53 protein-coding genes are annotated in these 55,103 nt (G+C 50.7%); 14 read left to right on the plus strand and 39 right to left on the minus strand.

Annotated elements, in window-relative coordinates; all coding sequences use genetic code 11:
- Positions 1-172 precede the first annotated feature (172 nt).
- The 23 genes from HMPREF2711_RS04850 to truC form a co-directional block, all read right to left on the minus strand.
- Positions 173-472, minus strand: a complete 300-nt coding sequence (locus HMPREF2711_RS04850; protein ID WP_003686671.1) for a DUF2818 family protein — start codon at positions 470-472, stop codon at positions 173-175.
- Between the two features lie 185 nt (positions 473-657).
- Positions 658-2,100 carry an NADH-quinone oxidoreductase subunit NuoN gene (nuoN, locus tag HMPREF2711_RS04855; protein WP_003747889.1) on the minus strand — a complete coding sequence of 481 codons (1,443 nt, stop codon included), beginning with the start codon at positions 2,098-2,100 and terminating at the stop codon, positions 658-660.
- Between the two features lie 9 nt (positions 2,101-2,109).
- Positions 2,110-3,606 carry an NADH-quinone oxidoreductase subunit M gene (locus HMPREF2711_RS04860; protein ID WP_003747888.1) on the minus strand — a complete coding sequence of 499 codons (1,497 nt, stop codon included), beginning with the start codon at positions 3,604-3,606 and terminating at the stop codon, positions 2,110-2,112.
- A 178-nt stretch (positions 3,607-3,784) separates the two neighbouring features.
- Complete coding sequence (locus HMPREF2711_RS04865; protein ID WP_003747886.1) at positions 3,785-4,105, minus strand: cupin domain-containing protein; 321 nt, start codon at positions 4,103-4,105, stop codon at positions 3,785-3,787.
- Between the two features lie 76 nt (positions 4,106-4,181).
- Positions 4,182-4,487 carry a chorismate mutase gene (locus HMPREF2711_RS04870; protein WP_003747884.1) on the minus strand — a complete coding sequence of 102 codons (306 nt, stop codon included), beginning with the start codon at positions 4,485-4,487 and terminating at the stop codon, positions 4,182-4,184.
- Positions 4,488-4,557: 70 nt separating this feature from the next.
- A complete protein-coding gene (gene nuoL, locus HMPREF2711_RS04875) occupies positions 4,558-6,582 on the minus strand; it encodes an NADH-quinone oxidoreductase subunit L (protein WP_003747882.1) in 2,025 nt (674 codons plus the stop codon).
- Positions 6,583-6,584: 2 nt separating this feature from the next.
- Entirely contained in the window at positions 6,585-6,890 is a 306-nt protein-coding gene (gene nuoK / locus HMPREF2711_RS04880; RefSeq protein WP_003747881.1) for an NADH-quinone oxidoreductase subunit NuoK, read from the minus strand.
- Positions 6,887-7,558: an NADH-quinone oxidoreductase subunit J gene (locus HMPREF2711_RS04885; protein ID WP_003747879.1), complete on the minus strand. Its 672-nt coding sequence runs from the start codon at positions 7,556-7,558 to the stop codon at positions 6,887-6,889. Before HMPREF2711_RS04885 ends, nuoK begins: the two co-directional genes overlap by 4 nt.
- An 11-nt stretch (positions 7,559-7,569) precedes the next feature.
- Positions 7,570-8,049 (minus strand): NADH-quinone oxidoreductase subunit NuoI, encoded by a 480-nt coding sequence (nuoI, locus tag HMPREF2711_RS04890; protein ID WP_003747878.1) that lies wholly within the window; start codon positions 8,047-8,049, stop codon positions 7,570-7,572.
- Between the two features lie 55 nt (positions 8,050-8,104).
- Positions 8,105-8,500, minus strand: a complete 396-nt coding sequence (locus HMPREF2711_RS04895; protein WP_003676990.1) for a GFA family protein — start codon at positions 8,498-8,500, stop codon at positions 8,105-8,107.
- Positions 8,501-8,575: 75 nt separating this feature from the next.
- On the minus strand, positions 8,576-9,652 hold the full coding sequence (gene nuoH, locus HMPREF2711_RS04900) for an NADH-quinone oxidoreductase subunit NuoH (RefSeq protein WP_002216340.1): 1,077 nt from the start codon (positions 9,650-9,652) through the stop codon (positions 8,576-8,578).
- Between the two features lie 2 nt (positions 9,653-9,654).
- Complete coding sequence (nuoG, locus tag HMPREF2711_RS04905; protein WP_003747877.1) at positions 9,655-11,916, minus strand: NADH-quinone oxidoreductase subunit NuoG; 2,262 nt, start codon at positions 11,914-11,916, stop codon at positions 9,655-9,657.
- Between the two features lie 58 nt (positions 11,917-11,974).
- Complete coding sequence (gene nuoF, locus HMPREF2711_RS04910) at positions 11,975-13,270, minus strand: NADH-quinone oxidoreductase subunit NuoF (RefSeq protein WP_070615698.1); 1,296 nt, start codon at positions 13,268-13,270, stop codon at positions 11,975-11,977.
- A gap of 72 nt (positions 13,271-13,342) precedes the next feature.
- The gene (locus tag HMPREF2711_RS04915) at positions 13,343-13,849 is read right to left on the minus strand and encodes a DUF4411 family protein (protein WP_003747875.1); all 507 of its coding nucleotides are present in this window, start codon (positions 13,847-13,849) and stop codon (positions 13,343-13,345) included.
- Positions 13,850-13,855: 6 nt separating this feature from the next.
- Positions 13,856-14,992: an ImmA/IrrE family metallo-endopeptidase gene (locus tag HMPREF2711_RS04920; protein ID WP_003747874.1), complete on the minus strand. Its 1,137-nt coding sequence runs from the start codon at positions 14,990-14,992 to the stop codon at positions 13,856-13,858.
- A gap of 94 nt (positions 14,993-15,086) precedes the next feature.
- Complete coding sequence (gene nuoE, locus HMPREF2711_RS04925) at positions 15,087-15,560, minus strand: NADH-quinone oxidoreductase subunit NuoE (RefSeq protein WP_003747873.1); 474 nt, start codon at positions 15,558-15,560, stop codon at positions 15,087-15,089.
- A complete protein-coding gene (gene nuoD, locus HMPREF2711_RS04930; protein WP_003747872.1) occupies positions 15,560-16,816 on the minus strand; it encodes an NADH dehydrogenase (quinone) subunit D in 1,257 nt (418 codons plus the stop codon). Before nuoD ends, nuoE begins: the two co-directional genes overlap by 1 nt.
- A complete protein-coding gene (locus tag HMPREF2711_RS04935; RefSeq protein ID WP_003747870.1) occupies positions 16,806-17,399 on the minus strand; it encodes an NADH-quinone oxidoreductase subunit C in 594 nt (197 codons plus the stop codon). Before HMPREF2711_RS04935 ends, nuoD begins: the two co-directional genes overlap by 11 nt.
- A 12-nt stretch (positions 17,400-17,411) precedes the next feature.
- Entirely contained in the window at positions 17,412-17,894 is a 483-nt protein-coding gene (locus HMPREF2711_RS04940; RefSeq protein WP_002215610.1) for a NuoB/complex I 20 kDa subunit family protein, read from the minus strand.
- Positions 17,885-18,241 carry an NADH-quinone oxidoreductase subunit A gene (locus tag HMPREF2711_RS04945; protein WP_003747867.1) on the minus strand — a complete coding sequence of 119 codons (357 nt, stop codon included), beginning with the start codon at positions 18,239-18,241 and terminating at the stop codon, positions 17,885-17,887. The genes HMPREF2711_RS04940 and HMPREF2711_RS04945 overlap by 10 nt, the downstream gene beginning before the upstream one ends.
- Before the next feature lie 325 nt (positions 18,242-18,566).
- A complete protein-coding gene (locus tag HMPREF2711_RS04950) occupies positions 18,567-20,024 on the minus strand; it encodes an oligopeptide:H+ symporter (RefSeq protein WP_003747865.1) in 1,458 nt (485 codons plus the stop codon).
- Between the two features lie 200 nt (positions 20,025-20,224).
- The gene (gene prfB, locus HMPREF2711_RS04955) at positions 20,225-21,328 is read right to left on the minus strand and encodes a peptide chain release factor 2 (protein WP_003747862.1); all 1,104 of its coding nucleotides are present in this window, start codon (positions 21,326-21,328) and stop codon (positions 20,225-20,227) included.
- A gap of 97 nt (positions 21,329-21,425) precedes the next feature.
- A complete protein-coding gene (gene truC / locus HMPREF2711_RS04960; protein WP_003747860.1) occupies positions 21,426-22,142 on the minus strand; it encodes a tRNA pseudouridine(65) synthase TruC in 717 nt (238 codons plus the stop codon).
- 139 nt (positions 22,143-22,281) lie between these two features.
- On the opposite strand from truC, the gene HMPREF2711_RS04965 reads away from it, so the two are divergent.
- Positions 22,282-23,010 carry an LOG family protein gene (locus HMPREF2711_RS04965; RefSeq protein ID WP_003747857.1) on the plus strand — a complete coding sequence of 243 codons (729 nt, stop codon included), beginning with the start codon at positions 22,282-22,284 and terminating at the stop codon, positions 23,008-23,010.
- 110 nt (positions 23,011-23,120) lie between these two features.
- On the opposite strand, the gene HMPREF2711_RS04970 is transcribed toward HMPREF2711_RS04965, so the two are convergent.
- Positions 23,121-24,977 carry an ABC transporter ATP-binding protein gene (locus tag HMPREF2711_RS04970; protein ID WP_003747854.1) on the minus strand — a complete coding sequence of 619 codons (1,857 nt, stop codon included), beginning with the start codon at positions 24,975-24,977 and terminating at the stop codon, positions 23,121-23,123.
- Positions 24,978-25,204: 227 nt separating this feature from the next.
- Positions 25,205-26,428, minus strand: a complete 1,224-nt coding sequence (gene sstT / locus HMPREF2711_RS04975; RefSeq protein ID WP_003747851.1) for a serine/threonine transporter SstT — start codon at positions 26,426-26,428, stop codon at positions 25,205-25,207.
- A 447-nt stretch (positions 26,429-26,875) separates the two neighbouring features.
- Between sstT and HMPREF2711_RS04980 the strand changes: the two genes are divergently transcribed.
- Together HMPREF2711_RS04980 and HMPREF2711_RS04985 are read left to right on the plus strand one after the other, a co-directional pair.
- Positions 26,876-28,717 (plus strand): autotransporter assembly complex protein TamA, encoded by a 1,842-nt coding sequence (locus HMPREF2711_RS04980; protein ID WP_003747848.1) that lies wholly within the window; start codon positions 26,876-26,878, stop codon positions 28,715-28,717.
- Positions 28,718-28,795: 78 nt separating this feature from the next.
- Entirely contained in the window at positions 28,796-32,944 is a 4,149-nt protein-coding gene (locus tag HMPREF2711_RS04985; protein ID WP_070615701.1) for a translocation/assembly module TamB domain-containing protein, read from the plus strand.
- A 238-nt stretch (positions 32,945-33,182) separates the two neighbouring features.
- Here HMPREF2711_RS04985 and HMPREF2711_RS11040 read toward each other — a convergent pair whose 3' ends face one another.
- From HMPREF2711_RS11040 to gltX, 12 genes are all read right to left on the minus strand, one after another.
- Complete coding sequence (locus HMPREF2711_RS11040) at positions 33,183-33,356, minus strand: anti-sigma factor family protein (RefSeq protein WP_003747841.1); 174 nt, start codon at positions 33,354-33,356, stop codon at positions 33,183-33,185.
- 12 nt (positions 33,357-33,368) lie between these two features.
- Positions 33,369-33,947: a sigma-70 family RNA polymerase sigma factor gene (locus HMPREF2711_RS04995; RefSeq protein ID WP_003747840.1), complete on the minus strand. Its 579-nt coding sequence runs from the start codon at positions 33,945-33,947 to the stop codon at positions 33,369-33,371.
- Between the two features lie 142 nt (positions 33,948-34,089).
- On the minus strand, positions 34,090-34,776 hold the full coding sequence (locus HMPREF2711_RS05000; RefSeq protein ID WP_070615704.1) for an HvfC family RiPP maturation protein: 687 nt from the start codon (positions 34,774-34,776) through the stop codon (positions 34,090-34,092).
- Positions 34,766-35,608, minus strand: a complete 843-nt coding sequence (locus tag HMPREF2711_RS05005; RefSeq protein WP_070615707.1) for an HvfB family MNIO-type RiPP peptide maturase — start codon at positions 35,606-35,608, stop codon at positions 34,766-34,768. Before HMPREF2711_RS05005 ends, HMPREF2711_RS05000 begins: the two co-directional genes overlap by 11 nt.
- A gap of 86 nt (positions 35,609-35,694) precedes the next feature.
- Entirely contained in the window at positions 35,695-35,934 is a 240-nt protein-coding gene (locus tag HMPREF2711_RS05010; RefSeq protein WP_070615710.1) for a hypothetical protein, read from the minus strand.
- A 98-nt stretch (positions 35,935-36,032) separates the two neighbouring features.
- Positions 36,033-36,482, minus strand: coding sequence for an HvfX family Cu-binding RiPP maturation protein (locus HMPREF2711_RS05015; protein WP_003747831.1), 450 nt, complete (start codon positions 36,480-36,482; stop codon positions 36,033-36,035).
- A 223-nt stretch (positions 36,483-36,705) separates the two neighbouring features.
- Positions 36,706-39,015, minus strand: a complete 2,310-nt coding sequence (gene recQ / locus HMPREF2711_RS05020) for a DNA helicase RecQ (protein WP_003747830.1) — start codon at positions 39,013-39,015, stop codon at positions 36,706-36,708.
- 216 nt (positions 39,016-39,231) lie between these two features.
- On the minus strand, positions 39,232-39,567 hold the full coding sequence (locus tag HMPREF2711_RS05025; RefSeq protein WP_003747824.1) for a zinc ribbon domain-containing protein YjdM: 336 nt from the start codon (positions 39,565-39,567) through the stop codon (positions 39,232-39,234).
- A gap of 59 nt (positions 39,568-39,626) precedes the next feature.
- The gene (locus HMPREF2711_RS05030; protein WP_004519158.1) at positions 39,627-39,965 is read right to left on the minus strand and encodes a hypothetical protein; all 339 of its coding nucleotides are present in this window, start codon (positions 39,963-39,965) and stop codon (positions 39,627-39,629) included.
- A gap of 276 nt (positions 39,966-40,241) precedes the next feature.
- Positions 40,242-41,192, minus strand: a complete 951-nt coding sequence (locus HMPREF2711_RS05035) for a hypothetical protein (RefSeq protein ID WP_003747822.1) — start codon at positions 41,190-41,192, stop codon at positions 40,242-40,244.
- Positions 41,185-41,616, minus strand: coding sequence for a hypothetical protein (locus HMPREF2711_RS11270; protein WP_231288100.1), 432 nt, complete (start codon positions 41,614-41,616; stop codon positions 41,185-41,187). Before HMPREF2711_RS11270 ends, HMPREF2711_RS05035 begins: the two co-directional genes overlap by 8 nt.
- 105 nt (positions 41,617-41,721) lie before the next feature.
- On the minus strand, positions 41,722-43,116 hold the full coding sequence (gltX, locus tag HMPREF2711_RS05045; protein WP_003747820.1) for a glutamate--tRNA ligase: 1,395 nt from the start codon (positions 43,114-43,116) through the stop codon (positions 41,722-41,724).
- Between the two features lie 159 nt (positions 43,117-43,275).
- Between gltX and HMPREF2711_RS05050 the strand changes: the two genes are divergently transcribed.
- Together HMPREF2711_RS05050 and HMPREF2711_RS05055 are read left to right on the plus strand one after the other, a co-directional pair.
- Entirely contained in the window at positions 43,276-44,370 is a 1,095-nt protein-coding gene (locus tag HMPREF2711_RS05050; RefSeq protein WP_003747819.1) for an ABC transporter substrate-binding protein, read from the plus strand.
- 117 nt (positions 44,371-44,487) lie between these two features.
- Positions 44,488-44,745, plus strand: coding sequence for a hypothetical protein (locus HMPREF2711_RS05055; protein WP_003747818.1), 258 nt, complete (start codon positions 44,488-44,490; stop codon positions 44,743-44,745).
- Positions 44,746-44,814: 69 nt separating this feature from the next.
- On the opposite strand, the gene HMPREF2711_RS05060 is transcribed toward HMPREF2711_RS05055, so the two are convergent.
- Complete coding sequence (locus HMPREF2711_RS05060) at positions 44,815-45,471, minus strand: YdcF family protein (protein WP_003747817.1); 657 nt, start codon at positions 45,469-45,471, stop codon at positions 44,815-44,817.
- Between the two features lie 25 nt (positions 45,472-45,496).
- Positions 45,497-45,856, minus strand: coding sequence for an arsenate reductase (glutaredoxin) (arsC, locus tag HMPREF2711_RS05065; protein WP_070615713.1), 360 nt, complete (start codon positions 45,854-45,856; stop codon positions 45,497-45,499).
- A 169-nt stretch (positions 45,857-46,025) separates the two neighbouring features.
- On the opposite strand from arsC, the gene HMPREF2711_RS05070 reads away from it, so the two are divergent.
- From HMPREF2711_RS05070 to HMPREF2711_RS05110, 9 genes are all read left to right on the plus strand, one after another.
- On the plus strand, positions 46,026-46,508 hold the full coding sequence (locus HMPREF2711_RS05070) for a TlpA disulfide reductase family protein (RefSeq protein ID WP_003747814.1): 483 nt from the start codon (positions 46,026-46,028) through the stop codon (positions 46,506-46,508).
- A 252-nt stretch (positions 46,509-46,760) separates the two neighbouring features.
- Positions 46,761-47,411, plus strand: a complete 651-nt coding sequence (gene ftsE / locus HMPREF2711_RS05075; RefSeq protein WP_003747812.1) for a cell division ATP-binding protein FtsE — start codon at positions 46,761-46,763, stop codon at positions 47,409-47,411.
- Positions 47,408-48,325 carry a permease-like cell division protein FtsX gene (gene ftsX, locus HMPREF2711_RS05080; RefSeq protein ID WP_003747810.1) on the plus strand — a complete coding sequence of 306 codons (918 nt, stop codon included), beginning with the start codon at positions 47,408-47,410 and terminating at the stop codon, positions 48,323-48,325. Before ftsE ends, ftsX begins: the two co-directional genes overlap by 4 nt.
- A 196-nt stretch (positions 48,326-48,521) precedes the next feature.
- Positions 48,522-49,775 (plus strand): UDP-N-acetylglucosamine 1-carboxyvinyltransferase, encoded by a 1,254-nt coding sequence (gene murA / locus HMPREF2711_RS05085; RefSeq protein ID WP_003747808.1) that lies wholly within the window; start codon positions 48,522-48,524, stop codon positions 49,773-49,775.
- 263 nt (positions 49,776-50,038) lie between these two features.
- Positions 50,039-50,518: a hypothetical protein gene (locus tag HMPREF2711_RS05090; RefSeq protein ID WP_036493921.1), complete on the plus strand. Its 480-nt coding sequence runs from the start codon at positions 50,039-50,041 to the stop codon at positions 50,516-50,518.
- A gap of 66 nt (positions 50,519-50,584) precedes the next feature.
- Positions 50,585-51,304 (plus strand): hypothetical protein, encoded by a 720-nt coding sequence (locus HMPREF2711_RS05095; RefSeq protein WP_003747791.1) that lies wholly within the window; start codon positions 50,585-50,587, stop codon positions 51,302-51,304.
- Positions 51,301-52,623 (plus strand): Tle-like phospholipase domain-containing protein, encoded by a 1,323-nt coding sequence (locus HMPREF2711_RS05100; RefSeq protein ID WP_003747789.1) that lies wholly within the window; start codon positions 51,301-51,303, stop codon positions 52,621-52,623. The genes HMPREF2711_RS05095 and HMPREF2711_RS05100 overlap by 4 nt, the downstream gene beginning before the upstream one ends.
- Before the next feature lie 128 nt (positions 52,624-52,751).
- Complete coding sequence (gene metG / locus HMPREF2711_RS05105) at positions 52,752-54,809, plus strand: methionine--tRNA ligase (protein ID WP_003747786.1); 2,058 nt, start codon at positions 52,752-52,754, stop codon at positions 54,807-54,809.
- A 27-nt stretch (positions 54,810-54,836) separates the two neighbouring features.
- Positions 54,837-55,031 carry a hypothetical protein gene (locus HMPREF2711_RS05110; RefSeq protein WP_003747785.1) on the plus strand — a complete coding sequence of 65 codons (195 nt, stop codon included), beginning with the start codon at positions 54,837-54,839 and terminating at the stop codon, positions 55,029-55,031.
- Positions 55,032-55,103 lie beyond the last annotated feature (72 nt).

Genomic DNA, 55,103 nt, shown 5'->3' on the forward strand with positions numbered 1-55,103 from the left:
GGATGTGTTTATGAGACAGATTATTGTCTCTCCGCTACTTTTATCCAAAAAGAAGATAAAGTCTTTATTGAATCCATATCTACCTAACTCAAAGATGTAGTCATTGCCACCTACATTCTCAAATACAAGGCCGTCTGAAAATCTTTCAGACGGCCTTTTCCTTATTCAAATCCTACTCTCTATTCCGCTCATTCCAAAAGTAACGCCATACGAAGCATGGGAAGGCAAAAATCAGGTAGAGGCAGACAACGGTCGCATAAAACTCCCAATCTTGGGCATGCACGGCACCGGCGCGTGATTCGAGGATATAGGCGAGGATCGCGGTAAGAAGGAAGCCCGCCAGCAATTCGATCAAGTGATGGCCGATGTGTTTGCGTTTCAGGGCGATGATGCCGAAAAATTTGGTGGTAATAAATGGTGCGTTGGCAAAGATAAGTGCCAACAGCAAAAGAATGTACATGGATGCGGTCATGATGGTCTTTCTGTTTTCAGACGGCCTGTGTGTGATTTTAACATGTTGAACGGGCATTCTTACCCATCATTATCCGTAGGATATTCAACCTCTTGATGACACCTGCCTCGGGTATATTTCACCCGGATGCGAATCCTAACAAAAACGGCGGCTTTGGAACAGCCGCCGTCGGTTTTGTTTAAAGCTTACAGGGTATTTTCCAATGCTTTGGCGCACCAGTCGATAACGGTTTGCGGCATGATACCCCACAGGAGCAGCAGGAAGGCATTGACCGTCAGGACAAATTTGGCGGCATAGTTGCTGCCGACCGGCTGGTCATGGTCAGGCGCATCGAAGTAGATGACTTTGACCACGCGCAGGTAGTAGAACGCACCAATCAGCGACATGATGACGGCAAATACGGACAACCAAACATGGCCTTGTTTCAAGAGTGCCATAATCACGCCGAATTTGGCGTAAAAACCCATCAACGGCGGAATACCTGCCATGGAGAACATGGACAGCAACATCAGGAAAGCAAACCATGCATGGCGTTGGTTAAGGCCTGCGAGGTCTTTGATGTTTTCACATTCAATGTCTTTGGTGGACAATACCATCAAAACGCCGAAGCTGACAGCCGCCATCAAAGCATAGGTAATGGCGTAATACAGGCCTGCCGTAAAGCCGACTGCGCCTGCCATAAACGCCAACAAGATAAAGCCCATGTGCGATACGGTGGAGTAGGCAAGCATACGTTTGATATTGGTTTGCATGATGGCGGCAAGGTTACCGACCACCAAAGAAGCAACGGCAAGGATGGCCAACATCGGCGCCCAGTCTGAATGTACTGTACCCATGCCGGTCACAAGAATACGGAACGCAAAGACAACGGCGGCAATTTTCGGAGCCGTACCCACAAAGGCGGCAACGGATGTCGGCGCGCCATCGTACACATCGGGTACCCACATATGGAATGGAACCGCACCCAATTTAAATGCAATGGCGACCACAATAAATACCATACCCAATTTCAACAACCATTCATTTGCCTGCTCATTGAAAGCAGAAGCCAAGACGGAAGCAAAATCGAGGGAACCGGTGGCGCCGTAAACCATGGAAATACCATAGAGCAGCAAGCCGGAAGCCAACGCGCCCAATACGAAGTATTTCAGCGCGGCCTCGGCAGAGCGGCCGGAATCGCGGCGCAGGGCAATCATGGCGTACAGTGACAAAGACAACAATTCCAAACCGATATACGCCATCAGGAAATGTGCCGCGCTGACCATGACGCTCATGCCCAACAGGGCAAACAGCGACAGGGTGTAAAACTCGCCTTTAAAGATTTGGCGGTCTTGGTTGTACGGTTTACTGTAAATAAACAGACCAAACGTCAGCGCATACAGCACCAGTTTTGCCAAACGGGACATGCCGTCTGCAATATACATACCGTGAAAGGCATCGACACTGCCCTGCTCCCATACCGCCAACTGGGTAACGGCCACGATGATGACCGTTCCCAAACTCATCAGATGGGTCAGATAGCGGTTTTTATCGCAAATCCACAAGTCTGCCAGCAATACGACACCCAATAGCGCAAGCAGCACGATTTCGGGCATGGCGGGCATTAAATTCAAATCAGACCAGTTCATTTACACACCTCAAATCTTGCTTTGTGCCACATGGGCAATCAAATCGTTTGCCGCTTGATGCACCACTTCGATAAACGCTTGCGGATACAGACCCATGCCCAAAACAGCAACCGCCAAAATCGCCAAAATCGCAAATTCGCGGCAATTGATGTCTTTCATTTCGGCAACGTGCGGATTGTGGATCGCACCAAAAATAACGCGTTTGTACATCCACAGGGTATAAGACGCACCGTAAATCAAGGTCATGGCAGCCAACGCGCCTACCCAGAAATTCACTTTAACCGCGCCCATAATCACCATAAACTCGCCCACGAAGCCGGAAGTCGCAGGCAGACCGGCATTGGCCATACCGAACAACATCATAAACGCCGCGAACTTAGGCATCACATTGACCACGCCGCCATAGTCGGCAATATTGCGGGTATGCAGGCGGTCGTACATCACACCGATACACATAAACATCGCAGCAGACACAAAACCATGGGAAATCATTTGAACGATTGCGCCTTTCAATGCCCAGTCATTCAGTTGGCCGTTCACGAACAGGAACATACCCAAAGTGACAAAACCCATGTGGCTGATGGAAGAGTATGCCACCAGTTTTTTCATATCGGTTTGCACCAAAGCCACCATACCGATGTAAATCACGGCAATCAGGCTCAATACGATGATCACAGGGGCAAAATAGCGTGCCGCATCCGGCATAATCGGCAGGATAAAGCGCAAGAAACCATACGCACCCAGCTTCAGCGTAATGGCCGCCAACACCATCGAACCGCCGGTCGGCGCTTCAACGTGGGCATCCGGCAACCAAGTGTGCACAGGGAACATCGGCACTTTTACGGCGAATGACAGGAAGAATGCCGCAAACAAAAGCTGTTGCACGCCCAACGGAATCTGTTTGATGTTTTGGAAATCGACAATAGAGAAGCTGCCTGTCTGATAGTACAGGTAAACCATGGCAACCAGCATCAAAAGCGAACCCATCAGCGTATAGAGGAACAGCTTGACCGACGCATAGACGCGGCGTGGACCGCCCCATACACCGATAATCAGGTACAGCGGAATCAGCATACCCTCGAAGAACACATAAAACAGAATCGCATCCTGCGCAGCAAACGCGCCGTTAATCAAACCCGACATAATCAGGAAAGCGGCCATATACTGCGCCGGACGTTTCTGAATGACTTCCCAACCGGCCAATACCACCAACAGCGTAATAAACGCATTTAAAATGATAAAGAGCACTGAAATACCGTCCACGCCCAATGCGTAGTTGATTTTCAGCAGCGGAATCCACTCGTGGAACTCGGTAAACTGATAACCGCCGCTCAAACGGTCGAAACCGGTAAACAGGGGCAGCGTTACCAAGAAACCGGCAAGCGCACCCATGAAGGCAAGCACACGCGCCAGCGGCGCACGGCTGTCCTTACCGGTCGCCAAAACCAGCACACCTGCGGCGATGGGTATCCATATTGCCAAGCTGAGTAGGTAGTTGGAAAACATAGTGGTTAACCTGTGGTTAAAATAAAAAATATAGTTGTATGGGTTGGTTTCCAGACGACATTTCAGGAGGCCGTCTGAAAAAGATTGTGTATTTTGTGTACGGCAAAATCAAGAAAAATGTATATCTGCCGTCATTCTCTTATTCTGTTGCTGTCTCAAACCTTCTTTTCAGACGGCCTCAAACGCTGTCCTCTTTCTCAATCACCAGAATCCGCGCCCCGCCGCACGGATGGGCGACGTGTTCCGTGCCGATTCCTGCATAGAAGATATCTCCGCTTTTTAAACGAACGATGTGTTCTTCGCCGTTTTCTCGGTAGTGCATCTCAACTTCGCCATCCATCACGGCAAACACTTCCTCGCCGTCGTTGATGTGCCATGTGTAGGGCTGGTTCGTCCAGTGCAGGCGCACGGTGATGCCGTTCATATTGGCGATGTCGAGTGCGCCCCATGCGCGGGAAGCGGTAAATTCGGCGGAGCGGATGATTTGTGTGTCCGACATGGTTTTTTCTCGCCTTTATATTTCAGACGGCCTCTTCCCTATTTTTCTTGTCAAAACCGTTATCCGAAGATTTTGACTACGCCCCGTCGGTACGGTTGGTGTCCATCTCAAGTTTAATGAACGCATCAATCATGCTGCGCCAAACTGCTTCTGCTACTTCGGGCGACAAACCGGCCTTTTCGGCATAAGCGCGGCGAGAGGCAATCACTTGAGCCACCCGTTCGGGCGCAGAAACCGCCTGCACATCGTTTTTAGGTTTCAGACGACCAGCCTGCCGTACCAATTTCTGCCGGCGGGCGAGTAATTCGATTAATCCCTTATCCAAACCATCGATGGCTTCACGGACTTCGTCCAGGGTTTGCGGTAATTTGTCTTCAATCATTGTTGCTCAAATTTTCTTTTTCAGACGGCCCTATACACAAACTATAAACAGGCCGTCTGAAATCCCGCTTTTATCGGAACAATCCCCAGAAGGTCATGCCGAGCAGTACTAATACGCCGAATACCATAGCGGCGGCATAGGTATAGATGAAGCCGGTTTGGACTTTGCGTACCTGCGCGGCAATCGCGCCGACCAGTTTGGCAGAGCCGTTGACGATGCCGTTGTCGATAATGGCGGTATCGCCGACTTTCCAGAAGAAAGTACCCAATGCGCGCGTGCCTTTGGCAAAGACGTTGAAATACAGGGCGTCGAGGTAGTATTTGTTTTCAAACAAAACGTAAATCGGACGGAACGCCTGTGCAATTTTGGCTGGCAGGTGCGGCAGTTTGACGTACAAGAGCCATGCGCTCAACACGCCTGCGATAGCAAGGTAGAGTACAGGCGAATGCAGGCTGTGCGACACCATTGCCAATGCGCCGTGGAACTCTTCCTTCATGATGTGCATGGTCGGATGCGCATCGGCATTGACGAAAATCACGTCTTTGAAGAAATCGCCGTAAAGCATAGGCTCGATGGCAACATAGCCGATGATGACGGACGGAATGGCAAGCAAAATCAAAGGCAGGGTAACGACCAGCGGGCTTTCGTGCGGATTGTCGTTTTTGCCCAAGCCGTGATGCTCTTCTCCATGATTATCGTCATGATGTTCAGGCAGGCTGCGCCATTTCTCTTCGCCGTGGAACACCATAAAGTATTGGCGGAATGCGTAAAACGCGGTAACAAACACGCTGGCAAGGACGGCAAAATAGGCAAAGCCACTGCCCGGCAGGGTGCTGTATTTCGCCGCTTCGATAATTGAATCTTTGGAGTAGAAGCCGGAGAAGAACGGCGTACCGATCAGCGACAAGTTACCGATCAGCATGGTTAGCCAAGTAATCGGCATGTATTTTTTCAGGTTGCCCATATGGCGCATGTCTTGGTCGTGGTGCATACCGATAATCGCGCTACCTGCGGCCAAGAACAACAAGGCTTTAAAGAAAGCGTGGGTCATCACGTGGAACATCGCCACGGAATAGGCAGACGCACCCAGTGCCACGGTCATGTAGCCCAGTTGAGACAAGGTGGAATACGCAACCACACGTTTGATGTCGTTTTGAATCACGCCCAAGAAACCCATAAACAGGGCAGTAATCGCACCGATTACCATGATGACAGACAACGCAGTGCTGCTCATCTCATAAATCGGCGACATACGCGATACCATGAACAGACCGGCGGTAACCATGGTTGCGGCGTGAATCAATGCAGAAATCGGTGTCGGGCCTTCCATCGAATCAGGCAGCCAAACGTGCAACGGGAATTGCGCCGATTTACCCATCGCACCGACAAACAGGAGCAAACAGGTTACGGTAATCAAAGACCATTCCACACCGGGGAACAGTTGGATGGTGGCATTTTGTACGTTGGGCAGATAGGCGAATACATCTTGATAGCGCAGGCTGCCGCCGAAATAGGCAAGCACCAAGCCGATACCGAGCAAAAAGCCGAAGTCGCCGACACGGTTGATCAAAAAGGCTTTCAGGTTGGCAAATGTTGCGCTCGGACGTTTGAAATAGAAACCGATCAAAAGGTACGACACCAAACCCACAGCCTCCCAGCCGAAGAAGAGCTGGATGAAGTTGTTGCTCATAATCAGCATCAACATGCTGAAAGTAAACAAAGAAATATAGCTGAAGAAGCGTTGGTAGCCGACTTTTTCATCGTGCATATAGCCGATGGTATAGATATGCACCATCAACGATACGCCGGTTACTACGACCATCATCATCGCCGTCATCGTATCGACCAAGAAGCCGACGGAGAAATCCAAGCCGCCCATTGTCAACCAAGTATAGACGTTCTCGTCAAACTTGGTACGGCTGCCATTGAGGAATCCCCACAGCACATAAGCCGACAGCAAGGCGGACACCGCCACACCGAGTATCGTAACCGTATGCGCACCGGCACGTCCGATTTTGTTGCCGAACAAACCTGCAATCAGTGAGCCTGCCAAAGGCACAAGGGCAATTACCAAATATAAAGTCATGTCGTTCATGATTACCCTTTCAACTCATCCAAATCGGCAACGTTGATTGTTTTTCTGTTACGGTACACCAGCACCATAATTGCCAAACCGATGGCGGATTCGGCAGCGGCAACGGTCAATACGAAGAATACGAAAATCTGTCCGGCAGTATCGCCCAAATATTGGGAGAAAGCGATAAAGTTGAAGTTCACCGCCAAGAGCATCAGCTCGATGGACATCAGCAATACCAGCACGTTTTTGCGGTTCATAAAGATACCCATTGCGCTGATACCGAACAGGAGCGCACCCAATACCAGATAATGCGTCAAGGTAATCATGCTTTGCCCTCCCCTTCCGGCTTGAGGCCGTCTGAAACTTCGCTTTCTTCGGCAGATTCGACTTGCGGTTTGACCGCTTCCATTTTCACCAGACGCATACGGCCTTGATCGGCGCGTACTTTGACTTGGTCTGCAGGATCCATACGTTTTGGATTGAAAGTTTTGCGGTGAACCAGCGCAATCGCGGCCACCATACCCAACAGCAGCAATACCGCCGCCAACTCAAACGGCAACAGGTAGTCAGTATAAATACGGCTGCCCAAATCGCGGATATTGTTGTAATCGGCCGGAATGTCTTTCATCAGACCAAATGCGGCCAAGTCGGTTTTCGGGTTGACCAAAATCAGGATCAGGGCAACCGCCAACAATGTGCCGACCACGCCGGCAACAGGCGCATGACGCCAGAAACCGGCGCGCATGGCTTCGATGTCGATGTTCAACATCATCACGACGAACAGGAACAACACCATCACGGCGCCGACGTAAACCACCACCAGCGTCACACCCAAAAACTCGGCCTGCATCAGCATCCAAATCATCGCGCTCACGCAGAAGGTCAGCACCAGATGCAAAGCAGCATGTACGGGGTTTTTAGCAGTAACGGTACGAACCGCACCGTACAAAACGATGGCGGCAAGGATATAGAACAGAATCGCGGAAAAAGTCATTCGTCTGCTCCTTAACGATACGGCGCGTCAGCGGCTTTGCGTTTGGCGATTTCGGGTTCGTATTTGTCGCCAATGGCCAAAAGAATCGGCTTGGTCATGTGCAAGTCGCCTTTTTTCTCGCCGTGGTATTCAAAAATATGGGTTTCCACAATCGCATCGGTCGGGCAGGCCTCTTCGCAGAAACCGCAGAAGATGCACTTGGTCAGGTCGATGTCGTAACGCTTGGTGCGGCGGGTACCGTCTTCGCGTTCTTCCGATTCGATGTTAATCGCCATTGCCGGACAAACTGCCTCACACAATTTACACGCAATACAGCGCTCTTCGCCGTTCGGATAACGGCGTTGCGCGTGCAGGCCGCGGAAACGCACGGATTGCGGCGTTTTCTCTTCGGGGAAATAAATTGTGTCTTTGCGGGCAAAAAAGTTTTTGAGCGTTACGCCCATGCCTTTCACCAATTCGCCCAGCAGGAAGGTTTTTACTAAATTAGCCATTTTCGGATGCTCTTTTCGGATTGTTCTGTTTACAGGCCGTCTGAAAGCGGTTTTTTTAACCTGCCGCGCCCACCATTTCTAAAAACTCGGCTTCGGTCAGCTTCGGGGTATCGTTGGCCAAGTCATAATACGGAGCTTTGCAATCAATAAAGATTTGTGAGGTAGTTTCAAAGCCCGCGTTGTCGGCAAACAGCCCGGCGTTGATGTAATAATCGTTGCCAACCTGCACAAACAGGTGTGTGCCGCAGTGTTTGCAAAAACAGCGTTGCGCCCATTCGGACGACTGATAATGCGCGATGTGCTCGCTGCCTGTGATTTCGGGCGACCGGGCGGCCAAAGTAAAAGACGCGCCGCTGCCCCATGTGCGGCATTTCCCGCAATGGCAGGCGTGGAGTTCGCGGTTTTCGGCGGTTTCCAGTGATACTGCGCCGCACAGGCATTGAGCTTTCATCGGTTTCTCTCGGTTTGAAACGGTTAAAAATTTGGGGTTCAGGCTACCTGAAAACTTTCAGACGGCCTCCCTGCCCTATTTCCACAAATTCAGCGGTGAAATCATCCACACGCCCAAAATCACGATGTAGGCGAAGCCGATCGGAATCAGCACTTTCCAGCCCAAACGCATGATTTGGTCGTAACGGTAGCGCGGGAAAGTTGCACGGATCCACAGGTACCAGTACAGAACCGCCGCCATTTTCACGAACATCCAGAATGCGGAAGGCGTACCGATAAAGCCCCAGCTTTGCGGGAACGGAGACAACCAGCCGCCGAGGAACATCAGCGATGTCAGCGCGGCAATCAGAATCATGAAAATGTATTCGGCAAGGAAGAACAGCGCGAATGCGAAGCCGGAGTATTCAACGTGGTGACCGGCAACGATTTCAGATTCACCCTCTGCCACGTCAAACGGCGCGCGGTTGGTTTCGGCAACGGCGGAAATCAGATAGACGATGAAGATGGGGAAGAGCGGCAGCCAGTTCCACGAGAATACTGAACCGCCGGCAATACCTTTGGCTTGTGCGGCAACGATGTCGGAGAAGTTCATGCTGCCCGACACCATCACAACGCACACCAGCGCGGCACTCATGGCGATTTCGTAGGAAATGCTTTGTGCGGAAGCACGCATTGCGCCCAGGAACGAATATTTGGAGTTGGAAGCCCAGCCCGCGATGATCACGCCGTAAACCGACAGCGAGGTAATCATCAGGATGTACAAAAGGCCGATATTGATATTGGTCAGCACCCATTCTTCGTTGAACGGAATCACCGCCCACGCCGCAAAAGACGGGGCAAGCGACATAATCGGGCCGATATAGAATAGGGCTTTGTTTGACAGCTTCGGACGGGTTACCTCTTTAAACAAGAGTTTGAACACGTCGGCAAACGGCTGAATCAGACCCCACGGGCCGGTTACGTTCGGACCGACACGAAGCTGCATAAAGCCGATGACTTTACGTTCGAAATACGTCAGGTAGGCAACGGTCAGAATCAGCGGAATCAAGATAATCACGATTTTGACGATGACGGATACCACCAAGCCTACGGTGATACCCAAATCGCCCAGACCGAGCGTTGCGGCAAAGAGGTTTTGGAACCATTCTTGCATGATCAAGCTCCCGCCAGTTCAATAGTGTCCATCAACGCACCCAACGCGGCATTTTCGGTATGCAGCGGCAGATGCACCACGTTTTCAGGCAAATCGGCATCGGCTTTGACGGCAACCGATACGCTTGCGCCGTTTTGTTTGGCGACAGCGGTTTGTCCGTCTTGCAGGCCCAAGCGTGCCAATGTGTTCGGATTCACACGCGCGGCAGGCACGGCGGCATGGCTGGTTTCTTGCAACGGCGCGGAACGGCGCACGATAAGATCAGTGTGATAAATACCGACGCCGCCGACACGGACGAGGCGGTCTGAGGCCGTCTGAACGCCCTCCCCTGCCCATGTGCTGCGGTTGTCCAGTTTGGACGGCAGGCTTTCTGCATCCAGCGCATCTTTCAGAATCGAAGCGGTATCGTGGTATTCAAAACCTTTCAGGTCAAACAGGTTGCCCAATACGCGCAACACTTTCCACAGCGGACGCGAATCGCCGAAACCTTGTACCACGCCGTGGAAGGATTGCAGACGGCCTTCCATATTGATGAAGCTGCCCGAGGTTTCGGTAAACGGCGCAATCGGCAGCAATACGTCGCACACGTCCAGTAGCGTTTCGCTGACAAACGGCGTAAACGCCATCACGCTTTTCGCCTGTTTCAACGCGGCTACGGCTTTTGCGCCGTCAACCGTATCGATTTCAGGCTCGACGTTGAGCAGCACGACTGCCTGTTTCGGCGCGTTTGCCATTTCGGCAACGCTCTCGCCCGAGTTCACACCCAATACATCCGCACCGACGCTGTTGGCGGCTTGCGGCAAAATGCCCAGCACTGCGCCGGTCGCGTCTGCCAGCTCTTGCGCGGCGGCATAAATGGCGGCGTAATCGGGATGGTTTTGCACTTCCGCGCCCAAAATCACCGCTGCTTTTTCAGCGTTTTTCAGGCTGGCGGTAACAGCGTGTTCTGCATCGGCAGACAGATTTTTCAGACGGCCTGCCCACTCGTCGGGATGTGCGGCTTCTTGAGACAGAAGCGGCATAAACAATTCTTCTTTACTGCTGGCCAATACGCTCAAAGCCATGCGGTCTTTGGCGGCGCGGCGCAGACGGGCGGTCAGGAGCGGCTGTTCTTTGCGCAAGTTCGCACCGACTACCAATACGGCATCGTTGTCAGCCAAAGATTCGATGCTTTGTCCCAACCATTGCGCACCTTTAAGGCCGTCTGAAAGACGTTTGTCTTGTTGGCGCAAACGGGTGGCAAAGTTTTTAACGCCCAAACCGTCGGCAAGTTTTTTGGACAGATACAGCTCTTCAACCGTATTCATCGGATTGGCCCAAATGCCGACTTGGTTTTGGTTGCCGTCTTTGGCGATACATTCGATTGCGCTGCGGACATATTCCAACGCGGTTTTCCAATCCACATCCATCCACTCGCCGCCCTGTTTGATTTTCGGGTTTTTCAGACGGCTTTCGTGATACAGGCCTTCGTAGGCGAAACGGTCGCGGTCGGACAGCCAGCATTCGTTGATGGCTTCGTTTTCCAACGGCAACACGCGGCGGACGGTATGGTCTTTGGTTTGTACAATCAGATTGCTGCCCAAAGCATCATGGGCAGAAACGGATTTGCGGCGGTTCAGCTCCCAAGTACGCGCGTTGAAGCGGAACGGTTTGCTGGTCAATGCGCCGACAGGACACAAATCAATGACGTTGCCCGACAATTCGGTTTCCACTGCTTTGCCGATAAAAGGCATGATTTCGGAATGTTCGCCGCGGTTGGCCATAGCGATTTCTTGCACGCCGGCAATTTCTTCAGTGAAACGCACGCAACGGGTACAGTGGATACAACGGCTCATTTCTTCGGCGGAAATCAAAGGACCCATGTCTTTGCCGACGACGGAACGTTTTTCTTCGGTATAACGGCTGGTATTTTTGCCGTAGCCCATCGCCAAATCCTGCAACTGGCATTCGCCGCCTTGGTCGCAGGTCGGACAATCAAGCGGATGGTTGATGAGCAGGAACTCCATCACACCTTCTTGCGCCTCTCGGGCTTTTGCCGAATGCGTACGCACAATCATGCCGTCTGTAACCGGCGTGGCACAGGCGGGCAGGGGTTTGGGGGCCTTTTCCACGTCCACCAAACACATACGGCAGTTGGCGGCAATGGAAAGTTTTTTGTGGTAACAGAAATGCGGGATATAAGTACCGAGCTTGTGCGCGGCTTCAATCACCGTCGCGCCCTGCTCCACAGATACCTGTTTGCCGTCGATTTCGATTTGTAACATGGTTCGTTCCTAGTTACGGGTATTTAATAAATAATTCTTTTAGAGGCCGTCTGAAAATTTAGCACCACTTATTTGGTTTCATCGGTCCGCTGTGTTCGATGTAATGCACAAACTCATCACGGAAATGCTTGGTAAAGCTGCGGACAGGGAAGACGGCGGCATCGGCGAGGGCGCAGATGGTGCGGCCTGCCATTTGGTTGCCGACAGAATCCAGCAAATCCAAGTCTTCCATACGGCCTTTGCCTTCTACGATGCGGTGGACGATGCGGTAGAGCCAGCCCGTACCTTCTCGGCAAGGCGTACATTGGCCGCAAGACTCGTCGTAGTAGAAGTAGCTCAGGCGCTCAAGGGCTTTCACCATGCACACGTCTTCGTCCATCACGATAATCGCGCCAGAACCGAGCATGGAGCCTGCTTTGGAAATCGAGTCATAGTCCATATTGGTCTGCATCATGATATCGGCAGGTAACACGGGCGCGGACGAACCGCCGGGAATGACGGCTTTAAGTTTTTTACCGCCGCGCATACCGCCTGCCATTTTCAGGACTTCGGCAAACGGCGTACCCAATGGCACTTCATAGTTGCCAGGACGCTCAACGTGGCCGGAAATACAGAACAATTTGGTACCACCTGCATTCGGAATACCTTTGTCGGCAAATGCCTGTCCGCCGTCACGGATAATGAATGGGACAGAGGAGAACGTTTCGGTATTGTTGATGGTGGTCGGTTTGCCGTACAAGCCGAACGATGCAGGGAATGGCGGTTTGAAGCGCGGCTGGCCTTTTTTGCCTTCCAGCGATTCGAGCAATGCGGTTTCTTCACCGCAAATATATGCGCCGTAGCCGTGGTGGGCAAAGAGTTCAAATTCAAAATCCGAACCCAAAATATTTTTACCCAAAAAACCTGCGGCACGCGCTTGGGCGAGTGCGGCCTCAAAGCGTTGGTAGCCTTCGAAAATTTCGCCGTGAATGTAGTTGTAGCCTGCTTTCGCGCCCATCGCGTAACCGGCGATAATCATGCCTTCAATCAGGGCATGAGGATTGAACATAATAATGTCGCGGTCTTTAAATGTACCCGGTTCGCCTTCGTCGGTGTTGCAAACGACGTATTTTTCGCCCGGGAAGGAACGGGGCATAAAGCTCCATTTCAAACCGGTCGGGAAGCCTGCACCGCCACGACCGCGCAAGCCGGAGGCTTTGACCTCGTCAATCACATCGCTTTGCGAGATGTTTTCGGACAGGATTTTACGCAGGGCGGTATAACCGCCACGTTTGACGTATTCGTCCAATGTCCAGCAATCGGGATTGGCGGTATCCACTTGGTCAAAAATCACGCCTGATTGGTAAATAGCCATTTTTGGTGTGCCTGTTTTCGAATGTTTTGCATCTTTCAGGTTTCAGAACGCCTGAGACCTTCATTTATTTCATCATGGTTTCATTTGGAAGTTATTTTCTGAAACCAGCTCTAAAAAATCATATAAATTCACGCATTCCACATTAATTTGCTTGGCAGCATTCGGAATTTTTACCGACTTTCTAATATTTGGGTCATATCTTTCATGCGTAACAATCTTCATACCATTTGTTGCTGCATATGAAACCAGCCATGGGTCTGCATGCTCAGAAGCAAATTTGTTTTTAGCAGCATCAGTAAATTGTGAATTATTTGCTGCCCAATTCATTAATTCAGCATAACGAATTTGAGTTTCTCTCGTTCTTTCATCTCGAAAAAAATCATCAGGTAAAGTCTTTATCCATTGTGCTAATTCATCATCTTTCTTAGTTAACTCGTGCTTCACTGCACGAATAGAAGACACCCTCCCGGCATCATGCAACGTTCTCAACAATTCCCAAAAACCACCACAAAATGAGAAGCGGTACTCCAAGAAAGATGACTGAATGAAAATATTGCTATCTAACAAATAATGTGTCATCAATCTTTATCCTTTACTTCTCTTATAAAGCTCAACCATTGTTGCTGGCATAGTATTTAATAATTTTGCACCATCTCTTAATAATATTTCTTTATTCATTGCTGCTCTAATAACAGTCTGAGTAAATCTCTTGCTATTACGCAATGGAATGGTGGCATAAGGATTCCCACCACTACTCTCTTTCTTTGACGTATTCAATACTTTTTGACGGATTTTTTGCCACTCTTTTTGTACTATCAGTTTATTCTGATAAGCCTTAATGGCAATTACATAAGTACTGACATGAAACTGCCTTGCTAATGTTTCTAGATTTTCTTCAATAGCTGTTTCAGATTGCCATGCCCTTGTGAACTCTTTATTTGGAACAAGAAATTCTGCGGCAACACGGTTACAAAGTTGCTCAGTTTTATTTTCACTAGTTGGATCTGGATTAGAAACTCCACTTTCTCCTAGCCAGATATGCGCAGTTTCATGCAAAAGGGTAAACAGTTGGGCAGAAGCTGCGTCTGCACCATTTATAAAAATAGCAGGCACTTGTTTATCAGCAATAGCAAAACCACGAAATTCCCGTACATTTAATTTTCTGTGAGTATTACCGCCAACAATCCCACTTTTAAATACTAAAACCCCAACTTGCTCCAATAGACTACTGATATAACCAAAATAACCGTCTTTACTTCGTTTTCGACGTTCGCTTACATCATAATTAATGGTTATTGCAATATCAGTAGCAATCGTTTCTGCTGTATCCTTCAAACCAAATTTACCAACAAATGGTAAACTTTCAGGCAACCTATCAGTTTGGCGCAAATAATCGCGATACCAATCAACTTTATCGTCAATATCACTTAATACCGCATAGAAATCGGCAGATAAAGGCTCACTGTCTTGCACAGTACGGAAATCAGGTAAAGACGGCTTCCCAAAATTCTCGGGCGGAGGCTGGTTCAGAAACAGAAAACCAAACGGAATATTTGCCATTTTAATTAACTTGTCGGCTTGACTTTGGTTAATAATACCTTCAAGAAATTTTTGGCGTTTTTTAGGCGCAACAAGTTCCGCCAAACCATTTCTATTGGTGGCTTGGGTTTCAGCTATCCAATCCAACATAGTGGTGGATACATGATAGTCTATGCTGCTCATTGCAATTTTCCGTGTTAATCCTAGATTTGTTATCTTTATTGCGATTATCTTATTGGTATGAGTCCACGCTACCCAAAACTTTTCAGACGGCCTTTTATTTCAGTTCGGCAAGTTTCTTGTCAATTGCTTCTTCGGTCATAAAGCTGCACATGCTGTGGTTGTTGACCAGCATGACCGGTGCGTCGCCACATGCGCCCATGCATTCGCCTTCGACAAGGGTAAATTTGCCGTCGGGCGTGGTTTCGCCGTAGCCGATACCGAGTTTTTTCTTCAGATATTCGCCGGTAGCCATGCCGCCGCGCAGGGCGCAGGGCAGGTTGGTACAAACGGTCAGTTTGTATTTGCCGACAGGCTCGAGGTCGTACATATTGTAGAAAGTAGCGACTTCGTAGGCTTGTGCAGGCGAAATGCCGATATAATCTGCGACAAAGGCGATGGTCTCAGGCGCAAGCCAGCCTTTTTCGGTTTGGGCAATACGCAATGCGCCCATAATGGCGGAACGGCGTTGGTCGGCAGGATATTTTGCTAACTCGATGTCAATTTGTTTTAAGGATTCTGCGGATAACATTATCGGTCAACCTCCCCGAATACGATGTCCTGCGTACCGATGATGGCAACGACGTCGGCCAGCATGTGGCCTTTTGCCATTTCGTCCATGCCTTGCAGGTGGGCGAAGCCGGGTGCGCGGATTTTCAGGCGGTAGGGTTTGTTTGCGCCGTCTGAAATGATGTAAACGCCGAACTCGCCTTTCGGATGTTCGACAGCGGTGTAGGTCTCGCCCTCGGGAACGTGCATACCCTCGGTAAAGAGTTTGAAATGGTGAATCAGGTCTTCCATACCTGTTTTCATTTCGGTACGTTTGGGCGGAGCGAATTTGTGGTTTGTGGTAATGACCGGACCCGGATTGACACGCAACCACTCGGAACATTGTTTGATGATGCGTACGGATTGACGCATTTCTTCCATACGGCAGAGGTAACGGTCGTAGCAGTCGCCGTTGACGCCGACGGGAATGTCGAAATCCATTTTGTCGTACACTTCGTAAGGCTGTTTCTTACGTACATCCCATTCCACGCCGGAACCGCGCAACATGACGCCGGTAAAGCCTTTTTGCATGGCGCGCTCAGGAGTGACAACGCCGATGCCGACGGTACGCTGTTTCCAAATACGGTTGTCGGTCAGGAGGGTTTCGAGTGTATCGATGTTTTTCGGAAAACGTTCGCAGAAGGCGTCGATAAAGTCGAGCATGGTACCTTCGCGGGATTCGTTGAGCTGCTTCAATACTTTGGCATTGCGGAATTTGCTGCTCTCGTATTTAGGCATGAAATCGGGCAGGTCGCGGTAAACGCCGCCGGGACGGAAGTAGGCGGCGTGCATACGTGCGCCGGACACGGCTTCGTACAAGTCCATCAGCTCTTCGCGGTCACGGAAGGCGTAAAGGATGGCGGTCATCGCGCCGATGTCGAAAGCGTGCGAACCGATGCCCATCAAGTGATTGAGGATGCGCGTTACTTCGGCGAACATCACGCGGATGTATTGGGCGCGGATAGGTACATCGATACCGGCAAGTTTTTCTACTGCCAAACAATACGCCTGCTCGTTGACCATCATGGAAACGTAGTCCAAGCGGTCCATATAGGGCAGGGCTTGCAGATAGGTTTTGGTTTCAGCCAGTTTTTCAGTACCGCGGTGCAGGAGGCCGATATGCGGGTCGGCACGGACGATTTGTTCGCCGTCCAACTCCAAAATCATACGCAATACGCCGTGCGCCGCAGGGTGTTGCGGGCCGAAGTTGATGGTGTAGTTTCTTAATTTATTGGCCACCGTAGTTCTCCTCACGGACGATACGCGGCGTGATCTCGCGCGGCTCAATGGTAACGGGTTGGTAAATCACGCGTTTTTGCTCTTCGTCGTAACGCATTTCGACATAGCCAGAAATCGGGAAGTCTTTGCGGAACGGATGTCCGACAAAGCCGTAATCGGTCAGGATGCGGCGCAGGTCGGGATGGTTGTTGAACATGATGCCGTACATATCGAAGGCTTCGCGTTCGTACCAATCCGCGCTGTTGTAAATATCGACTACGGATTCGACTACGGGAAAGTCGTCGTCTGAAACCCAGACACGTACGCGGATGCGTTGATTGTTTTTAATGGAAAGCAACTGGCTGACGACGGCAAAGCGTTTGCCCTGCCATACTTCGTTTTTGTAAGTGCTGTAATCGACGCCGCACAAGTCGACCAGAAGCTCGAAATGCAAATCTTCATGGTCGCGCAATGCGGTCATGACTGAAATATAGTGTTCGGGCAGACACTCGACGGTAATCTCACCCAAAGCTGAAATGACTTTGCCTGCCTGCTCGCCGAACACGCCGACGACGGTCTCGTATAAGTTTTGAATGCTTGCCATATCGTCCTCTCCTTACTCGTCACGCGCGATGGTGGAAGTGCGCTTGATTTTTTGCTGGAGCTGAATCAGGCCGTAAATCAGGGCTTCCGCAGTCGGCGGACAACCCGGCACATAAACGTCTACCGGCACGACGCGGTCGGCACCGCGCACGACGGAATAAGAATAGTGATAATAGCCGCCGCCGTTGGCACACGAGCCCATAGACAACACCCAGCGCGGCTCGGCAAGCTGGTCGTACACGCGGCGCAGTGCAGGCGCCATTTTGTTGGTGAGCGTACCCGCCACAATCATCAGGTCGGCCTGACGGGGGGACGGACGGAAAATGATACCGAAACGGTCAAGGTCATAACGCGCCATACCCGCGTGCATCATTTCCACGGCGCAACAGGCCAAACCGAAAGTAACCGGCCACAGCGAACCGGTACGCATATAGTTCAGCACCGTATCCGCGCTGGTAGTGATGAAACCTTTTTTCAAAACGCCTTCTATTCCCATTCCAGCGCACCTTTTTTCCATTCGTAAACAAAGCCTACCGTCAAAACGACGATAAACACCAGCATAGACCAGAAGCCGTATGTACCCAATTCTTTAAATACCACTGCCCACGGCAGCATAAACGCAACCTCCAAATCGAAGAGGATAAAGAGGATGGCGACGAGGTAATAACGTACGTCGAATTTCATCCTTGCGTTTTCAAAGGCTTCGAAACCGCATTCGTAAGGCGCATCTTTCTCGGCGTAGTGGTGTTTCGGACCCAAAATCGTGCCGAGCAGGATAAACAGCACACCGGCCGCAAGGCCGACGAGGATGAATACGAGGACGGGAAAATAACTGGCCAACATGGTCGTACCTAACTGGTTGACAGACAAATCTTAAAAAGAGATTACCATTTTATCGAATTTCAAAAGCCATTTAAAGGTAAATATCAGCAAATCAGCAAAAAAACCTCAATAAATTCAATAAAGTTATGAGAACAATTCTTATTTGTATTTAATATTTCTAAATTTTAATTTCGGTTTAATCATGTATCATTTCATTCGGATTCTCCGCCTATCCGATTTATGCCCCGAATCCGCCCTCTTTCCAATTCTCAATAAAACATGAGGCCGTCTGAAATAGATTATTTTCAGACGGCCTGCGTACATCACATCCATTTAAATGGAAAAATCAATCGACACCTTTGAGCATGCGGTTCAATACCGGGGCGAGTACCAACAGGATACCGCAGGTTACCGCGCCGATGGTGGCCAGCATCCAGTAGAAATCCAATGGCGACTGAGCATTGTAGTAGTCTTTAAACAACACTCCGCCCAAGGTAAAGCCGATGGACAATGCCAAGAAATTCAAAGCAACCATTTGTGTTTTAAACATGCTCGGTGCGATTTTGGTAGAAAACGACAGCGAAATCGGCGACAGCATCAGCTCGCCTATCGTAATCGCCAGCAATACCAGCATAAACACGATAATCGGCATCGGGGTTCCGGATGAAATATACGGAATAAAACTCAAATAAGAGACGCCGGTTACCAACATGGCCAGTGCAAACTTCAACGGCGTTTTAGGTTGGCGTTTGCCCATTTTCGTCCACACCGCCGCCATCACGCCGGAAAAGAGGACCACCCACATGGCCTGTATCGAATCTTTCCATGAAACAGGCACGGTAAAGCCGAAGAAAGTACGGTCCACCGTTTCGTCAAAATAGACCGTTGCAACGGTGTACACCTGAAACCAAACCGCCCAGAACATACAAATGGTCAAAAACAGCGGAATATAGGCCACAATATAGCGTTTATTGGCCGCTTCAACGTGGCTGCTGCCCAACAGGCGCGCGAAATAAGCGACGACGGTAACGATAACCACGCCCAAGAGCCAGCGGGAGAAGTTTTCAAGGGTGAGTGCGCCGGAAGCAATCACGCTGCCCAACACCAAAACCAGCAACACGCCGACAGCCATGGCGGTCTGCACCTTTTCAGGGCGCAACGGATTGGGAACCGGCGTATGCGGCAGGTTTTTACGGCCGCGCGAATACCACAGCAGGCCGAATGCCATGCCGACGGCCGCCGCGCCGAAACCGTAATGGAAACCCATCCTGTCTTGCAAAATACCGGTCAACAACGGGCCTAAGAAGCCGCCGATATTGATGGAAATATAGAAAATAGAGAAACCGGCATCACGCAATTCGCGCAGGTCTTCCCGTTCATACAAAGAACCGACCATCGAACCGGCAGACGATTTCACGCCGCCGCTGCCCAGCGCGATAAACACCAAACCCAGCAGCAATCCCATCAAACCCGGTACGATCGCCAATAAAATATGGCCGGTCATCACGACGATGCCGGCGATAAACAGGGTACGCTCCGCACCCCAAATGCGGTCGGCCAACCACGCACCGAGAATGGTGGACAGGTAAACGCTGCCGCCGTACGCGCCGACAATGCCGCCGGCCAAGGCTTTATCCATACCCAAACCGCCTTGACTCGCGGTGTAATACAGATAAATCAGCAGGATGCCCTGCATACCGTAGAAGGAAAAACGCTCCCACAGCTCAATATGGAATAGGGTGGATAATTGCAAAGGATGGCCGAAGAAAGTTTTCTCGGCAGAAGACAGCTTTTGACCGGACATTTAATAAGTTCTCCTAATTATATTGGACAGGATCAGGCTTCAGACGGCCTGTTATACCTACCAATCATTTTTATAGAAACTATATATTACCGCCAATCTTTGCATTTGCAAAACATGTTTTAATATTTGCAAAATAATGTTTCTTTCAAACTGAAAAATGCCGTCTGAAATCTTTCAGACGGCATTTTATGTTTTACGGTTTATACGCCTTGTTTCAGGCTGGCTTCGATGAAGCCGTCCAAGTCGCCGTCCAAAACGGCTTTGGTGTTGCCGACTTCGTAGCCTGTGCGCAAGTCTTTGATGCGTGAGGAGTCTAAGACGTACGAACGGATTTGGCTGCCCCAACCCACATCGGACTTACCGTCTTCCAATGCCTGTTTCTCTTCGTTGCGTTTGCGCATTTCCAATTCGTACAGTTTGGATTTCAACATTTCCATCGCAGCAGCTTTGTTGGCGTGTTGCGAGCGGTCGTTTTGACATTGCACCACAATTCCCGTCGGCTCGTGGGTAATACGCACGGCGGAGTCGGTTTTGTTAATGTGCTGACCGCCGGCACCGGATGCGCGGTAAGTGTCGATACGCAAATCGGCCGGGTTGATTTCGATTTCGATGGAATCGTCGATTTCGGGGTACACAAACACGGATGAAAAAGACGTATGGCGTTTGTTGTTCGAGTCAAACGGCGAATAGCGCACCAAGCGGTGAACGCCGGTTTCGGTACGCAGCAGGCCGTAGGCGTACTCGCCTTCCACGCGGATGGTGGCGCGGTTGATGCCCGCGATTTCGCCGTCGTCTTCTTCAAGGATTTCGATTTTGAAGCCTTTGCGCTCGGCGTAGCGGCTGTACATGCGGAACAGCATGCCCGCCCAGTCTTCGGCTTCGGTACCGCCCGCGCCTGCGGTGATGTCGATAAAGCAGTTGTTCGGGTCGGCAGGCTGGTTGAACATTCGTTTGAATTCGAGGTCGGCCATTTGTTTTTCCAAACCGGCCACATCTTCCTGCACGGCGGCGAAACCTTCTTCGTCGTTTTCTTCGACGGCCATTTCAATCAGCATGCGGTTGTCTTCGATGCCTGATGCGATGTTGTCGAGCGTCAACACGATGCCTTCGAGAATTTTGCGCTCTTTGCCGATTTCTTGGGCGCGTTTAGGGTCGTTCCAAAGTTCCGGGTCTTCGGAGAGGCCGATGACTTCTTCCAATCGGTCTTTCTTGCCCTGATAGTCCATATAGACGCGGATGTCTTCGCTGCGCTTCTCCAAGTCATTTAGGGTGTTATTAAGCTGGTTGATTAATTCGGCTTCCATGATTCTTGTGTTCTTTCAAAATTTTAGGGGCGTATTGTAAGGGATTTGCCTGTTTTTTTCCATGACCGGGCCGTCTGAAAATGTGCGGTTTCAGTTTTCAGACGGCCTCGGTTTTGAATTTTTCCAACCAAAGCCGCCAGTCGTTGTCTATCGGCGCTTGTACGGTCATCCGGCTGCCGTCTTCTATGCTTTGAAAACTGAGGCTTCGCGCGTGCAACATCAGGCGTTGCGTGCCGACATGTTCGGCAACGGCATGGTTTTGGCGCAAATCGCCGTAGTTGGTGTCGCCGACGATGGGGTGGAAAATGTGTTTCATATGGCGGCGGAGTTGGTGTTTGCGGCCGGTGTGCGGCGTGAGTTCGGCCCACGAATAACGAGAGGTCGGATAACGCAGGGCGGATTGGAACGGCAACTCGGTTTGCGCCAGACAACGGTAGGCGGTTTGTGCTTCCTGCAAAGTGGCTTCGGTCTGCGCTTCGGCGATTTTGTCGGGCATATATTTGAGGGCGTAATCAATCAGGCCGTCTGAAGGCAGATGGCCACGGACAATCGCCCAATAAGTTTTTTCGATGGTTTTGTTTTCAAACTGCTGCGTCAATAATCGTGCGGCTTCCGTATCGAGGGCAAACAGCAAGACGCCGGAAGTCGGGCGGTCGAGGCGGTGGACGGGATAGACGTGCTGCCCGATTTGGTCGCGCAGGGTCTGCACGGCAAAACGGGTTTCATGTTTGTCTAACCAGCTTCGGTGCACCAGCATTCCAGCAGGTTTGTTGACGGCGATGGTGCGGCTGTCGCGGTGGATAATATCGAGCATGGCGGAGCAGTTGAATAAAAGCAGATATTGTAACGGGCTTTTGAAAATGTGGCAGGCACACTTGCCGCCAAAACCCAACTTTCAGACGGCCTGCCCCTTTCGGGTTACAATACAGCACACAAAACACGAAGGAAAAGCCGTGAGCCTGCTCAAAAAACTGCCCAAACCCATGCTGCCCGACGAAACCCGCCGCGATATTCAGGCGCGCGAGTCGTATCATGTATTGAAGATTATTTCCGAATTTGTCGAAGCCGGCGAAGAATTACGCGCCATTCAGCCGGCCGTCAGCATTTACGGCAGCGCGCGCACGCCCGAAAACCATCCCGACTACGCATTCACATTGCGCTTGGCACGCAAGCTGTCGGATGCCGGATTTTCCGTGATTTCCGGCGGCGGGCCGGGCATTATGGAAGCGGCCAACAAAGGCGCGTTTGCAGGCGCAAGTCCGGCGGTGGGGCTGAATATCGTGTTGCCACACGAGCAAAAAGCCAATCCGTATCAAGATTTGTCGATTAAATTCCAACACTTCTTCCCGCGCAAAGTCATGTTCGTCAAACACGCCGTGGCGTATGTCGTCATGCCCGGCGGTTTCGGCACATTGGACGAATTGTTTGAAAGCCTGACCTTGGTGCAAACCGGCAAAACGCCCGACCGCCCGATTATCTTAGTGGGCAAAGCATTTTGGGCGGGACTGTTGGACTGGATACGCGAACAGTTGCTGGGCAGAAACCTGATTTTGGAAGAGGACTTGAACCTGATCCGCGTCATCGACGACGAAGACGAAATCATCGAAGAAATCTTCGCCCATTACGAAAACCGCTTGGAAGACTTGTCCGAACACCAAAATGCTTGGTCGCTGGGGCTGTAAAAAACTAAGGTTTCAACTGTAAAGGGCGGTTATCCCGCCTGCCCTTTGCTTCATGAATAAAGGCCGTCTGAAAATGTTTTCAGACGGCCTTTTATCTTCTTTCAAAGCGTTTAATTGTTTTCCCACTCGACATGCTCACTCAAGAAACCGCCGCTTTGGTGCGCCCAAAGTTTGGCATACAGGCCTTGTTTCTCGAGGAGCTCGGCATGGCTGCCTTCTTCGATGATGCGGCCTTTGTCCAAGACGATGAGGCGGTCCATCGCAGCGATGGTGGAGAGGCGGTGGGCGATGGCGATCACGGTTTTGCCTTCCATCATTTTGTCGAGGCTTTCTTGGATGGCGGCTTCGACTTCGGAGTCGAGCGCGCTGGTGGCTTCGTCAAGCAACAGAATCGGCGCGTCTTTGAGCATAACGCGGGCGATGGCGATGCGTTGGCGCTGACCGCCGGAAAGTTTCACGCCGCGTTCGCCGACGTGTGCATCATAACCGCGCCGGCCTTTGGCGTCGGAAAGGTTGGGGATGAAGTCGGCGGCTTCGGCGCGTTCGGCAGCGGAAATCATTTCGGCGTCTGTGGCATCGGGGCGGCCGTAGATAATGTTATCACGCACGGATCGGTGCAGCAGCGAGGTATCTTGCGTTACCAGACCAATTTGGGCGCGCAGACTTTCTTGGGTCACGCTGTCCACGTTTTGGCCGTCGATCGAAATCGTGCCGCTTTGCGGTTCGTAAAAGCGCAGGAGTAGGTTGACGATGGTGGATTTGCCCGCGCCGCTGCGGCCGATCAAGCCGACTTTTTCGCCGGGTTTGATGTTCAGATTAAAGCCGTTGAGGAGCGGTTTGCCTGCTTCGTAGGAGAAATCGACGTGTTCAAACTTGATTTCGCCCCGGGTAACTTTCAGCGGCAGGGCTTGCGGCTTGTCGAGGATGGTGTGGGGTTTGGACAGGGTGGCCATGCCGTCGTTGACGGTACCGATGTTTTCAAACAATCGGGCGGATTCCCACATGATGTATTGCGACAAACCGTTCACACGCAATGCCATGGCCGTGGCGGTGGCAACCGCGCCCACGCCGACTTGGCCGTGATACCAAAGCCAAATGCCCAAGGCGGTTGTGCCGACGGTCAGCGAACTGTTGACGATAAAACTGCAGGTGTGCAGCAGCGTTGCCAAACGCATTTGGGCATGGACGGTTACCATAAATTCTTCCATCGACTGCTTGGCATAAGCGGCCTCGCGTGCGCCGTGGGAGAAGAGTTTGACGGTGGCGATATTGGAATATGCATCGGTAATGCGGCCGGTCATCAGCGAGCGCGCATCAGCCTGACGCGCAGCGGTTCTGCCGAGCTTGGGAATCAGGAAACGCATAATCATCGCGAATCCAATCATCCAGCAGATAAACGGCACGATAAGCCAGGCATCGAATGAGGACAGAATCACGCCGGAAGTGATGAAGTACACCAACACATACACAACCATATCGGCAACGGTCATCACCACATCACGCAGCGCCAGCGCGGTTTGCATGACTTTAGCGGACACGCGGCCGGCAAACTCGTCCTGATAAAAGCCCAGGCTTTGACCCAGCATCAGGCGGTGGAAATTCCAGCGCAAGCGCATGGGGAACACGCCTTGCAGGGTTTGCAGGCGCACATTGGAAGCGAAAAAGGTCCAAACGGCAAAAAATGCCACCATGGCCATCATGCCGATTAATGCATGGCCTTTTTCAGCAAAAAGTGTTTGCGGTGTATAAGCGCCGAGCCAGTCGACCACCTTGCCCATAAATTGGAACATCAAGGCTTCCATAATGCCGACGCCGACCGTAAACACGGCCAACACGGCAATCCATTTGCGCACGCCTTCAATGTTGCTCCAAATAAACCGCCACAACCCTTTTTCAGGCGTTTTCGGGGCGGCTTCGGGATAAGGGTCGATGCGGGACTCGAACCATGAGAATATTTTTTTAATCATTGTTTTTGCAAATTTGATAAGACGGCCAGGCCGTCTGAAAAGGATAACTCAAATACATTCAAGACTGTATTTTACGGGAAAAATCCGACCGATGACAGCAGATACCATCAGTCCGACCAAACCAATCTATCGGCTTGACCATCTAAAAATCCCTTTTCTTTGCCCAAAACAAAGGCCGTCTGAAACTTTTCAGACGGCCTTTGCTGGATTTAGGTTGCCCTTAAAAATCACTCTTTACGTTGACGACCCAAATCGGCAGCGGCAGTAAACAAAACGTCGGTGGAAGAGTTCAACGCAGTTTCTGCAGAGTCTTGAATCACGCCGATAATGAAGCCGACGGCAACCACCTGCATGGCCACATCGTTATCGATACCGAACAGGCTGCACGCCAAAGGAATCAGCAGCAACGAACCGCCGGCCACACCGGACGCGCCGCACGCGCTGACGGTAGCCACCAGGCTCAGCAGCAGGGCGGTGGCGAAGTCAACCGTAATGCCTTGCGTGTGCGCCGCAGCCATCGCCAAAACAGTAATGGTAATGGCCGCACCGGCCATATTGATGGTTGCACCCAATGGAATGGAGATAGAGTAAGTGTCTTCGTGCAGACCCAGTTTTTTCGCCAATGCCATGTTCACAGGGATGTTGGCGGCGGAAGAACGGGTGAAGAAGGCATACACGCCGCTTTCGCGCAGGCAGGTAAACACCAGCGGGAAAGGATTGCTGCGGATTTGCGTCCACACAATAATCGGGTTGACCACCAACGCGATAAACAGCATACAGCCGAGCAATACGGCCAACAGCTGCATATAGCCGGCAAGCGCTTCAAAACCGGTTTCCGCAATGGTAGAGGACACCAAGCCGAAAATACCCAACGGCGCAAAACGGATAATCCATTTCACAACGGTCGAAACGGTATCGGCCAAATCAGCCGCCACTTGACGGGTCGTATCCGAACCGTGATGGCGCAAAGCCGCACCCAATATCAGGGCCCAAGCCAAAATGCCGATATAGTTGGCATTGGCCAGCGCATTAATCGGGTTGGCCACCAAATTCATCAGCAGCGTTTTCAACACTTCGATAATGCCGGAAGGCGGCGCAACGGATACATCGCCGGCCGCACGCAGAATCAGCGTGGTCGGAAATACCATGCTGGCGACAACCGCCACCACAGCGGCTGCAAACGTACCAAAAATATACAAAATCAAAATCGGTTTGATGTAGGCCTGATTGCCTTTTTGGTGTTGCGCGATGGCGGCAGTCACCAAAACAAATACCAAAATCGGCGCAATAGCCTTAAGCGCACCGACAAACAGGCTGCCCAGCAGTCCTGCGCTGATACCGACTTGCGGCGCAACTGCACCCACAAGAATACCTAAAACCAAGCCGATGGCGATTTGTACCACCAGGCTGACGCTGTTGAGCGCGTTCAAAAGCGGATTGCCACTTGCCATATCCGTTCCTTCAATTTAAAGATATGTTAAAAAAGTCTTACATTCTAAAATAAAAAATCATTTGTCGGCGAGGTTTTCATGCACACCTCACAAAAACGGCATTAAAGTTTAGCATTTATGACACAGTTAGCACTTTATGCCAAAAATACAGTAAAACCCACTCAAACCCTAATTTAAAGCATACCCATACCATTGCCTTATCCCTCTGTATCTTGATTTCAGACGGCCTGAAATCTGCGCCATAAGGCCGAATACAAAGGCAACTTCATCAGTCAAAATACAAAAATATAAGTATTACAATCGTATAGAAACAAACCAAAATCTTCCCTTAAGTCGCATTTGGCAACATTATCGCGCTAAATTTCCGTTTATAACCATAGCCTGAAACCTTGCAGAAATAATGTTAAAATCCACAGACTGAAGAATTGTCGCTGTCGAACACACATCATGACCAAACTGACCTACCCTGTTTTATTCGCATCTTTGGCGCTCGCCTACGGACACGCGTTGGCAGTAGATACTTCCGTTCCCAAAGCGGAAGACTACGAGGCTGTCCCCGAATCCGAAATGCCCAAGCAGCCCAAAGACGACCAAACAGGCAAACTCAAGCCCAAATTCCCCGTCAAAATCGACACCCAAGACAGCGAAGTCAAAGAAATGCTTGAAGAATACCTGCCGCTGATTACCCAGCAGCAGGACGAAGAGCTGGACAAAGAGCAGGTCGGCTTCCTCGCCGAAGAGGCGCCCGACAACGTCAAAACCATGCTCCGGACCAAAGGCTACTTCAACAGCAACGTCAGTATTCAAGACCATGGCGAGAGCTACACCGTCAACGTTACCCCCGGCCCGCGCACCAAAATCGACAACGTCAGCGTGGCCATCCTCGGCGACGTATTGAATGACGAAAACCTGGCCGGGTACTACCAAAATGCGATGGAAAACTGGCAGCAGCCCATTGGCGAAAACTTCGACCAAGATGGCTGGAATGCGAGTAAAACCTCCGTCCTCAGCGCGGTAACGCGCAAAAAATACCCTTTGGCGAAACTTACCACCACCCAGGCCACCATCAATCCCAATACCCAAAAGGCCGACTTAAACGTCATCGTGGAAAGCAACCGCCCGATTTACTTTGGCGAGTTCCAAATCACCGGCACGCGCCGCTACCCTGAAAGCGTGGTTTCCGGCATGGCGCGCTTCCAACCCGGTTCGCCTTACGACTTAGACAAAATCCTCGACCTGCAACAGGCGCTCGAGCAAAACGGCCACTATTCCGGCGCGTCCGTACAGGCCGACTTCGACCAACTGCAAGGCGACCGCGTTCCCGTCAAAATCAACGTGACCGAAGTCAAACGCCACAAACTGGAAACCGGTATCCGCTACGACTCTGAATACGGAATCGGCGGCCGCATCGCCTACGACTATTACAACCTCTTCAACAAAGGCTACATCGGCTCGGTCGTTTGGGACATGGACAAATACGAAACCACGCTGGCCGCCGGTATCAGCCAGCCGCGCAACAACCGCGGCAACTACTGGACAAGCAACGTTTCCTACAACCGCTCGACCACGCAAAACCTTGAAAAACGCGCCCTGTCCAGCGGCATTTGGTATGTCCGCGACCGCAACAATATCGATGCCCGCTTCGGCCTCGAATTCATTACCGAAGACCGCAAAGTCCCCGACACCAGCTACGATTTGGGCCGAAGCCATGCCACCATGCTGACCGCCTCATGGAAACGGCAAAGCATCGAAACCGAGCTGCATCCTCAAAACGGCTACTACCTCGACGGCAAAATCGGCTCGACCTTGGGCAAATTCCTCTCCTCCACCCAAATGGCGCGCGCTACGGCACGGGCAGGCTATTTCTTCACGCCTGAAAACAAAAAAATCGGTACGTTCATCGTACGCGGACAGGCAGGCTACGTTTATGCCCGCGAAGGCGAAGAAGTGCCTTCCAGCCTGATGTTCCGCACCGGCGGCGCAACTTCCGTACGCGGTTACGAACTCGACAGCATCGGCTTGGCAGGCCCCAACGGCTCCGTCCTGCCGCAACGCGCCTTGGTGGTCGGCAGCCTCGAATATCAATTTCCGGTCACCAAAAGCTTCTCCGGCGCCATCTTCCACGATGTCGGCGATGCGGCAAGCAACTTCAAACACATGACCTTAAAACACGGTACCGGCTTGGGCGTGCGCTGGTTCAGCCCGGTTGCGCCGTTCTCCTTCGACATTGCCTACGGCCACCACGACAAAAAAATCCGCTGGCACATCAGCTTAGGCACAAGGTTTTAACAAACATACACCATCCATTTTTTCAGACGGCCTCAGCCATTCCAGGCCGTCTGAACAACAGACAAACAGAAAAATATCATGACCGATACTGCAAACACTTCCACGCCGTCTGAACAACAGCCCGCCCCGCCAAAGCGCAAAAAACGCCTGTTGCGCGGCTTTGTCCTGTCCGCCTTGGGCGTATTGACCGTTTCCGCCGGCGCGATCGGCTGGCTGGTCGGTACGGAATCGGGTTTGCGTTTCGGTTTGTACAAAATCCCGTCATGGTTCGGCGTCAAAATCTCTTCGGACACACTGAAAGGCACGCTGATTGAAGGTTTTGAAGGCGACAAATGGTTGATTGAAACAGACGGTGCGGACATCAAAATCAGCAGCTTCCGCTTTGATTGGAAACCGTCCGAGCTGACCCGTCCGTCCTTGCACATCACCGAAGTCGTGGCCGGCGACATCGCCATTGTGACCAAACGCACGCCGCCCAAAGAAGAAGAGCCGTCAAAAGGCCTGCCCGACAGCATAGACTTGCCCGTTACCGCCTATCTCGACCGTTTGGAAACCGGCAAAATCAGCGTGGGCAAGCGTTTTGACAAGCAGACCGTCTATCTCGACCATCTGCACGCGGCCTATCATTACGACAAAAAAGAACACCGCCTCCACATCAAAACCGCCGACACGCCCTGGAGCAGCTCGACAGGCGCGGTGGTGCTCGGTTTGAACAAACCTTACGTCCTCAATACCGCCATCTACACCAAAGGCCAGCTTGAGGGCGAAACCATACACGGCACGGTGCGCCTGTGGGGCAGCCTGCAAGACGTGTACACCGACCTGCTGCTCGACGGCGACAACGTTCATTTGTCTGCCAAATCCACCATCCACCCATTCGCCGACAGCCTCAACGAAACCGTCGGCGAAATCCTGGTTAAAGGTTCCAACATCAATCCGCAGGCCTTCCTGCCCACTCTGCCCAAAGCACGTCTGAATTTCGACGCCACCACCATTCCGTCCTTTACAGACGGCGTTGCACTGGAAGGCTCGATTGACTTGGAAAACGACCAAGCCGGTTTTGCCGATGAAAATCATATCCCCGTCAAACGCATCCTCGGCGAATTCATCGTCGACGACAAAGGCACGGTCAAAATCGAAGACATCGGCGTCGGCCTGCTCAAAGACGGCAGCATTGATGTATCCGGCTCTATCGACACCGCCCAAGATCAGCTCAAACTCGCACTGGGCATCAACAATACCGGCGCAGACGACTTTGTCCGTCAAAACATTGCAGGCCGTCTGAACGGCAGTATCGACGTCAAAGGCGAAACCTCCTCCCCCGTCGTCAACTGGAATCTCGACAGCGGATTTGCGCGCACAGACGGCATGCTGTTTTTCCAAACCGACAAACAGCTCGGCCAGCGCACGCTCAAGCTCGACAAAGTCCGCCTGGTTCCGCAAAACGGCGGCGAACTCAACGCCAAAGGCTCGCTCGAACTCTTCAAAGACCGCAAACTGCAACTGGACATCGTCAGCAAAGCCTTCAACCCTGCGCGCATCGATCCGCAGCTTCCTCAAGGCAGCGTCAACGGCAACATCAACTTGACCGGCATACTGGCGCAAGAAAAATTCGCCGGCAAAATGCAGTTTGCACCGAGTACGCTCAACGGCGTTCCACTCAGCGGCAAAGCCGACGTCGCCTATGAAAACAAACACCTCTCTCGCGCCCTGACCGACCTGACCCTCGGCAACAACATCGTCAAAACCAACGGCAGCTTCGGCAAAAAAGGTGACCGCCTCAATCTCAATATTACCGCCCCCGATTTGTCGCGTTTCGGCTTCGGCTTGGGCGGGCTGCTCAACGCGCGCGGCTACATCTCCGGCAGTTTTTCAGACGGCCTCAAAACCCTTGAAGCCGATTTGAACGGCGAAGCGCGCAACTTCAAAGTCGCCGATGCCGTCAACATCCGCACCCTCGACTTCAAGCTCAAAGGTTCGCCCGACACCAACCGTCCGCTGAGTGCCGACATTAAAGGCGAACACATCGCCGTCTCCGGCGGCGCGGCCATGATCGACAACGTCAACCTGCTCATCAGCGGCACAGGCTCCCACCACCACATCCGCGGCAACAGCAACATGGCGGTGGACAGCAAACGCTACAAGCTCGACCTCGACGCCGCCGGCGGCCTCAACAAAGACCAAACCCAATGGAAAGGCACGGTCGACACGCTCGACATCAGCGGCGCGTTCAACCTCAAACTGCAAAACCGCCTCAACCTCGAAGCCGGCAGCGAACGCGTTTCCCTCAGCAGCGCACGCTGGGCGGCCATGGGCGGCAGCCTCAACCTGCAAAATTTCGTTTGGGACAAAAAAGCCGGCATTACCAGCAAAGGCAGCGCGCAAAATCTGCACATTACCGAGTTGCACAACTTCTACACCCCGCCCATCGAACACAACCTCGTCTTGGGCGGTGACTGGGATTTGGCGTACAGTCAAAACGCGCGCGGCTTCCTCAACATCAGCCGTCAAAGCGGCGACATCATCCTGCCGGGCAAAGACCTGAAAAACAAACAGCCTTTGGGACTTTCCGCACTCGCCCTGCGCACCCGTTTCCAAAACGGCCGCATCGACAGCACGCTGGAAGGCAACACCCGCTTCGGCAAAGTTGACGGCACCCTCGGCATCGCCCAACAGTTCGGCAACAACATCAACAACGCCCCCGTCAGCGGCAAGGTCAATATCAGCGTTCCCGATCTGGGCTCGCTCAAATCCTTTATGCCGGCCACAGCCCAAGGCATTACAGGCCGTCTGAACGCGACCGCCACCATCGGCGGCCGACTCGGTTCGCCTACCGTCAACAGCAACCTCGACCTCCAAACCAATTACGGCCGGGCCGACGGCATTGTCAACATCGGTCAGGGTACCAGCTTCGATACCGCCCCTCTGAGCGGCAAGCTCAACCTGAACGTCGCCAACCTCGAAGTCTTCCGCAACTTCCTGCCCGTCGGCCAAACCCTCAAAGGCCGTCTGAACGCCGCCGTCAACTTGGCAGGCCGTCTGAACGATCCGCAACTGAGCGGCCAGATTAACGGCGACAACCTCTATTACCGCCATCAAACCCAAGGCCTGATTCTCGACAACGGCGTATTGCGTTCACGCCTGCAAGGTCAAAAATGGGTGATCGACAGCCTCAAATTCCACCGTGGCGGCACGATTGAGCTCAAAGGCGCGGTCAACCTTGCCAACGCCAACCCCGATGTCGACGTGGACATCGTCTTCGACAAATACCGCACCCTTTCACGTCCAAACCGCCAACTGCAGCTCTCCGGCGCGGCCAAAGTCCTCTACAATCCGGAAAAAGGCGTATCGCTCAACGGCACGCTCAACACCGACTACGGCAGGTTTGGTTCGCAAAAATCCTCCATGCCGACCCTCGATGACGACGTGGTCGTACTGGGCGAAACCAAAAAAGAAGCAACGGCCACCACGCCGATTAATCTGAACCTTGTCTTGAACATCAACGACAATGTCCGCTTTGTCGGCTACGGCGCAGACGTTACCATCGGCGGCAAACTGACCATCACGTCCCGCCCCGGCGAAGCCGTCCAAGGCGTCGGTACCGTGCGCGTTGTCAAAGGCCGCTACAAAGCCTACGGCCAAGACCTCGACATCACCAAAGGCTCGGTTTCCTTTGTCGGCCCGCTGACCGATCCGAACCTCAACATCCGTGCCGAACGCCGTCTCTCCCCGGTCGGCGCAGGTGTCGAAGTCCTCGGCAGCCTCAGCAATCCGCGCGTGACCTTGGTTGCCAAAGAAGCCATGAGCGAAAAAGACAAACTCTCCTGGCTCATCCTCAACCGTGCCAGCAGCGGCAGCGACGGCGACAACGCCACACTCTCCGCCGCCGCCAGCGCATTGCTTGCCGGTCAAGTCAACGACCGCATCGGCCTTGTCGATGATTTGGGCTTTACCAGCAAACGCAGCCGCAACGCCCAAACCGGCGAGCTCAACCCTGCCGAACAAGTCCTGACCGTCGGCAAACAGCTCACCAACAACCTCTACGTAGGTTACGAATATGGCATCTCCAGCGCCGAACAATCCGTCAAACTCGTGTACCAACTGACCCGCGCCATCCAAGCCATTGCCCGCATCGGCACACGCTCATCCGGCGGCGAATTGAAATACACCATCCGCTTTGACAACTGGTTCGGCAAAGACGAACCAGAGCCGGAAGAACAACACTAAAAGCCGTGAAAAAGGCCGTCTGAAATTTATCTTTCAGACGGCCTTTATCTTGTTCTGCCGTATCAAAATCCGCAGCCATGCCTCAAAAGGCAAAGGCCAACGGCGCAAGTTTGAAAATAAAGGCAACTAAAAAAGTGAGCGGCCAGCCACAGCTTATTCAAGATTAGCGATAAATCAAGCGGACACAAAAAGGCCGTTTGAAACTGACAGGGGTAGGTTTCAGACGGCCTTTTTTGAATCATCGAAACATCTTGTGCATGGCGTTGCTAATTAATGCGAGCTGTTTCTTATATTCGCGGCAACGGGGACAGAGCGACAGGTGCACGGCAAGGGCAATGCGGTTAAAAAGACTGAGACGCACTTGGTCTTGCTGTTTGGAAATCAGATCGGTTATTTTGCGGCATTTTTTCATGGCGTTTTCCTGTCAGACATGGGAGAACCATTTGATTTGCAGACACTGGCGCAAGGTTTCGCGCGCGCGGTGCATGATGGTGTGGTAGTTGGCATGGCTGATGCCGCATTGTTCGCGGATTTCATCGCTTGAAAAGCCAAGAATCTCTTTCATGGTAAACACGCGGGCGGTGTTTTCCGGCAGATGGTAGAGGCAGGTCTGCAAAACTTGGTAGAACTCTTTATTGTTCAAACTGGCTTCGGGCGAGTCCCAACCCTGAGGCTGTCCTTCGTCCGTCCAATGTCCGTCGGCGGCAAAATGTCCTTCAAAGGCTTCATCCAAGGCTTCCTCGTCGCGCGTGACGAAAACTTGGCGTTGCCGCCCGATTTGGCGCAGGCAGTCGGTAATTTTGTTTTTTAAGATTGCAAACAGCCAGCTGCTCACCTGGGCGCCACCTTTAAAACCCTCGGCCGCGCGGTAGGCGGAAAGCATGGTTTCCTGTACGAGGTCTTCCGCTAAATCGGGGCGGTCGGGCAGCTGGATATGGGCAAAGCGCAGCAGCAGTTTGCGGGATTCGGCAAGCTCGGCATTGGTCAGTTCGGGTAGGGCCATAATGTATCAGTATGAAAGGAATGATCAATATGCTTCTGATTTTACGCTGATACGGCAAGAGCATGCGATTGAATCTATAAACGATTTCAGTAGTATTTTTGTTTCGCCGAAACCGACTGCGTCCGTTTCAGACGGCCTTGATTTATGCTGCAACCAAAATGCCCTGTTCCAGCCAGTCCGCCCATTTCTGCCTTAATGCGTCCTGCCAAGCGTTTTCAGACGGCATGAACTCTGCCAGCATGGTTTGCAGGCCGTTTAGGGAAGTGGGCGTCTCTGCCAGCGTTTCCAGCAATAATGCGTCGAAATCGTCGAGCGTTTGATACATCACGTCGTCTTCCTTATCGCGCCACACCAAAACGGCAGTTTCCGCCTCCTGCAATTCGTCGGTCACGTCATACTGATAACGGCGCACAAAGGCGGCGGGAGAAAGGGTGTACGCCAAATCGTCTGAATCTGTATGGACTGCTTGGCTGTCGGTTTGAGCGGTTTCGGCGAGCAGCTGGGAGTGTTCAAAGTCCATCAGTGCCAAGAGGTCGTCTGAAAGCGGCAGGCTTTGGCAATATCGGAGAAACTCACCGGGAATTTCTTGAAAATAGGGCGTTTGGGCGCGCGCGTCGCGGACGAAACCTTCTTTCAGACGGCCCCATTCTTCGCTGTCAAAGTATTGTAGCGTTTCGGTATAACAGCGGTCGATAAAGCTGTGAATATTGTTGCGTATCAGGCGGATATAGACATTCAGGCGCTCTTGCTGCAGTCCGTCTGCGGCTTTGCCTTCGCGTATGGCTTGGGCAAAGCGGTGTTGGTATTGGGCGGAAGTTTCAGGCTGCACGGCGGTATTCCTTTCCGGCACGCGTTTGATAGTCGGCGATTTTGGCAACTTCGGCTTCGAGTTCGGCAAAAGGCGGAAAATTGAAATCGCGTTCCAACAGGGTGGGCGGAATCGTCGGCAGCTTGGCATAGGCGAGTTCGAGCAAATCCCAAACGGTCGGTAAAACCGCCGCGCCGTGGGTATCAATCAACAATTCCGGTGTTTCCACATCGTGTCCGGCGATGTGGATGTAACACACGCGCCCTGCATCCACATTTTCTAAAAAGGCTTCGGGCGACAACAGGCCGTGGTTGACGGCGTTGACGTAGATATTGTTCACATCGAGATGAATGCCGCAGTCGGCCTCGCTTGCAACCGCGTTAAGGAATTCAACCTCGTTCATCTCGGCAAGCGGAGAATGCAGGTAGTAGGACGTGTTTTCTACGGCAATACGGCAGCCCAACCGATCCTGCACTTCGCGGATACGGCGCGCGGTATGTTGCACCATTTCTTCGGTGAAGGGCAGCGGCAAAAGGTCGTAGAGATGACCGCCGTCGTGGCAGTAGCTCAAATGGTCGGAGAAAAACGTGCAATCGTAACGGCGCATCATTTCTTTGATTCCGTCTATCAAGGCGGTATCCAGCGGGGCTTGTCCGCCCAGCGACATGGATAATCCGTGCAACGCCAGCGGCAGCCGTTCCGCCACACGGTCAAACTGTTTGCGCGCCCTGCCGCCCATTTTCAGCCAGTTTTCGGGGGCGGCTTCAATAAAGCGTATCGGGCTGTCGTCTGAAAGCGAGAGGAAGTCTTCCGCCAAGTCGCGGCGGTAGCCCAAGCCTGCATGTTGAATCATGGTGATGTCCTGTTATGGTGCCGTATGAACGACAAAGTCGCATTTTCGTTTGTAAAATGCGACTTTGTTAAAGGTATGTTGCAGGATTATTTAGAACCGCATTTACCTTCGCCGCATTTGCCTTCTACTACTTTGGCAGCTTTGGCTTTAGATGCTTTGCCTTTTTTGGCGTGTGCTTTTTTCATGGCTGCGCCGCAAGTACCTTCGGCAGCTTTAACAGTTTTCTCAACGGCCACGTCGCTGGCAGCTTTATCAGCGGCAACAACACCGGCAGCCAAAGACAGGGACAGTGCACCGGCCAGAGCAGCAGCTACATTTTTTTTCATTTCAACTTCCTTTTTAAAATATGGGTTTTAAAACAAATCAAGGGATAATATCGGGCATTTAAAGTCGGCCCGCGACCATTAATCCTTAAAGATAATCCTTAAAGAAAATGCTTGATGCGGCAACAGCGTTTCTTCAGCAGTGCATCCAAAGACAGACGGCCTGCGCCCTGTAACAGGACAGGAAATAAAACCACCAAATAAATCAGTGCCATTTTATAACCGTTGTCGCACACATTGTAACCCAAGCCGGCATGTACCGCAGACCATGCGACAGCCGTTACGACCATCAATCCCAGCGCGGACAGCCGCGTTGCCAAGCCGACAATAAGCAGCGCAGGCAAAACCAGTTCCGCCCACATCGCCAAATTCCAGTTGACCGTATCCGACAACAAATTGAACGGAAAGGGAAATTGACTGTTTATTTCTGCAAACCAGTTTTCCCCGTTCCATTTTTCCAGGCCGGACTCAAGAAATTCATACGCGGCAAAAAGCCTGAGTGCCAACAAGCCGAAAGCGGCCTGCCAAGAGGGATTGGATGAGGTGTTCATTTATTTTCCTAATCGATGTGTGTCGAATGGGCTGGGACGAAAAATCCATCGGCACCATCCCATCTTTCATGCCTGTTTAGACGCGGCAGCTTTAAAAAACTGACAAAACAAATGAAGATATTTTCTTATTCATTGTTTTATAAAGATTAAAAATTCAAAAAGGCCGTCTGAAACGCCATGTTTGATTGGGTTTCAGACGGCCTTTGATGATCATTGCGCTGAATTAATCTGCTTGTTTGCACAATTCGACAATCTCCGCGCCGTATTTGTCGGTTTTTTCCTCATTCATGCCGTGGATTTCCGCCAGCTCCGCCAAATCTTGCGGCCGTCGGGCGGCAATCGCGCGCAGGGTAACTTTGCTGCATATCTGATAAGCTTCGAGCCCTTCATGGCGGGCAGTGTCGATGTTCCACTGAAGCAGACGGCGCATCAAGCGGCGTTTGCGTTTGTCCTCTTCGCTCAGGCCGTCTGAAAACGGGCGGCAGATGTTTAAAATGCCCTCACCGTATTGTTCGATGCGTTTTTCGCCGAGTTTATACACGCCTAAAAGATCGATGGGTTCGGCAGGCGTATTGGTCAGTAAGTCGTCCATGCTTTCGTTGGAGAATACCGTACCCAGCGTGACTTGATCGGCACTTGCCTGCTGCTCGCGCCAAGTTTCCAAAGCCTGTTTTAAGGCCTGTTCGCGCTCGCCCAAACTGTGGATAACTTGTGTACTGTCTGTGGAAACTGTACCGGCTTCAGCCGTTTCGCAAACGTCGAGTATCTCCAAACCGAATTTATTGATTTTCGCCTCGCCCAAGCCGTAGATTTGATGCAAATCTTCCAAACTTCGGGGCATTTTTTCGACAATATCGCGCAGGGTTTTGTCGCCGCAAACCACATAGGCCGGCACTTCCTCCGCCCGGGCGCGTTGTTGCCGCCATTGGCGCAATGCCTGCCACAAACGCTCTTCGCGCTCGGTACGCAACCAATCGTCTTTCGGCTTTTGGGTGGCCGTTTTTTCGCGGCGCAGGGGGCGCAGCATGACTTCGGTTTCACCCTTGAGGACTTTTTTTGCCGCTTCGGTCAGCTGCAGGGCTTGATGCTGCTCGACGTTAACAGTGAGATAGCCCAAGCTGATGCACTGGCGGATGACACTGCGCCATTCCTTGTCGGTCTGTTCGCTACCGATGCCGAATGTGGATAATTTGTCATGGCCGTTGCGCTGTATCCAATCGTCGCTTTTGCCGCGCAAAAGGTTGGTGATGTAACCGGCGGCAAAACGTTGTCCGGCGCGGTACACGCAGCTGAGTAATTTTTGCACCAACACCGTGCCGTCAAACCGCACGGGCGGATGCAGGCAGTTGTCGCAATGGCCGCAGGGTTCGGATTCTTCTCCGAAATGTTTGAGCAGCAGTACGCGGCGGCAGGCTGCGGTTTCGCAGACGGAAAGCATGGCATCGAGTTTTTGCATTTCGATTTGCTTTTGCACTTCGTCGCTGTTGCCTTCTGCAATCCGTTCGCGCAGCAACACCCAATCGTTCAAGCCGTAACACAGCCAGCTCACGGCAGGCAGCCCGTCCCGGCCGGCGCGCCCCGATTCCTGATAGAAATGTTCGACACTCTGGGGCATATCGAGATGGGCGACAAAGCGCACGTCGGGTTTGTCTATGCCCATGCCGAACGCCACGGTCGCCACCACAATAATATTGTCTTCATGCGTAAAGCGGCGTTGGTTTTCCTCGCGTACGTCCATGCTCAAACCGGCATGATACGGAATCGCCTCCAAGCCGTTTTCACACAAAAACTGCGCCACATCCTCGACTTTTTTGCGGCTTAAGCAATACACAATGCCGCTTTGCCCATGCATCTGCTTGCGGATGAAATCCAGCAATTGTTTTTTGCCATTATTTTTTTCGATAACCTGATAATAAATATTCGGGCGGTCAAAGCTGGAAATAAATTCGGGCGCATTGTCCAAGTGCAGATAATGCTTGATGTCGGCGCGCGTGGCCGCATCGGCGGTAGCGGTCAGGGCGATGCGCGGGACGTTCGGATAGCGTTCGGCAAGCATGCCGAGCTGTTGATATTCGGGGCGGAAATCGTGTCCCCATTGGCTGACGCAATGCGCCTCATCAATGGCAAACAGACTGACGGTTTGTTGGTCGAGAAAACGCAAAAAGCGGTCGGTAACCAAGCGTTCCGGTGCGACATAAAGCAGTTTCAGACGGCCTTGGGCAAGCTTGTCGGCAATCTCACGCGCCTCATCCGCCGATGTGCTGCTGTTGACTGCCGCCGCTTCAATCCCGGCCACATGCAGGCTGGCCACTTGGTCGTTCATCAGCGCAATCAGCGGCGATACGACAACCGCCACGCCTTCGCGCATCAGCGCCGGAATCTGGTAACACAAAGACTTACCCCCGCCCGTCGGCATCAGCACCATCAAACTCTCGCCGCCGGCCAAAGCATTGACGATAGCCTCCTGCTTGCCACGAAATTCGGGATAACCGAATACTTCGTGCAAAATCTGTTTGGCGGTCGGCTGAGGCATAATGGTTCCGTAGAATAGGGGAAAGCGTTATTTTAACGGTTTTGCACCCGCATATGTGCGGAACATTTTGCCGCCGCTTTTTCAGACGGCCTGAAATTCAACTCTATTAAACTTGTTTGATTTTAAATAAAGATTTGTTTTATTTTAAATGAAATGTATGAAGGCCGTCTGAATCCTACTCTTCGGATTTCAGACGGCCTTTCAAAAATAAAATCTTTAGGCTTTTTTGACGAACTCAGATTTCAAGTTCATCGCGCTGCCATCGATTTTACAACCGATATTGTGGTCGCCCTCTTGCAGGCGGATGCCTTTGACTTTGGTACCTTGCTTGATGACCATAGAGCTGCCTTTGACTTTCAAATCTTTAATTAAGACAACCGTATCGCCATCTTGCAATACTGCGCCGTTGGCATCTTTGACTTCCAATACATCATCGCTTGCAGCCGCAGCATCGGCCTCGTTCCACTCATGGGCGCACTCAGGGCAAACGTATTGGGCACCGTCTTCGTAAGTGTATTCGGAGTGGCATTTCGGGCAGGGAGGTAGAGACATGAGGTTTCCTTATAAATATGATAAAAGAAGCGTAAAACGCAAATAATACAATGTCTAAATTATTGATTCGCCTTGCTGCCGCCTACGCCGTAAACGGCATTCCACGCCGCATCCAACATCTGGCCGGCTTGTTGCAGCTTGGCATTTTGCTGCTCTTTCTGAGCCAAGGCCGTCTGAATTTCGCCTTTCAAACGGTCAATATCGGATTGCGCAGCCTGCAAACGGCGCTGCGCGCTTTCCAAATCGCTTTGCAGGGAAATGATTTTGCTGTCGTTGCTGTTTTGCTCATGCAAAGCGGCGCGGTAAACCGATTGGACGGACAGCAAACGGTCTTCCGCCTCACCGGCATACGCCGCGGCGGCAGATAACATCATCAGGGCAAGTAAGGTTTTTTTCATGGGTTTTCCTTTAAAGTTGTTTGATTTGTAAAGTAAAGCGCAGAGCCGATTTTTCAGCCGCCAAGTTTACATAATAGGCTTATTGGTCTTTGTTCTTGATGGTTTATTTTATCCAATCCGGACATTCAGGCTGATGATAAAAATTAATTCAATCGGCAGTTGTGACAGGCAGGTGGCTATTATTTTCTCATATTCTCCGCCTTATTCCATTATTTTCTGGTTTTATTATAAAAGGCCGTCTGAAACATTTCAGACAGCCTTCCCTTTAATTACGTTTTAAGAACGACTTATCCCCTGTGCTTGTGACTGCGCATACTGTCTTTGCTGTTCTTCATACTCAAAACGCTGCGTCGCTTCCTGAACCTTTGCAAGGCTTTCTTCTATCGGAATATAGGCTGCTGTCTGCATATCCATAGATACTCGATTCAATATGGGATTACGCTCACCAATCAGATACTGTCCGTCTTTTACATTAAACAGCGTGACATCTGTCATTTTTTTGGAATAACCCAACGCAGTAAGAGCCATTGCAGAGTTTTGCAGTTTTGCTTCCTCAATCGGTATCCCATTTTTCTCATGGTATTCGGTTAGATGTCCTTTTACTGCATTGAAAAGATTTTGGGTTTCTGGGGCAAGAGATTGTAGTTTAGATACAAAAAAGGACTGTGAATATTGTAGTAGCTGTTCTTTCTCATTTTTAAATGATAATTTCATTTCCTCAGTAAAAACGCGATTATCTTTCAAATTATTTATCGTCTCTCCTCTTTTTACTGCATCATAGATCCATTTTTCCAATGGATCTTTAGTTTCTCCTTTGATTTTTGCTTGCTCCCATTTGAAATATTCCTTTTGTCCAACGGCATTATTCCATTTATCCATGTTAACTTCTTTTCGCCAATCTTCCATACTCATGTTAGCAGGCTTATTAGAAATATCTTCATGATCATCAAGTATTGCTTTAGCTCGATCACGTCCTATTGCCTTAGATAATTCATGAAATTGATCCTGAAATACAGGGTAAACGATACCAGAACCAGATATTAATGTACTTTCAGCTACTTTTTGAATATTTTGAGTAATAACTGCACTTAAAAGAGCATGTCTATATGCATCATAACTATTATTATGTGGTCTTTTATCATCTTCGCCTGCAAAGCCACCATATTCATTAGCCTTTTTTACTGCATACGACACAAAAGTACTAGGGCTATAATAGTAGTCACTCATTTTCACACTTCCCTAAATTAAAGTTAGAAAAACTTGAATTATTTGATATTTCTGCCTGTAAACAAATATTTTTATTTATGGGATAACAAACTTCGGGTTGTTTGTTCATAGGCCATGATTCAATGTAATAAACCTTCTCAAATTTTCCATTTTTTTTACCCCAAAATATTGTTTTATCTTCTACCATCTTGTAAAAAAATAAATCTTGTCCTAATTTATTTTCAAAATCAGTTTCCAATACATAAGGTTCTTGAATACAAACTTCATCATACCCATTAAAAATCTCGATTAAAGGGATACTATTTTTTCCTTGAATTAATGGAAATAAGTTATTATTTCCATTAAAAAATCTAAAAAATAGACAAATAAACACTATTAATATAAATATGAGTACTAGAATAACTTTAAAAGAAATTTTTTTCATAATCATACCCTTATAAAGACGTAATGATTATAGTCTGAAGACTAAATCTGAACAACCCAAAAGGCCGTCTGAAAAATTTTCAGACGGCCTTTTATCATTCATGCCTTACGAACGGATCCGTTTCAACACTTCTTCTTTGCCGATTAATGCCAATACGGCATCAACGCTTGGGGTTTTTGCCGTACCGCAGACAGCGAGGCGCAAAGGCATACCGAGTTTGCCCATTTTGATGCCTTCTTCGTCACAGAAAGGTTTGAAAAGGTCGTGGATGGCTTCGGCGTTCCAGTCTTCCAAACCCTCGAGGCGTTCGGCAAAGCGCAGCATACGGGCGGCGGCTTCGTCGTCCCAATGTTTCTGCACGTCCGCTTCGGCAGGGGTTTGTTTGACGTAGAAGTAGAGGCACTCGTCGGCAAGCGTGTTCAGGTCTTGGGCGCGGTCTTTGACCAATGCCAACACATCTTCCAAAGCAGGCTTGCTTGTTTCATGGATATCGCGCAGGGCGAGGCGCGGTTTCACCATTTCGACCAGTTTGTCGTTAGGTGTGATTTTGATGTGTTCGCCGTTAATCCAGTAGAGTTTCTTCAAGTCCATGCGGCTTGGAGATGGGGAAACGTCTTTCAAATCAAACCATTCGATGAATTGTTCCATCGTAAAGAACTCGTCGTCGCCGTGCGCCCAGCCCAAGCGTGCCAGATAGTTGAGCATGGCTTCGGGCAGGATACCCATTGCGCCAAAATCGGTGATGGCAACGGTATCGCCGCTGCGTTTGGAGATTTTTTTGCCTTGTTCGTTAAGAATCATCGGCAGGTGGCCGTATTCAGGCAGGGTAGCGCCGATGGCTTTTAATATGTTGATTTGTTTCGGGGTATTGTTCACATGGTCGTCACCGCGGATAACGTGGGTAACACCCATGTCGTAGTCGTCCACCACAACGCAGAAGTTGTAGGTCGGCGTGCCGTCGGCGCGGGCGATAATCAGGTCGTCAAGTGCTTCATTGGGGATAGAGATTTCGCCTTTGACCAAGTCCGTCCATTTGGTCACACCGTCCAAAGGCGTTTTGAAGCGGACAACGGGTTGCATGTCGGCAGGGATTTCGGGCAGGGTTTTGCCTTCTTCCGGACGCCAGCGGCGGTCGTAAGTCGCCGTGCCTTCTTTTTCGGCTTTCTCGCGCATGGCTTCCAGCTCTTCTTTGCTGCAATAGCAGTAGTAGGCATGGCCTTTTTCTAAAAGTTCGGCGATGACTTCTTTATAGCGGTCGAAACGGCGGGTTTGGTACACGACGTTGTCGGCGTTGTCGTAGTCCAGGCCGACCCATTTCATGCCGTCGAGGATGATGTTGACGGATTCGGCGGTAGAGCGCGCCAAGTCGGTGTCTTCGATACGCAATAAGAATTCGCCTTTATGATGGCGGGCAAACGCCCATGAGAACAGGGCGGTGCGTACGCCGCCGATGTGCAGGTAGCCGGTGGGGCTGGGGGCGAAACGGGTTTTGACGGTCATGATGGCTCCAAAATCTTTTAAAACGGTTATTTTACTTTTTCGGCAAGGTTTAAACAATGTAAGGCCGTCTGAAAATAATGTCGGCGCAGAAGGACCGTCTGGGAACTTTTCTCCTGAAAACAAGACAAATGATAATCATTTCTTTGAAAGTATCCGCTCATGAACAAACGCGCTTTATTTGCCTCCCTCGCCCTCCTGCCCCTTTTTGCCCAAGCCGAAATCAAAACTATCAAAGACGTATTGGGACGCGAAGTCAAAGTCGATGTCCCGGTCAAACGCGCGGTTTTGGCGTTTTACTATCCCGACTATATCGCGGTAACGGGCGCGGACAAATTTAAAAACGTCATCGGCATTTCGCGTGAGTTTTGGGAGAAATTCAATCCCGGCAGCTGGGCGATGTTCAAACAGAAGCTGCCTACGCTGCAAAACATTGCGGACATCGGCAACATCAACACCGGCACGTTTTCACTGGAGAAAACGCTCGCGCTCAAGCCGGACGTATTGATTCTGGCCGACTGGCAGTATAAGGCCGTCGCCACCCACCTGCCGCGCATTGAAGCGGCAGGCATACCCGTCGTCGTGGTCGATTTCAACGCCGAAACCGTCGCGCGGCACACGCGCAGTGCGGAAATTTTCGGCGAACTCAACGGTACGCAGGCGCGCGCCCAAAAAATTGCCGCCGAATACGCCCGAGGCATTGCCGACATCCAAAAACGCGTCGCGCGCGCCAAGCAGTCCAAACCGAAAATCTATATCGAGTTCGGCGACAAAGGCCCGTCCGAATACAGCTACACCTTCGGCAAAGATATGTGGGGCGCGATTGCCGACACAGTAGGCGGCAACAATATCGCCGCGCCTTACGTTAAAAACTGGGGACCGATAAACCCTGAAAAATTCCTGACGGCCAAACCCGACGTCATCGTCATTTCGGGGACGGAAAACGGCCATAAAGACAAGCCTGGCATTATGGCGATGGGCATAGGCATCAGCCAGGCCGATGCGCAACGCCGCCTGGCCGGATTTGTCAAACGCAAAGGCTGGGCAGACATTCCTGCCGTCAAAAACAAACGCGTTTACGGCATCTACCACACCGCCTCCCGCTCGCTCACCGATTTGGCCAGCGCGCAATTTATCGCCAAAACCCTGTATCCGCAGCAGTTTGCCGACATAGACCCAAACAAGACCTATCTGGACTTCTACCGCAAATACCTGCCCGTCGTGCCGGACGGTACGTTTTACATCCGATTGAAATAGCGGCTGCAAAAATCATAGGCTCAGGCCGTCTGAAGATTCAGACGGCCTGAACATGCTATGCCGATAAAGATTTAATGAGTATAATTACTGTTCTTTCAACAAAATTACTGGGTACGTATGAACGGACAAAACCAAATCGGCCATCAACAGGCTCCGATTGTAAGCGTCAAAGAATGGTTGATAACAAACTTGATTTTGATGATTCCGATGGTCAATCTAGTTATGATTTTTGTATGGGCATTCAGCTCAAACACCAATCCGAATAAAGCCAATTATTTCAAGGCTGCCTTGATTCTGTTTGCCATCGTAATGGCAATTTATCTGGTGCTGGCCGTAGTCATTTTTGGCAGTATAGCTGCAAATCAATATCAATAAGTAAGAATACAAAAGGCCGTCTGAAACCTAAAAGGCTTCAGACGGCCTTTTGTATGGCTTGCCCAAGGCTCAACTGCTTATCCAATTCCAAACCGCATCACTCCATTTGCCGATACGGTAGAGAAACAAAGAATAGCTCTCCTGTATCAGGAACTTGGCTTTCTTGCTGCGCTCGTCAAAGCGTGTAGTCGGGGTAGCGGAGAACTGCGCGTCTGACAAGCCCAAATCGGCGGCCATTTCTTCGGCGCGCGCCAAATGATACGGGTCGCTGACAACGATAATGCTGCCGACTCCGTTGGCGTGCATGATGGGAACGATATTGCGCAGGTTTTCGTAAGTGTTGCGCGAAGTATTTTCAAACAGAATATTGTGCGCCGGTATGCCCTGCTTGAGTGCGTATCGGCGCCCCACTTCGGCTTCGGTCATAAATCCTTTTTTAGGTGTGCCGCCGGTGAAAATGATTTTGCCGACCCGATGGCTTTGGTAGAGCGTGATGGCGTGGTTGATGCGCTCACGGAATACCGGCGACGGGCGTTTGTCCCACGCCGCCGCACCCAACACCACCGCCGCATCGGCATGAACGTCCTTCGGCAAGGTTTGCAAACCTGTCCGGTAAATCTGCCATGTGCCGCTCAAAAAAATACCGCACACCAGCAAAACGCTCAAAGCAAGGCCGCGAAACAGGTAATATCGCAGGCCATTGCGGCTTTTAAGCAGGGAAATCATCTTCAGACGGCCTTATCCAACCCCGTCAGCCGAGTAGGGCGGCAATGTTTTCCAACGGACGGCCGATGGCTGAGCGCGTAGGCGTTACCAAAACGGGACGCTCGAGCAGGGCGGGGTGTTCGGCGATTGCCTGAAGCAGGGCGACATTGTCCAAATCGGGATTGTCCAAACCCAATTCTTTGTACAAATCGTCTTTCGTGCGCATCATGCCGCGCACCGATTCGATACCGAGTTTGGCAAACATATCCTGCAAAGTCGCCAAATCAGGCGCTGTATCTAGATATTTGACCACGTCGGCGGCAACGCCTTTTTCTTCGAGTAAAGCCAGCGCGGCACGCGATTTGCTGCAACGCGGGTTGTGATAAAGTGTGAATTCAGACGGCATGAAAGTCTCCGTATTATTGCAAAATCATTCAATGATGGCGGTTATTATCGTCTGCAACTGATTTTTACTCAAACTTTTTACCTGATATCTTGATATGAATCGGTAGGCATACCCACCAAACCGTTTTACAATAAACCCAATTTCGATTGGCAACCTCAAGGATACAACCATGAAAGCCTTAACCGCCCTTCTCTTGTCCGCCGCCGTTTTTACCGCTGCGCCGGCCTTTGCCGCCGACGAAACGGCAGGTTGGCAGGACAACAAACCGCAAAGCCTGGAATCGCTCAAAGCCCCCGTGCGCGTGGTCAACCTTTGGGCAACCTGGTGCGGCCCCTGCCGTAAAGAAATGCCCGCCATGTCCGCATGGTACAAAGCGCAGAAAAAAGGCAGCGTCGATATGGTCGGCATCGCGCTGGATACGACCGACAACATCGGCAAGTTCCTGAAACAAACACCGGTCAGCTACCCGATTTGGCGTTACACCGGTGCCAACAGCCGCAACTTCATGAAAGCCCACGGCAACAACGTCGGCGTATTGCCCTTCACTGTCGTCGAAGCGCCGAAATGCGGCTACAAACAAACCATCACCGGCGAAGTCAACGAAAAAAGCCTGACCGCCGCCGTGAATTTGGCCAAAACCAAATGTAAATAAAACAGCGGATAGGGTGCTTAACCTACTCTGCTGATACCGAGGCCGTCTGAAATCCAACCGTTCAGACGGCCTTTATTTCAAACCATATTGCTTTGTGTTGCAAACCGACAGTGTATCCACAGGCAGAACCGGGGTTTCACTATCAAAAAGCAGCCGAAATATTTATAATCTGTGAATATCCCCATTTTTTCAGACGGCATGTTGCCCTATCGATGACGCCGGCCGTCTGAATCCCTATTTTCAGGAAAACCCATGATCCGTTTCGAACAAGTTTCCAAAACCTATCCCGGCGGTTTCGAAGCCCTGAAAAATGTCAGTTTCCAGATTAAAAAAGGTGAGATGATTTTTATCGCCGGCCATTCGGGCTCGGGCAAATCCACCATTTTGAAGCTGATTTCAGGCATTACCAAGCCTACCAAAGGCAAGGTTTGGTTCAACAATCAAGACCTCGGCACCTTGAGCGACAATCAAATCGGCTTTATGCGCCAACATATCGGCATTGTCTTCCAAGACCACAAAATCCTCTACGACCGCAATGTCTTGCAAAACGTTATCCTGCCTTTGCGGATTAGCGGCTACCAGCCGCGCAAAGCGGAAGAGCGTGCGCGTATTGCCATTGAGAAAGTCGGCTTGAAAGGCCGCGAAAACGATATGCCCATCACTTTGTCCGGCGGCGAACAACAGCGCTTGTGCATCGCGCGCGCAGTGGTTCACCAACCCAGCCTGCTGATTGCCGACGAGCCGTCCGCCAGCCTCGACCGCGCCTATGCGCTGGATATCATGGAGTTGTTTAAAACCTTCCATGAAGCAGGCACGACCGTGATCGTTGCGGCGCACGATGAAACGCTGATGGCGGATTACGGCCACCGCGTCTTGCGCCTGCAGAAAGGACGCCTCGCATGAGTATGATTCATTACATCTCGTTACACGTCGAATCGGCGCGCGCCGCACTCAAAGAGCTTCTGCGCCAACCCATCGGCACGTTGCTGACCCTGCTCATGCTTGCCGTTGCCATGACCTTGCCGCTGTTTATGTATTTAGGCATCCAAAGCGGTCAAAGCGTGTTGGGCAAACTCAACGAGTCGCCGCAGATTACGGTTTATATGGACACCGATGCGGCAAGTTCTGATGCCGATACGGTGAAAAACCTGCTCCAACGCGACAGCCGTATCGATAAAGTCCGCTTTATCAGCAAGCAGGAAGGTTTGGAAGAATTGCAGACCAATCTCGACCAAAACCTTGTTTCCATGCTCGATGGCAACCCGTTACCCGACGTCTTTATCGTTACGCCCGACCCTGCCACTTCGCCGGACCAGATGCAGGCTATCTATAAAGACATTACCAAGCTACCGCGCGTCGAATCTGCAACCATGGATACGGAATGGGTACAAACCCTTTATCGTATTAACGAATTTATCCGCAAGATTTTGTGGTTCCTCTCGCTGACATTGGGCATGGCCTTTGTCTTGGTGGCACACAACACCATCCGCCTGCAAATCCTCAGCCGCAAGGAAGAGCTGGAAATCACCAAGCTATTGGGTGCACCCGCTTCCTTCATCCGCCGCCCTTTCCTTTATCAGGCAATGTGGCAGAGTATTTTCTCCGCCGCCGTCAGCCTGGGCTTGTCGGCTTGGCTTTTGGCCGAAGTACGGCCGCTGGTGGACGCGATATTCAAACCCTACGGTCTGAACATCGGCTGGCGTTTCTTCACATTTAGCGAAGTGTCGCTGGTATTCGGCTTCGTCATCGCGCTGGGCGTATTCGGCGCATGGCTGGCCACCACGCAACACCTCTTAGGCTTCAAAGCCAAAAAATAAGCCTTGGCAAACAGGCCGTCTGAACCATTCAGACGGCCTGAAATCTTATCCTTTCGCAACGTAAACAAACCTTGTGAAAATTTAATACTGCCAAATCTAACAGCAAGGGCATAATCCCTTATAATTGATGGTTTATGATCCATCTCATTTCATTTGTGCGGCATAAACCGTGCAGACAAATAACGAAAGACATCCTGTGGACAAACTCAAAATCTCTGCCAACGGCCCCCTCAACGGCGAAATCACCGTATCCGGCGCAAAAAACGCCGCCCTGCCGCTGATGTGTGCCGGCCTGCTGACTTCCGGCACTTTACGCCTGAAAAACGTACCCATGCTCGCCGACGTCAAAACCACCCAAAAACTGCTGCAAGGCATGGGCGCACGCGTTTTGACCGACAACATCTCCGAATTTGAAATCAACGGCGGCACCGTCAACAACACCTGCGCACCTTACGAGCTGGTGAAAACCATGCGCGCATCCATCTTGGTTTTGGGCCCGACCCTCGCCCGCTTCGGCGAAGCCCAAGTTAGCCTGCCCGGCGGCTGCGCCATCGGTTCGCGCCCGGTTGACCAACACCTCAAAGGCCTAGAAACCATGGGGGCGGAAATCACCATCGAACACGGTTACGTCAAAGCCAAAGGCCGTCTGAAAGGCACGCGCGTCACCATGGACGTCGTGACCGTAGGCGGTACCGAAAACCTGCTGATGGCGGCCACGCTTGCCGAAGGCACCACCATCCTCGAAAACTGCGCCATCGAGCCCGAAGTTGTCGATTTGGCCGAATGCCTCGTCAAAATGGGCGCAAAAATCAGCGGCATCGGTACAGCAACCATGACCATCGAAGGCGTAAAAGAGCTGCACGGCTGCGAACACAGCGTCGTTCCCGACCGCATTGAAGCCGGTACCTTCCTCTGCGCCGTCGCCATGACCGGCGGCAAAGTCGTCCTGCGCAATGCCGCCCCCAAAACCATGGAAGTCGTGCTAAACAAACTGACCGAAGCCGGCGCCATCATCGAAGCAGGCGACAACTGGATTTCCATCGACATGCAACAACGCCCCAAAGCCGTGGACATCCGCACCGTCGTCCACCCAGGCTTCCCAACCGACATGCAGGCGCAGTTTATGGCCATGAACGCCATTGCCGAAGGCAGCAGCCGCGTGGTGGAAACCATTTTTGAAAACCGCTTCATGCACGTTCCCGAACTCAACCGCATGGGCGCAGACATCACCACCGAAGGCAACACCGCCTACATCAAAGGCGTGGAAAAACTCTCCGGCGCCGTCGTGATGGCAACCGACCTGCGCGCCTCCGCCAGCCTCGTCATGGCAGGCTTGGTCGCAGAAGGCGAAACCATCGTCGAACGCATCTACCACCTCGACCGCGGCTATGAATACATCGAGAAAAAACTCGGCGGCGTAGGCGCAAAAATCGAACGCGTACGCGGTTGATTCCATACGCAGCCGATAAATAAAAGGCCGTCTGAAAACAAAATCTAGCAAACTCGCTATGCTTGTTTTCAGACGGCCTATCTACTTGTGAAATAAAAAGCAGGTAACAAGATAAGAAATAGGATTTTTTGATTAGTAACCACTCAGAAAACCTACCGTCCCATCTTCTCAAAATTAATCTGATTGATACAAAAATAATCATTAAAGCAGTAGTAAACCTAATGATTATTCACTGCTAATCTTCCATATAATCAATATTCATTATGAACAGTTCATCGCACACGACAAAGAAACGGATAACCCATTATGGCCATAAACTATGTTTCTTTATTGCCATTTTCATTTGGATTTGTTCCTTATTTCAAAATGTATTTACTTTCGGAAAAGAAGGACAATATGAGGGATTTTTTGTTCTCATTATTGGAACAATATTTGGACCTGGTTTAGGCCACATTGGATATTTTGCTGTTTATGCAAATTATATTTGGTTCATTTTAATATTCATATCTCTTATCCGACCTCAAGCAAAAAAACTTATCTTTACTTTGCATGGTTTATTATGGGTTGTGGCACTACTTACATTTACCTTAAACGAAGTAATTGTGAATGAAGCGGGAGGGCATGAAAAACCAACTTACGGATTAGGATTGTATTTATGGTTTACAGCATTTTTATTGACAACCATTGCAGAGTTTCTAAAACAGCGTATTTATCAAAATTTGAAAGAAAATACAAAAGAATAAAGTAACAACAAATATTCCTGTATACTTTGAATCAAGATTCAAAGTCTTATTGTAGAAGGAACTCTTATGAAACCTTTTATCTTACTATTCGGTCTCTGTGCCGCTTTATCATTAACTGCCTGCAACAAGGAGAAAAACATGTACGAGGAATACGGATTTAAAGAATCGGAATTCCCTACCTATAAACTGCCAAAAGGAGATGCTCCTCCAAAGGATGTCAAAATTAACCCAAACCGTAAAGAACATTATCAAGCAGTGGTTAAAATTAAAGATGCGCCTCTAGCTTTCCAGATTGTGACGGGAGATGAACTTTACCAATCGGAAAACTGCAAATATGTAACCAATCGTTGGGTAGGTGCGACAACGTGGCCTCAATACCGAAAAAAACTGGAGATGACTAAAATTGATAATAATACATATGCTACAGACTTTTATTCGGATACTCCTTTAGATGAAGATTACTATGGGGAAGGCGTATGTAAATGGCAGTTTTTAAGTGCTGCCATAGTAATGGAACCGACAGGAAAAGATAAGCGAGAAACAGCTTTGATTGTCCGTATTGATTCGGAAGATTTAAAAAAACTGACTGAGGAAAATCCTGAATTAAAAGTAACCAATCATTATGAAAAAAACCTTTATCCCATAGCAACCGAATTTCAAGGTAATGGTTCAATTGATAGCGGATATTCTGATAGAGGTATTGAAAGTTGGCATAAAAATGTGGCGGATTATAAACCGGATTCTCTTTTTACAGTTGAATTAACATTAAGAAAGGTTGAAAAATGAGAGCATTGAATAGTCAGGATTTTGCCCTGCTGTCTGATCACATTTATGGGAAGAAAGATGAAAACGGCGAAAAAAAACTGGTTTTTGATAACGAAAAAAATAAAGAAATAACTTTAAACGGTATTAAATATGCTGTTGAAAGAATCAGCGACAATCCCAAAAATGGTTATTTTGGTGCCATTTACCGTCGCTTAGACACCAACGAGTTAGTAGTCGTCCACAGAGGTACGGAGTTTGAAACACGCCAAGACCGAGAAGCCGATATGCGTATGGTTAAAAGCCATACCAATCCTCAGTACAACGATGCTAGAGCGTTAACTGAAGTAGCAAATGCAATGGCAAAACATAACGGAGCAACAATCTACCAAACCGGCCATTCACTAGGAGGAGCACTTGCCCAGCTATGTGGTAATCGTTATAGCCACCGTACCGAAACTTTCAATGCCTTTGGAGCAGCAGGCTTGAAAGAAGCTCTCCCAATTAACCCTTTAGCAGACAGATTAATCATCAATCACCGCATGGGTGGAGACTATGTCTCATCTGCAAGCAATCATTTAGGCAGAAGTATTTTGTATACTACAAAAAACGAAGTAGATAATCTGCGTAAAGGTGGTTTTGCCACACAAGATACTTCGGATGACAACTTTTTGGCTAACAAGTGGAATCTTTACTCATCTCATGCTATAAACAATTTTACCCCTGAAAAGGGATTATCTGTTTTATCTCCACATTCTCCAGCTCATCAACTGGCTGAAAAAAATATGGCTATGCTAAGCAGATTTAATAATCTAGTAAAAGAAAAAATTCGTCAATCACCACAAGCATTTGAAAAATATATTAACTGGGCTGATAAATTTATTGCAGAAAACCAACCCCAGTATTCAAATCCATATGAACAACAGGATCGTCCTCAATACGCCTTTTTAGATCCGCAAATAAATGCTACAAAACTACAAAACATTTCGCCCGAAACCCAAAAACTCTTCAATACTGCAATGGCACACCTAACGACTTATCATAAGACAAACAACCTGTCTATTGATGAGGGAAAACTACAAAATTCCGCTATGGCACTTACCGCCTTGGCTCAGTCAAAAAATATAACTGATCTTACTTTATTTAGTGTAAAAAACGACCAGTATCTAATCGGGAACCGAAATCCTACATTAAATCTTGCTTCTATGGATATAGGACTATCTGCATCTATTCCCGTGGAAAAGAGTTTTAATCAAATCCAGCAAACGGCACAACTCTCTGAATATGAAGAGCAACAGAAACAATTAGTGCAATCTCAATCGCGTGGAATGAGTATCGTGTAACAAAACCTTTCTATAACGTCTCAAAAGGCCGTCTGAAACACCGGCAATCGGGTTTCAGACGGCCTTTGCGTATTGTTTTGCGGTATAATTCCCAACATCTTTATCCATTGTTTTCCCAAGCATAAACCATGACACGCAAAATCCTCGTTACCTCCGCGCTGCCCTATGCCAACGGCAGCATCCACCTCGGCCACATGGTCGAACACATCCAAACCGATGTTTGGGTACGCTTCCAAAAACTGCGCGGCCACGAATGCTACTACTGCTGCGCCGATGACACCCACGGCACGCCTGTAATGCTTGCCGCGCAAAAACAAGGTATCGCGCCCGAAGACATGATTGCCAAAGTGCGCGAAGAGCACCTCGCCGACTTTACCGGTTTTTTCATCGGCTACGACAATTATTACAGCACCCATTCTCCTGAAAACAAACAGTTTTCCGAACAAATTTACCGCGCGCTGAAAGCCAACGGCAAGATTGAGAGCCGCGTCATCAAGCAGCTTTTTGACCCCGAAAAACAAATGTTCCTGCCCGACCGCTTCGTCAAAGGCGAATGCCCCAAATGCCACGCCCAAGACCAATACGGCGACAACTGCGAAGTCTGCGGCACGACCTATTCCCCGACCGAACTGATCAACCCGTATTCTGCCGTTTCCGGTGCCAAACCCGAATTGCGCGAATCCGAACACTTCTTTTTCAAACTGGGCGAATGCGCCGACTTCCTCAAAGCCTGGACTTCCGGCAACAACCCGCACGACGGCAAGCCCCATCTGCAAGCCGAAGCCCTCAACAAAATGAAAGAATGGCTGGGCGAAGGCGAAGAAACCACCCTGTCCGACTGGGACATTTCCCGCGACGCGCCGTATTTCGGTTTTGAAATCCCCGACGCGCCGGGCAAATACTTCTACGTCTGGCTGGACGCGCCCGTCGGCTACATGGCGTCGTTTAAAAACCTGTGCGACCGCATCGGCATCGATTTCGACGAATACTTCAAAGCCGACAGTCAAACCGAGATGTACCACTTCATCGGCAAAGACATCCTCTATTTCCACGCCCTGTTCTGGCCCGCCATGCTGCATTTCTCCGGCCACCGCGCCCCGACCGGCGTGTACGCACACGGCTTCCTGACCGTGGACGGGCAAAAAATGTCCAAATCGCGCGGCACCTTCATCACCGCCAAATCCTATCTGGAACAAGGCCTGAACCCCGAGTGGATGCGCTACTACATTGCCGCCAAACTCAACAGCAAAATCGAAGACATCGATTTGAACCTGCAGGACTTTATCAGCCGCGTCAACAGCGACCTCGTCGGCAAATACGTCAACATCGCCGCCCGCGCATCAGGTTTCATCGCCAAACGCTTTGAAGGCCGTCTGAAAGACGTTGCCGACAGCGAATTGCTGGCAAAACTGACTGCGCAAAGCGAAGCCATTGCTGAATGCTACGAAAGCCGTGAATACGCCAAAGCCCTGCGCGACATCATGGCCTTGGCAGACATTGTCAACGAATACGTTGATGCCAACAAACCTTGGGAACTGGCCAAACAAGAAGGCCAAGACGAACGCCTGCACGAAGTATGCAGCGAGCTCATCAACGCCTTTACCATGTTGACCGCCTACCTCGCCCCCGTATTGCCGAAAGTGGCCGAAAACGCCGCCAAATTCCTAAATTTGGAAGCCATCACTTGGGCAAATACACGCGAAACCTTAGGCGAACACGCCATCAACAAGTACGAACATTTAATGCAACGAGTGGAGCAAAAACAAGTGGACGATTTAATCGAAGCCAACAAACAAAGCATCACCGCCACAGCCGCGCCTGCCGCCGAAGAGAGCAAATACGAAAAAGTCGCCGAACAAGCGAGCTTCGACGATTTCATGAAAATCGACATGCGCGTCGCCAAAGTATTGAACTGCGAAGCCGTCGAAGGCAGCACCAAACTCTTAAAATTCGACCTCGATTTCGGTTTTGAAAAACGCATCATCTTCTCCGGCATCGCCGCGTCTTATCCCAACCCCGCCGAATTGAACGGCCGCATGGTCATCGCCGTCGCCAACTTCGCCCCGCGCAAAATGGCAAAATTCGGCGTATCCGAAGGCATGATTTTGAGTGCCGCCACCGCCGAGGGCAAACTGAAGCTCCTCGATGTCGATGTCGGCGCGCAGCCCGGGGATAAAGTGGGCTAAGCCTTAGCCAAACCATAAGGAGAAACCATGTTAAACCTTTCCGCACCGGTACTTAAAGAAATTGAGTTGCTTAATGATGCAGGCTTATCGGTTGGCGCTATTATTACAGTATTGCGTCTGAAGTTTCCGGTAGAGCTCCATGATCGGGAGGACAAACAAATTGAAGAAGCCGTGCTTCTCATGATCAATCCGCCACGAAAAGCACCGTCTCTTTCCCGCTAAGGTACCGATACTGGTTGAAAGGTAAATTTGGTTATACTTCAACAAAAGGCCGTCTGAAAATTTCAGACGGCC

Origin of the sequence: Neisseria sp. HMSC070A01 (assembly GCF_001810165.1) — a bacterium.
Classification (GTDB): domain Bacteria; phylum Pseudomonadota; class Gammaproteobacteria; order Burkholderiales; family Neisseriaceae; genus Neisseria.

Excerpts from the sequence above, each read along its gene's own strand:
- HMPREF2711_RS04950 (WP_003747865.1), bottom strand. The coding sequence starts at position 20,024 with ATGTCCGGTCAAAAGCTGTCTTCTGCCGAGAAAACTTTCTTCGGCCAT.
- HMPREF2711_RS04895 (WP_003676990.1), bottom strand. The coding sequence starts at position 8,500 with ATGAAAGCTCAATGCCTGTGCGGCGCAGTATCACTGGAAACCGCCGAA.
- nuoN (WP_003747889.1), bottom strand. The coding sequence starts at position 2,100 with ATGAACTGGTCTGATTTGAATTTAATGCCCGCCATGCCCGAAATCGTG.
- HMPREF2711_RS04970 (WP_003747854.1), bottom strand. The coding sequence starts at position 24,977 with ATGATTAAAAAAATATTCTCATGGTTCGAGTCCCGCATCGACCCTTAT.
- HMPREF2711_RS05010 (WP_070615710.1), bottom strand. The coding sequence starts at position 35,934 with ATGAAAAAAAATGTAGCTGCTGCTCTGGCCGGTGCACTGTCCCTGTCT.
- HMPREF2711_RS04885 (WP_003747879.1), bottom strand. The coding sequence starts at position 7,558 with ATGACTTTTTCCGCGATTCTGTTCTATATCCTTGCCGCCATCGTTTTG.
- HMPREF2711_RS04985 (WP_070615701.1), top strand. The coding sequence starts at position 28,796 with ATGACCGATACTGCAAACACTTCCACGCCGTCTGAACAACAGCCCGCC.
- HMPREF2711_RS05005 (WP_070615707.1), bottom strand. The coding sequence starts at position 35,608 with ATGATTCAACATGCAGGCTTGGGCTACCGCCGCGACTTGGCGGAAGAC.
- HMPREF2711_RS05050 (WP_003747819.1), top strand. The coding sequence starts at position 43,276 with ATGAACAAACGCGCTTTATTTGCCTCCCTCGCCCTCCTGCCCCTTTTT.
- nuoG (WP_003747877.1), bottom strand. The coding sequence starts at position 11,916 with ATGTTACAAATCGAAATCGACGGCAAACAGGTATCTGTGGAGCAGGGC.
- HMPREF2711_RS05055 (WP_003747818.1), top strand. The coding sequence starts at position 44,488 with ATGAACGGACAAAACCAAATCGGCCATCAACAGGCTCCGATTGTAAGC.
- recQ (WP_003747830.1), bottom strand. The coding sequence starts at position 39,015 with ATGCCTCAGCCGACCGCCAAACAGATTTTGCACGAAGTATTCGGTTAT.
- HMPREF2711_RS04915 (WP_003747875.1), bottom strand. The coding sequence starts at position 13,849 with ATGACACATTATTTGTTAGATAGCAATATTTTCATTCAGTCATCTTTC.
- gltX (WP_003747820.1), bottom strand. The coding sequence starts at position 43,116 with ATGACCGTCAAAACCCGTTTCGCCCCCAGCCCCACCGGCTACCTGCAC.
- HMPREF2711_RS05070 (WP_003747814.1), top strand. The coding sequence starts at position 46,026 with ATGAAAGCCTTAACCGCCCTTCTCTTGTCCGCCGCCGTTTTTACCGCT.
- HMPREF2711_RS05035 (WP_003747822.1), bottom strand. The coding sequence starts at position 41,192 with ATGAGTGACTACTATTATAGCCCTAGTACTTTTGTGTCGTATGCAGTA.
- HMPREF2711_RS04945 (WP_003747867.1), bottom strand. The coding sequence starts at position 18,241 with ATGTTGGCCAGTTATTTTCCCGTCCTCGTATTCATCCTCGTCGGCCTT.
- metG (WP_003747786.1), top strand. The coding sequence starts at position 52,752 with ATGACACGCAAAATCCTCGTTACCTCCGCGCTGCCCTATGCCAACGGC.
- HMPREF2711_RS04935 (WP_003747870.1), bottom strand. The coding sequence starts at position 17,399 with ATGGCAAGCATTCAAAACTTATACGAGACCGTCGTCGGCGTGTTCGGC.
- nuoL (WP_003747882.1), bottom strand. The coding sequence starts at position 6,582 with ATGAACGACATGACTTTATATTTGGTAATTGCCCTTGTGCCTTTGGCA.
- ftsE (WP_003747812.1), top strand. The coding sequence starts at position 46,761 with ATGATCCGTTTCGAACAAGTTTCCAAAACCTATCCCGGCGGTTTCGAA.
- nuoK (WP_003747881.1), bottom strand. The coding sequence starts at position 6,890 with ATGATTACCTTGACGCATTATCTGGTATTGGGTGCGCTCCTGTTCGGT.
- HMPREF2711_RS04940 (WP_002215610.1), bottom strand. The coding sequence starts at position 17,894 with ATGGGAATAGAAGGCGTTTTGAAAAAAGGTTTCATCACTACCAGCGCG.
- ftsX (WP_003747810.1), top strand. The coding sequence starts at position 47,408 with ATGAGTATGATTCATTACATCTCGTTACACGTCGAATCGGCGCGCGCC.
- HMPREF2711_RS05015 (WP_003747831.1), bottom strand. The coding sequence starts at position 36,482 with ATGAACACCTCATCCAATCCCTCTTGGCAGGCCGCTTTCGGCTTGTTG.
- HMPREF2711_RS04995 (WP_003747840.1), bottom strand. The coding sequence starts at position 33,947 with ATGGCCCTACCCGAACTGACCAATGCCGAGCTTGCCGAATCCCGCAAA.
- sstT (WP_003747851.1), bottom strand. The coding sequence starts at position 26,428 with ATGGCAAGTGGCAATCCGCTTTTGAACGCGCTCAACAGCGTCAGCCTG.
- HMPREF2711_RS11040 (WP_003747841.1), bottom strand. The coding sequence starts at position 33,356 with ATGAAAAAATGCCGCAAAATAACCGATCTGATTTCCAAACAGCAAGAC.
- HMPREF2711_RS05100 (WP_003747789.1), top strand. The coding sequence starts at position 51,301 with ATGAGAGCATTGAATAGTCAGGATTTTGCCCTGCTGTCTGATCACATT.
- HMPREF2711_RS04865 (WP_003747886.1), bottom strand. The coding sequence starts at position 4,105 with ATGTCGGACACACAAATCATCCGCTCCGCCGAATTTACCGCTTCCCGC.
- nuoH (WP_002216340.1), bottom strand. The coding sequence starts at position 9,652 with ATGCAAGAATGGTTCCAAAACCTCTTTGCCGCAACGCTCGGTCTGGGC.
- HMPREF2711_RS05030 (WP_004519158.1), bottom strand. The coding sequence starts at position 39,965 with ATGAAAAAAACCTTACTTGCCCTGATGATGTTATCTGCCGCCGCGGCG.
- HMPREF2711_RS05110 (WP_003747785.1), top strand. The coding sequence starts at position 54,837 with ATGTTAAACCTTTCCGCACCGGTACTTAAAGAAATTGAGTTGCTTAAT.
- HMPREF2711_RS04870 (WP_003747884.1), bottom strand. The coding sequence starts at position 4,487 with ATGATTGAAGACAAATTACCGCAAACCCTGGACGAAGTCCGTGAAGCC.
- arsC (WP_070615713.1), bottom strand. The coding sequence starts at position 45,856 with ATGCCGTCTGAATTCACACTTTATCACAACCCGCGTTGCAGCAAATCG.
- HMPREF2711_RS05095 (WP_003747791.1), top strand. The coding sequence starts at position 50,585 with ATGAAACCTTTTATCTTACTATTCGGTCTCTGTGCCGCTTTATCATTA.
- prfB (WP_003747862.1), bottom strand. The coding sequence starts at position 21,328 with ATGGAAGCCGAATTAATCAACCAGCTTAATAACACCCTAAATGACTTG.
- HMPREF2711_RS04850 (WP_003686671.1), bottom strand. The coding sequence starts at position 472 with ATGACCGCATCCATGTACATTCTTTTGCTGTTGGCACTTATCTTTGCC.
- HMPREF2711_RS05060 (WP_003747817.1), bottom strand. The coding sequence starts at position 45,471 with ATGATTTCCCTGCTTAAAAGCCGCAATGGCCTGCGATATTACCTGTTT.
- nuoE (WP_003747873.1), bottom strand. The coding sequence starts at position 15,560 with ATGTTATCCGCAGAATCCTTAAAACAAATTGACATCGAGTTAGCAAAA.
- HMPREF2711_RS04920 (WP_003747874.1), bottom strand. The coding sequence starts at position 14,992 with ATGAGCAGCATAGACTATCATGTATCCACCACTATGTTGGATTGGATA.
- HMPREF2711_RS11270 (WP_231288100.1), bottom strand. The coding sequence starts at position 41,616 with ATGAAAAAAATTTCTTTTAAAGTTATTCTAGTACTCATATTTATATTA.
- nuoF (WP_070615698.1), bottom strand. The coding sequence starts at position 13,270 with ATGGCTATTTACCAATCAGGCGTGATTTTTGACCAAGTGGATACCGCC.
- nuoI (WP_003747878.1), bottom strand. The coding sequence starts at position 8,049 with ATGGCTAATTTAGTAAAAACCTTCCTGCTGGGCGAATTGGTGAAAGGC.
- HMPREF2711_RS04980 (WP_003747848.1), top strand. The coding sequence starts at position 26,876 with ATGACCAAACTGACCTACCCTGTTTTATTCGCATCTTTGGCGCTCGCC.
- HMPREF2711_RS05090 (WP_036493921.1), top strand. The coding sequence starts at position 50,039 with ATGAACAGTTCATCGCACACGACAAAGAAACGGATAACCCATTATGGC.
- HMPREF2711_RS05025 (WP_003747824.1), bottom strand. The coding sequence starts at position 39,567 with ATGTCTCTACCTCCCTGCCCGAAATGCCACTCCGAATACACTTACGAA.
- truC (WP_003747860.1), bottom strand. The coding sequence starts at position 22,142 with ATGCTCGATATTATCCACCGCGACAGCCGCACCATCGCCGTCAACAAA.
- HMPREF2711_RS04860 (WP_003747888.1), bottom strand. The coding sequence starts at position 3,606 with ATGTTTTCCAACTACCTACTCAGCTTGGCAATATGGATACCCATCGCC.